Source organism: Cupriavidus sp. SZY C1 (genome assembly GCF_032190535.1).
Lineage (GTDB): Bacteria > Pseudomonadota > Gammaproteobacteria > Burkholderiales > Burkholderiaceae > Cupriavidus > Cupriavidus pauculus_C.
Window position 1 is genome coordinate 1 of the sequence record NZ_JAUANU010000014.1, and the last position, 55861, is coordinate 55861.

The window sequence follows — 55861 nt, forward strand, 5'->3', positions numbered from 1 at the left end:
AACCCCCATCAACCCCGCAACCCTTGTCACTGCTGCGTTTGCAGCGCGGTTCGTGTTGCGAGGGGGCGAATATTAGACGGGTTCCACGCGGTGCGCAAGGGCTTTGCCACGGAAATGTGAAAAAAGAATGAATGCGGCCGCCTGTGCACTTGTCGGCCACTGTATAGAATCCTCTTTCCGGCCGCCCCCGGCTACTACCCCTTCTAGGAATCTTCCGATGACCATCCACGCCCATTGGCTCGCCAGCTCCGGCACGAGCGTCTGCGATCTCGATAACGGCACCGCCAAGTGGCAAGCGGATCTCGACGCGCCCATGGGCAATCCGTCGATTCCGAATCCGCACGATCTGCTGGACTCTGCGCTGGCCGCCTGCACGACGCTCACGCTCCAGCTCTATGCCAAGCGCAAGGGCTATGCGCTGAACGAAGTCCGCGTGAGCGTCGGCCATGAAGAATCGCCGGGCGCTTACAAGATGATTCGCCAGATCGCGCTGGAAGGCGACCTGCCCGCGAACGTCCGCGAAGACCTACTGCGCGTCGCCAACAAGTGCCCGGTGCACAAGTCGCTGTCGGCGACGATCACGATCGACACTACGCTGGCCTGACGCATCCGGGATTGATTTTTCAAATGATAATGGTTATCATTTGCCCTCGGGTTTTGACACGACCTGAGTCAGCAAATGGGTTACCGGACACGCCTGTGTCCGGCCTTTTTTCCCCAGCCTGTCCAGGCAGCCCGCCGGCCCACCTCCCCCTCCGCAGTTTCCCAAGCCGACGCCCCGGCACACTTCGTTCGATAGCCCACGCTCCCACCTCCTTGAAGTGGACGAAGAAGCACGTCACCGCTTTGTCTCCCGTTAATCCCCGCTTAACATGACCCAAAAAAGAACATGGATCAGGACACAGGGAAGCATTCGGGAGCGGGGACATCTTGGCGAATTACCTGGAAGAGTATTGCGCGCGCCTCCGGCGCGGCGGCGTTCGCGCCATGGCTGACAAGCCGTTGATCGTCGAACAGAACGGTACGTATGTGATGAAGTACGTGCCCTTCGAACATCGCAACGAGAACGCCAGGCTCATCCTGGTCAGCGGCACGCCCGGCCATGCCCACGTGCAGCTCGCGGCGACGCTGACCGATGAACTGTTGCGCACCCACACACCTGGCCGCGTCATCCAGCGTGAGCACAAGCGGCGGGTAGAACTGGGCGGCCGCATGGTCCGCCCTAATCTGATCAGGATGCTCGATCACTTTCGCGTGCCCGATCTGGTCGGCCAGCCGCATGCCGCCGCCCTCTGGAACGATGGATTCGAGTCGATCCAGCCGATGGCATTGCTGCCGCACGCCACCACCCGGCGCGGTCTGGCCTTCGACGGCTCGCTGGACGAGATCCTCGAAACCGCCATGCTGCGACGGGTATTCGATCACCTGTTCCTGGCCGCGCTGCCCCAGATCCGGCCCGACGCGATCTATGTCGCGCTGGGCCGCACGGCCTGGGCCGCGCTGCTTCACGCCGTGGATGCCGGTCTGCTGTCGCGCGACCAGTTGGTCGGGATGATGCCGGTACCGGCGCGCGCGGGCAGCATGGTGCGCTACTTCCTGCGCGAGATTGCCGAGCGCGACCTGTCGCCGAACGACCCGGTGCGCCACCGCATTGCGTGGCTCGATGCCGCCCATGCCGAGATGGAGGCCGGAGTACGGCGGATCCGCGACGCCCTGGCGCCAACCGTCCAGCCGGAACGCCTGATCGCCTGATTGAGCTGCTGTGTGCCGCATGCCCCACCTCAGTAGGGATAAGCGATCCTCGCAAGTGCCGATAACACTCTTTGAGGAATCTGACCTCCTCGCATTCCCGATTCGCGACCCCCGTGGCTTACGGTGGGTCGCTATTTTTTTGTCGGACGATATGCCTCTTTAGGCACACACTTGCAGAAATTTCCTACAAGGAATGAGGAAGCGTCGCATATTCAGACTGCCTCCCCGTTTCTATACTGCCTCGTCTTCTGAATAGCCCGGCGATGCCAGCGGCACTGCGAGCAAGGCATGACCACGATCCTGATCGTCGACGATCACCCTGCGCTGCGCCTCGCCCTGCGCGCCAACGTATGCGATCTGATGGAAGTCACGCAGGTCTACGAAGCCGACAACGGTCAGGCGGCCATCGACCACGTCCGCCAGCACAAGCCGGACCTCGTCATCCTGGACCTCGACATCCCGCGCCCGAACGGGATTGAAGCGGTGCCGCAGATGCGGTCGCTGCACCCGTCCATCCGCGTGCTGATCCTTAGCGCCCAGGACCCCCTGCAGTGCGCCGCCCGCGCGTTCCAGGCCGGGGCCCATGGCTACGTCAGCAAGACGCAGGACCTGGACGCGATTACGCGCTGCGCGGAAAGCGTGCTGGCCGGCTTCACCGTGTTCCCGAGCCTGGCGCAGCGTGACCCGACGAACATGGGGCGGACACCGGGCCTGCACAACCTGTCCGACAAGGAAATGGAGATCCTGCGGATGCTGGCCCGCGGGATGAGCAACAAGGTCATCGGCAAGGCGCTGTTCATCAGCAACAAGACGGTAAGCAGCTACAAGGCGCGGATCATGGGCAAGCTGGGTGCCGAATCGGTGGTGGACCTGGCCGACTTCGCGCGTCGGCACCGCCTGGTTCCATGAGCCCTGGCCGCTCATGCGTCCACCTGAAACCCGACGAATGCCGCGCGATCGGCGTGGCCGTGGCCAGTGCCGCCTGCCGCGACGCCACGGTCCAGACGATGATCGTGACCCATCTGCTCGATGCCAACGACAAGGACCTTGCCGCGCTGCGCCGGGCCGTGGCGCGGCGGGACTGGCCGGACGTGCAGCACTGCCTGCACCGTATCAAGGGCAGCGCGGCGCTGGCGCGCTGCACGTCACTGCTGGCGGCGGGCAAGTCGCTGGAATCGGCCGCGGGCCAGGGCAATGCCGCCGTGGTCAACACACTGTTTCCGCGCTACGTCGCTATCCTGAAGGAATTCAGTGACACACTGTCGGCACTGCGTCCCGGCCGCTGCCACCGACCCGGCGATCCCGCCGCGAACGCACCGGCTTCAGGAAATTTGACGTAGTGCCGTGCCGCGCGCCGCCCCCGGCGACGTGCCGGGCTGGCACACTGTGAACCTTTTCCCGGCACCGCCCCCTTTACGTTGCCGGACATCCACAATTGGCGGGAGACATGTCGTGGGCGATTTGCAGGCGTTGCTCGATGGGCACGGACTGAGTCTGGTGTTCCTGAACGTGCTGGCGGAACAGGCGGGCTTGCCCGTGCCGGCCTATCCGATGCTGTTCGTCGCCGGCGCGCTGTCGATGCAGGAGAGCGGGCCGTCGATCGGCGCCGTACTGTTCGCGGTCATCGCCGCGTGCCTGATTGCCGACAGCGCCTGGTATTTCGCCGGCAAGCGCCTGGGCCAGCCGATGCTGCGCACCATCTGCCGCGTGTCGCTGTCTCCCGACACCTGCATCCGCCAGACCCAGTCGCTCTACCTGCGCGTCGGCCCGCGCTCGCTGGTGTTCGCCAAGCTGCTGCCCGGCGCCGGCGCGCTGTCCACGGCCATGGCCGGGATGACGGCGACGCCGTTCCTGACCTTCCTGTTCTACGACGCCCTGGGCGCGCTGGTCTGGGCCGGTGGCGCGCTGTTGGCCGGCGTGGTGTTCAGCGATTTCGTCGATACGATCCTGGCCGCCTTCAGCGCCTACGGGCACATCGCCGTGATGATCGCAGCGGGCGGCTTCGTGCTGTTCATCGCGTGGCGATTCTGGCTGCGCTGGCGCCTGCTGCGCCGAACCGGCCGCATCCCGCGCATGACGGTCATGGAACTGGAACAGCGCCGGGGCGGGGTCGAGCGGCCCGTGGTGGTGGTCGACGTCCGCGCGCAGGGCGAGACGCCGATCGAGCGCATTCCAGGCGCGCTGGTCATGGGCATGCAGGCGCCGTTCAGCGCGCTGGCCGATCACGACAAGGGCTCTGACATCGTCATCTACTGCGCCTGCCCGCACGAGATGTCGGCCGCTGTTCTGGCGGAACGGCTACGTTCGGCAGGCTTTCCGAACACCTGGGCGCTGGCCGGCGGCTTTGACGAATGGAAGCGGCTGCAAGGTGCGCTGAACGCCGATAGCGGCCCCGCCGCCGACGCCCCCAAGCAGGCGGCCGCCCACTAGCCACCGGCGCCCGGGCCCGGGACGCGGGCCCGCCCACGAGGCCCCACGGCCAGCATGGCTTCTTGGCCGGCGCCAGCAGGATCGGGCGGGGATGACTACCATAGCCCGTCCCCGAATCCAACGACGCACGGCCCCGGCCGGTGCGTGGCAAGCCATGATCCCCTATTCCCTGCTCGATCTTTCGCCGATCGCGGAAGGCAGCACCGCCGCCCAGGCCATGCACAACACGCTGGACCTCGCCCGGCATGCGGAACGCCTGGGCTACCGCCGCTTCTGGCTGGCGGAGCACCACAACATGCCCGGCATCGCCAGCGCGGCCACGGCCGTGCTGATCGGCTACGTGGCCCAGGGCACGTCGACCATCCGCGTCGGCTCGGGCGGCATCATGCTGCCCAACCATTCCCCGCTGGTGGTGGCCGAACAGTTCGGCACGCTCGCGTCGCTCTACCCGGACCGCATCGACCTGGGCCTGGGCCGGGCGCCGGGTTCCGACCAGGCCACGGCCCGCGCGCTGCGCCGCCACCTCGACCACGACACGGCCGACAGCTTTCCGCAGGATGTGGAAGAACTGCAGGCCTATTTCGACGAAGTACGACCCGGCCAGCGCGTGCGCGCCGTGCCCGGAGCCGGGCTGAAGGTGCCGCTGTGGCTGCTGGGATCGAGCCTGTTCAGCGCGCAGCTGTCGGCGGCCATGGGCCTGCCGTTCGCGTTTGCGTCGCACTTCGCGCCCGGCTTCATGCGCCAGGCCGTGGATCTGTACCGCCGCACATTCCGCCCGTCCGACCAGCTCGACCGCCCGCACGTGATGCTGGGCCTGAACGTCTTTGCCGCCGATACCGACGACGAGGCGCGCCGCCTGTTCAGCTCGCTGCAGCAGCAATTCCTGTCCCTGGTGCGCGGCACGCCGGGCCAGCTCAAGCCGCCTGTGGACGACATCAGCCGCCTCTGGGACGCCAGCGAAGCCGATCACATCCGCCGCTCGCTGGCCTGCTCGGTGGTCGGCAGCCCGGCAACGGTGCGCCAGGGCATCCAGGCCTTCGTCGACGACCTGCGCCCGGACGAGTTGATGCTGACCGGGCAGATCTACGATCACGCGGCCCGGCTGCGCTCGTTCGAGATTGCCGCGCAGGCCATGCAGGCGCTGCAGCCGACCCCGGTCATCTGACCCGCCATCGGCCTGGGCAAGAAAAAACCGCGGTCCAGGCCGCGGTTTTTTGCTTTGTGGCGCGGGCGGGGCCGCCCGGCGTCAGGCCGTCGCCAGCCGGAACGCCGACACCGCGCGCATCATCGAATCGGCCTGCTCGGCCAGCGACTGGGCCGCCGCGGCCGCCTCTTCCACCAGCGCCGCGTTCTGCTGCGTCACCGAGTCCATCTGCGTCACGGCCTGGCCCACCTGTTCGATGCCGGTGCTCTGCTCGGCCGACGCCGCGCTGATCTCGCCCATGATGTCCGTCACGCGGCGCACGGCGCTCACCACCTCGTGCATGGTCTCGCCAGCCTTGGCCACCAGCGCCGAGCCGTTGTCCACCTGCGCTACGGAATTGTCGATCAGCGTCTTGATTTCCTTGGCCGCGTTGGCGCTGCGCTGGGCCAGGCTGCGCACCTCGCCGGCCACCACCGCAAACCCCCGGCCCTGCTCGCCGGCGCGGGCCGCTTCCACGGCCGCGTTCAGCGCCAGGATGTTGGTCTGGAAGGCAATGCCCTCGATCACGCCGATGATGTCGACGATCTGGCGCGACGCCTGGTTGATCTCGCCCATCGTCACCACCACCTCGCTGACCACCTCGCCGCCCCGGTTGGCGATGTCCGACGCATTCACGGCCAGCGCGCTGGCCTGGCGGGCGTTGTCGGCGTTCTGGCGGACGATGCCGGTCAGTTCCTCCATGCTCGACGCGGTCTGCTCCAGCGCCGACGCCTGTTCCTCGGTGCGCTGCGACAGGTCGAGATTGCCGGCCGAAATCTGGTTGGTCGCCGTGGCAATCGAGCTCGCGGCGCCACGGATATCGCCCAGCGTGGCCGATAGCCGCTGCTGCATCTGTTGCATCGCGGCCAGCACGCTGTGGTCGTCGCTGGCGCTCACGCGCACCGGCACGGTCAGGTCGCCGCGGGCGATGCGCGACACCGCCTCCACCGCATAGGCCGGCTCGCCGCCCAGGCTGCGCTTGACCGTGCGCATGATCAGGCCCATTACCGCCGCGATCATCGCGCCGATCAGCAGCGTGCTCAGGAACGCGTTGATCAGGTTGGCGCGGAAGGCGTCCTCGATGTCGATCAGGAACACGCCGGTCGCCACGAACCAGTCCCAGTCGGCCACGTGGCGCGCGTAGGTCAGCTTGCGCTGCGGGTTCTCGGTGCCCGGCAGGCGGCCGCGGTACGTGGAAAAGCCCGCGTCCTCGCCGCTGGTGCGCCGCGCGCCGTCGATGATGGCGCGGTACACGTACACGCCGTCCGGGTCCTTGAACTCGCCGACCACGTTGCCTTCGGTCTGCGGCAAGCCGGGGTTCAGGATCACCTGCGGCTTGGAATCGACCACGAACAGGTAGCCGTTCTGGCCAAAGCGCATCGCGCGCAGCGCGTCCTTGGCCGCCTTCTGGGCGTCTTCCTTCGACATCGTGCCCTTGGCGGCGCGTTCGGCGTACAGCTTGACGATGCCCTCGCCGGTGGCCACCAGCGACTGCAGGCCGTCGCGGCGCTCCGCCATCATGACGGACTTGGTGTGAAAGGCGTTCCAGGCGCCCAGGGCAAGCAGCAGCACCCACATGACGGCCAGGGCCGCCCAGAGTTTGGCATTGAGGGTAAGTCGGTTCATGATGCGACAGGCTGAGGATGACGGATGGCCCAGCGGACATCCGGCAGGCTTCGAAAATAACGGCAGGTTTGCCGGCGCCTTTGAGCACCATCGTGGCGCATGGCGGATGCTGCACATCGGCAGGACGGCCCGCGCCGGGCTGCTGCCGCCTCTCATCGACCGACCATGACCCTGAACCACGCCACGCGGTTTTCCTTCGTCGACCCCGATCCTGCCGAGGCAGACCCGCTGCAGGGCGAACTCGCGCTGCTGGACCATGCCGCCCGGCAGGGGCCGGTGGCGCAGTTGTGGGAGGCGCCGGTATCGCTGGTGATTCCGCGCAGCTACCTGCGCCAGCCCGGCATCGAGGCCGCGCGAGCCGACTTTGCCGCGCGGGGCTGCCCGGTCTGGCTGCGCATGTCGGGCGGGGGGCTGGTGCCGCAGGGGCCGGGCATCCTCAACGTGAGCCTGGCCTACGCGGTGCCGAAGGGGGCGGCCACGTGGATGGAGCCGGTCTACCTGCACCTGTGCGAGGTGATTGCCGCCGGCCTGCGGCAGGTGGGCGTGGAAACGCACTGGCAGGCCGTGGAGGGGTCGTTCTGCGATGGCCGCTACAACCTTGCCTGGGGGCCGGGCGATGCCGCGCGCAAGATCGCCGGGACGGCGCAATACTGGCGCCGGGCGCCGGCCGACGCCCAGTCGCCGGACGGCCAGCGCCACCTGGTACTGGCCCACGCCATCCTGCTCGTCGATGCCGACCCCGAGGCGATCAACGCCCGCGCCAACGCGTTCGAGGCGGCCATCGGCAGCGGCCGCCACTACGATCCGGCCAAGGTGGTCAGCGTACGGGAGGCAGCGGGCCTGACCGATGCCAGCGGGCTGGCGGCGCGGGTGTCGACGGCCATCCAGGCCGCCATCGCCGCAGCGCCGCCGCCGGGCCAGTAAGCGGGCGCTCGCCTACCGGGCGGACTTGAACGCGATGTCGCCGTACCACGCCCGGGCGGTGGTGCCGGTGTTGTCGGTATCGGTCATCACGCCGTAGCCGGTGAGCTTGCCCGGCGCCTCGCGGAACACCTTCTGGAAATCGCTGACGACGTTGCGGCGCAGGGTCTGCCACTTGCCGGGCTCGTTGCCGACGACGATCATCTGCACGCGGCTGGTGTGGGGGTTCGGGATGACCGTGCCCACCGGCGCGCTGTTGGTCCAGATGTACATCAGCGTGGCGTACGGCAGCTTTTCGCCGGCCGCGCTGGCCGCCAGCGCCTCGGCGCGCTCGCCGATCGACAGGTTGCTGCTGCGGCCGTCGAAGAAGAACACCAGCCGGGCCGGTGCGTCCTCCTTGTCGCCCACCTTGTTGTCGGCGCCGGGAATCGGCGCCGCCACCTTCCAGCGCCATTCCACCACCGGCGTCTTCGACAGGTCGACGTCGCCCTCGTGGACCAGCCCCGAGGCGGCGCTGCTGGCATCGGCCTGCAGCACCGTGGTACCTTTCTGCGCCACCAGCGCGTAGCGGGTGGGCGTCTTGCCCGAGACGACCGGCCGGTTCTGCCAGCCGCCGGGCAGGGCGTCGCCAGGCTTGGCGGCCGAGAACACGACGCCGGGATCGTCGGCATGCGCCGGCAGCGCGGCGCAGGTGAGCAGCACGGACAATGCGATGGGTTTGAGCGGACGGAGCATGGAAACCGCCTTCCTGTCGAATAAGCGTTCAGAGTTCGGAAATGTCCCACCATTCTAGGTAGCCGGCCGGCGCCACGCCGTGAGCCGTTGGCTGAATGCGTGATCGGACGCGCGCTGACAACTACCCCACGTACCGACAACGACGGGCCGGCCGATGGTCATGCCGCCCGCACCGCCCCAATCAACGAATTGCCGTGAACGTCACTTCCACCGGGCAGCGCCCGCGCCGCCGTCTTCCCGCCCTCCCCTGCCTCCCCGCCCTGGCCGCCGCGCTGGCGCTGGCCGGCTGCGCGCTGGGGCCCGTCACGCCGCTGGCGCCCGACACGGCGGCGCGGCTGCCGCCCGTGCGGTTCCTGCTGACGTTCGACGATGGCCCGGACACCGGCCCGTACGGCGGCACGCCGCTAATCCTGCGCCAGTTGGCCGACAACCCGCTGGCGCCAGGCATCAAGGCCATCTTCTTCGTCCAGACCGAACACCCGCGCCGGGGCGGCGGCCCGGAAGGCCGCGCGCAGATGCGCGAGACCTGCGCGCAGGGGCAGCTGATGGCAGTGCACAGCGGCATGAAAGCCGGCCATGTCCCGCACACGCGGCTGGCGCCGGACGTCCTGGCCGCGTCGCTGCGCCGGGGGCAGGGCGACATCGCCGCCCAGTGCGGCCAGGCGCTGGCGGTGGTGCGGCCGCCCAACTGGGCGTACAGCCCCGCCACCCAGGCCGTGTACGCCCAGGTGGGGCTGGGCATGCTGATGGCCGACGCCAACGCGCGCGACGGCAAGTTCTACGGCTGGACCATCAGCCTGCGCCGACGCCCGCACATGCGCCACGAACTCGAACAGGTGGGCCGGGCGATGGCCGCGCACCGGCTGCCGGCCGTGGACGGCGTGACGCCCGTGATCGTCGCCTTCCACGATCCCAACGGCTTCACGGCGTCGCGCATGACCGAATACCTGCAGATCCTGGTGGAGACCGCGCGCGACAATGGCTTGCCTCTGGCCGACCCGCCGTTCTATACCGATACACAGGCGGCCGGCCGCGCGGCGCTGGCCCGGGCCGCCGCCGGCGTCTACGCGCGCGACCACTGGCCCTGATCGGGGCGGGCGGGCCGCCATGCCTTGTGCGGCGCGGGGAAATACGCGCAATTCGTGAAAGTGCTACGCTTATCGGCCCGTGGTGCCCTTGACAGGAGAAAACACCGTGCCCCGCAAGACCCCCATCGAGCGCTATCGCAACATTGGCATCAGCGCCCATATCGACGCCGGCAAGACCACCACCACCGAGCGCATCCTGTTCTACACCGGTGTGAACCACAAGCTGGGCGAGGTGCACGACGGCGCGGCCACCATGGACTGGATGGAGCAGGAGCAGGAACGCGGCATCACCATCACGTCGGCCGCCACCACGGCGTTCTGGAAGGGGATGGCCAACAACTACCCCGAGCACCGCATCAACATCATCGACACGCCGGGCCACGTCGACTTCACGATCGAGGTGGAACGCTCTATGCGCGTGCTCGACGGCGCCTGCATGGTCTACGACGCCGTGGGCGGCGTGCAGCCGCAGTCCGAGACGGTCTGGCGCCAGGCCAACAAGTACAAGGTGCCGCGCATCGCGTTCGTCAACAAGATGGACCGCGTGGGCGCAGACTTCCTGCGCGTGCGCGACCAGATCCAGAGCCGCCTGAAGGGAAATCCGATCCCGATCCAGATCCCGGTGGGCGCCGAGGACAACTTCCTGGGCGTGGTGGACCTGGTCAAGATGCAGGCGATCGTCTGGGACGACGCCAGCCAGGGCGTGCGTTTCGAGTACACCGACATTCCGGCCGACCTGCGGGACCTGGCCCAGGAATGGCACGACAAGATGATCGAGGCCGCGGCCGAGGCCAGCGAGGAGCTGCTTGAGAAATACCTGAGCGGCGAGACCCTGAGCGAGGACGAGATCAAGGCCGCGCTGCGCAAGCGCACCGTGGCCGGCGAGATCGTGCCGATGCTCTGCGGCAGCGCGTTCAAGAACAAGGGCGTGCAGGCGATGCTGGACGCCGTGATCGACTACCTGCCGTCGCCGGTGGACGTGCCCGCCATCCTGGGCCACACCGAGGACGACAAGGAAGCCGAGCGCCATCCGAGCGACGACGAGCCGTTCTCGGCGCTGGCGTTCAAGATCATGACCGACCCGTTCGTCGGCCAACTGATCTTCTTCCGCGTCTACTCGGGCGTGGTCAATTCGGGCGACACGGTCTACAACCCGGTCAAGGCCAAGCGCGAGCGGCTGGGCCGCATCCTGCAGATGCACGCCAACGTGCGCAACGAGATCAAGGAAGTGCGCGCCGGCGACATCGCCGCCGCCGTGGGCCTGAAAGAGGCCACCACCGGCGACACGCTGTGCGACCCCGACAAGGTCATCATCCTGGAACGGATGACGTTCCCGGAGCCGGTCATCTCGCAGGCCGTGGAGCCGAAGACCAAGGCCGACCAGGAGAAGATGGGCATCGCGCTGAACCGCCTGGCGCAGGAGGACCCGTCGTTCCGCGTGGCGACCGACGAGGAATCGGGCCAGACCATCATCTCGGGCATGGGCGAGCTGCACCTGGAGATCCTGGTGGACCGCATGAAGCGCGAGTTCGGCGTGGAGGCTTCGGTCGGCAAGCCGCAGGTGGCCTATCGCGAGACGATCAAGTCGGCGGCCAAGGACGTGGAAGGCAAGTTCGTCAAGCAGTCGGGCGGGCGCGGCCAGTACGGCCACGTGGTGCTGAACCTGGAGCCGCTGCAGCAGGGCGGCGGCTACGAATTTGTCGATGCCATCAAGGGCGGCGTGGTGCCGCGCGAGTTCATCCCGGCCGTGGACAAGGGCATCCGCGAGACGCTGGAGTCCGGCGTGCTGGCCGGCTACCCGGTGGTGGACGTCAAGGCCACGCTGGTGTTCGGGTCGTACCACGACGTGGACTCGAACGAGAACGCGTTCCGCATGGCCGGGTCGATGGCGTTCAAGGAAGGCATGCGCCGCGCCAAGCCGGTGCTGCTGGAGCCGATGATGGCCGTCGAGGTAGAGACGCCCGAGGAGTTCACCGGCAACGTGATGGGCGATCTGTCGTCGCGGCGCGGCATCGTGCACGGCATGGAGGACATCTCGGGCGGCGGCGGCAAGATCGTGCGCGCCGAGGTGCCGCTGGCGACGATGTTCGGCTATTCCACGTCGCTGCGGTCGCTCACGCAGGGCCGGGCCACCTTCACGATGGAGTTCAAGCACTACGCGGAGGCCCCGGCCAATGTCGCCGAGGCCGTGATCACGTCGCGCAAGGCAGGCTGACCGGCCCGGCGCACGCGGGCGGCGCGGCAGACCGGTTACGCCGCGCCGCGCCGATTCGCGCGCCAGTCACATGACGGTGGCACGATGTGCCGCGGTCCTCTTCGCAGTTTCACCACGGAAGGAGCGCATCATGATGGCATTTATCGGTACGGTGTTCGTTGGCCTGATCGTCGGCTTGCTGGCGCGGGCCATCAAGCCCGGCGACGACAAGATGGGCTGGATCATGACGATCCTCCTGGGCGTGCTGGGCGCGCTGCTGGCCGGCTACGTCGGCCGCGCGATGGGCTTCTACCAGCCCGGCGAGGCGGTCGGCTGGATCGCGTCGATCCTGGGCGCGATGGTCCTGCTATTTATCTACGACGCCGTTCGGCGCAAACGCTAGGTTGCCGTCCGCCGCGCCGCCCGCGCGGCCGTCCAGCGCCGGGCTGCCGTCGGGCAGTTGCAGCGTGGTCATCGTCGGGGCGGCCTGGGTGTCGCGGCAGCGCAGCAGCGTGGCATCGTTGCTGCCCGGCGCGGCCATGGCCGAAATCTGCGGCGCCAGCGACCGCAGCACCCGCACCGCCAGCGCGCTGGTGAACACATAGCGCGCGGCATACGGCTCGCGCACGTGCACGGTCACGGTGCCGAAGTAGCGCTCGCCAATCACGAAGACGAAGGTTGCGGACCGGTTCACGGCCCGCGACGAAATCACCCGGCCGCCCGGCCCGTAGGTCTGGAAGCGCTGGTCGCCCGTGCCCGTCTTGCCTCCCACCGCCAGGGGCGCGCCCTGCGGCTGGCCCTTGCGGTTCACCGGCACGAACGCCCCGTTGATCGACTTGGCCGTGCCGGCCTGCACCACGTCGAGCATCGACCGCCGCACCAGCGTGGCAATCTCGGGCGCAATCAGCGGCTTGCCCGGCTGCGGCCGCAGCCCGTAAGTGGTGGCGTACGGCGTCTGGCCGGCAAAGGCCAGCGTGCGCACCGCCGCCGGCTGGGCGTCCACGCCGTTGCCGAGGATGATGCCGGCCAGCTCGGCCAGCGCCGCCGGCCGGTCGCCGGACGCGCCCACGGCCGTCGCATACGACGGCGTCAGCGATTCGAACGGGTAGCCCAGCCGGTGCCAGCGCATGGCGATCTTCTCGAACGCCTCGCGCTCCAGCAGCGTGCGGATGCGGGCGTCCTGCCCGAGCTTGCTGCGCGTCTTGAACAGCCAGGCATAGACGGTCTGCCGGTCCGGCTCGCTCGCGTCGAGGATTTCCTTGAGCGTGGCGTCCGGATGCTTGCCCAGGTACTCCATCATCCACAGTTCCAGCGGGTGGATGCGCGACAGGTAGCCGCGGTCGTTCAGGTTGAATTTGTCGTGACCGTACTTGACGAAGAGCGCCTGCAGGTCTTCCTCCGACGGCTGGAACTTCTTCGGCAGCCGCTCGCGCAGCGTCCGGGCGAAGGTGTCGTAATCGGTATCGGGCCGCACGCTGAGCAGCGTCACCGACAGCCGCACGGCCGCCAGGCGCGGCGTGGGCAGCTTCACGCGGTCCAGCAGCACCTTGAGCCGCTCGTCGTTGGTCTTGCCGCGATACCGCTGCCAGAACGCCGTCATGAACGACGAGCCTTCCTCGTCGGCAAACTGCTCCAGGTAGGCACGCCGGCGCGGCGAGTCGCGGTCTTCGAACAGCGTGGCGGCGTCGGGGTGTTCCTGCCAGACCTGGTAGCGCACGATGTCGCGCATCATGCGGATGAAGACCAGGTTGACCGAGTGCTGGAAGGCCACCCGCACCGTCATCTGGCGCTCGCCCTCCCATTTCTCGAAGTTGGTGAACGCCTGCATGCCGCCGCCCGTGAAGAACGCCTCGCCGGCGTTGCCCGAGTACTTGCGCTCCATCGCCGCTTCCAGCACGGCCTGGCGCGAGCGTTCGGCGGGCGTCTTCGCCTTCATCAGATAGTCCACCGTCCAGCGCGTCAGCGCGTCCTGGCGCGGCACGTCGATGGCCTTCAGCTCGGCCACGCTCATGCCGCGGTAGCGTTCGGCGATCTCGTCGATGACTTCCAGGTACGTGACCAGCGTGCGCAGCTTGGCCGTCGAGCCCAGGTTCAGGCGCGCCCCGCTGTTGATGTCGAACGGCTGGTCGACGTTGTCGGCCTGCACGCGCACCACGCTGGCGTTGCCCACGCGCTCGAACAGCGTCAGGCTGGCCACGAGCTTCGACGGGTCGTCGCCGTCGCGCAGCAGGTTCTTGCCGTACAGGCCCATCTGCCGGGCGTCGTCCTTGTTGCGGATGCGCTGCAGCGTCTGCGTCACCAGCCGCTGCGCCTCGCGGTTGATGGTGCTGTCGACGGTCAGGTCCAGCCGGTCCAGGTCGTAGCGGCTTTCCACGCCCAGCATGTGCTGCACGTCGTTGCGCACCTGGTTCACGGCCTTGCGCGTGACCCACGGCTCGGGCGCGGGCCGCTGCGGCGGCGCCGCCTTGTCCAGCGACTGTTCCAGCGCCGCGTCGCGCAGCTCGGCCGTGATGACGTTCGACGCGGCCAGCAGGCGCAGGTAGCTGCCGGTGAGGGCGTCCAGGTTGGTGTCGTCGCGGCGCAGGTGGTACGACGGCCGGCGCTGCGAGATGATCAGCGACAGCGCGCGCTTGTACGCCTGGGCGGCGCGCGGCGACGGCCGGCGCGGATCCATCTCGCGCAGCAACTGGTTGACCTCCGCGAAATCCTCGCCGTACCAGACGAACATGGCGTCGCCCAGGCCCTCGATCTCGCCGTGGCCGGCGCGCGCCGACATCGGCACCGTGTTGACGTAGTCCACCACGATGTTCTCGCGCGCGCGCTGGGTGTCCGGGCCGTCGCGGTAGGCGCGCAGTGAAGCGGAGGTCATCTGCCGCAGCTTGTCGGCAATCGACTGCGTCTTGCCCTCGGGCGAATGGCGGTATTTCTCGATCTGCGTGGCCAGCGTGCTGCCGCCCGGCGCGCCGTGGCCGCGATCCACCAGCCGGATGCCCTGGTCCATCACCGCGCGCGAGAACCGGCGCCAGTCCAGCGCCGGGTTCATCATCGGGTATTCGGGATTGAGCAGGTTCTGGTTCTCGACGAACAACAGCGACGAGACCAGCACCTTGGGAATGGCGTCGAAGTTGTCGTACTGCCGCTGCGGATAGCGGTCGAGGGACATCGTCAGCGCGTTGCAGTCGCGGATCACCAGCCCGGCCTGCGTCTTCTCGCGGTACGGCGGAAAGATGCCCTGGTCCATCAGCCGCACCATGTCATACGACATGCGCGACTGCGCGGTGGTGACGTAGCCCTGCCGCAGCAGCCGCTCGCCGAATTCGCCCAGCCGCTCGTAGCCGAGCCGCAGGTCGTAGGGGCCGGAATGGGGATAGCGGATGCTGTCGCTCGGCCCGGGCAGGATTTCGTACGTCAACGACTTGCCCAGCCGGCTCATGTAGCGAGCCTGCCATTGGGAGGTACGCGCCTCGTGCGTGACGAGGCTCACGACAATGTACGCGCCGCCGCATACGGCGACCGCCATCCCAGCGAGGATCCAGCCACGACGTGACACGATTCGCATCCGGTTGCGCCGGGCCTGCCGTTTCGGCAGGCATCGCCGGCTCAAAGCCTGCGCCTGACGGCCCTCATCCAAAGGCCATCGCGTGCTTTTATATTACGCGGATCGGCTGGGGAATGTGCGACGGAAGTGGGTCCGCGCACGTATTCAAACGGCCCTGCGTGCGAGCCGCGCAACAGGCAGCTTGGGCATCACTCCCCGCTGTATTTCCAGTGGGGAAAGCCCGGCTGCCGTTGTCATTCCTACCTGTGGCCGGCGCCCGGAATCAGGCGGCACTCACCGGCCGGCCACCGAACGGGTAGTTCGGATCGTTGTAGCCATGCGTCGATGCATGGCCGTGCGGCACCAGCGCATCGACCATCGCCTCTTCCTGCGCCGAGACGGCGGCACCGACTGCACCAAAATAGTCCTCGAACTGCGCCAGCGTGCGCGGGCCGGCGATTACCGAGCTGATGATCGGATTGGCCAGCACCCAGGCAGTGGCAAACTGGCCCGGCGTCAGGCCGCGGCTTTCGGCATGGGCCTTCAGCTTCTGGGCGATGACCAGCGACTCCTCGCGGAATTCGGTCTCCATTATGCGCTTGTCGGCGCGGCCGGCGCGGGAGTCGGCCTGCGGCGCCTGGCCGGGCAGGTACTTGCCCGTCAGCACGCCGCGCGCGATGGGGCTGTAGGGCACCACGCCCAGGCCGAAATGCTGGCACGCGGGCAGGATTTCCACTTCGGGCATGCGGTTCAGCAGGTTGTAGTACGGCTGGCAGGCCACCGGGCGGGGCACGCCTAGCCTGTCGCACAGCGCCGCGATCTCGGCGATGCGCCAGCCGCGGAAATTCGACACGGCCCAGTAGCGGATCTTGCCGGCCCGGATCAGGTCGCCCATCGCGCGCACCGGCTCTTCCAGGTTGGCGCCGGCAAAGTCCCGGTGCAGGTACAGCACGTCGACATAGTCGGTCGCCAGCCGGCGCAGGCTGTCTTCCACCTCGCGCATGATCCAGCTACGGGAATAGTTCTGCTGGTTCGGGCCGCTGCCCATGGCGTTGCCGAGCTTCGTCGCCAGCACCCAGTCGTGCCGGTTTGCCTGCAGCAGCCGGCCGACCATCGATTCGGACGCGCCCTTGGTGTACACGTCCGCCGTGTCGATGAAGTTCACGCCGTGGTCGCGGGCGCTGGCCACGATGCGGGCCGCCTCGGCCTCGTCGGTCTGGTCGCCGAACATCATCGTGCCAAGGCACAGGGTGGATACGTTCAGGTTGCTGGCGCCCAGGCGGCGGTATTGCATGGCGAAATCTGGCATGGCGGTGGTTCCCCGATTGACGAAGCCGAAGCAGGAATGGAAAGGCCGGCGCGGCGGCCGGCATCGCGCATTGTGCCCCGTTGCGGCGCGGCGTGCAGGGCGTAAAAAAAACCGGCACGCGCGAAGCGTGCCGGTTTTTCGTGCCATGGCCCCCGGGGGCTCAGTCTTCGAGCTTCGGCAGCGCGGCGCTGGTCTGCGTGGAGAGCAGGCCGGTCTTGGCATAGGTCTGCAGCTTCTCGCGGGTGTCGACGATGTCCAGCGTGCGCATCGTGAGCTGGCCGATCCGGTCCAGCGGGGTGAACATCGACTCGCCCTTCTCCATCGTCAGCCGCTCGGGCTTGTACGTCAGGTTCGGCGACGTGGTGTTCAGGATCGAGTAGTCATTGCCGCGGCGCAGTTCGATGGTCACTTCGCCGGTCACGGCGCCGGCCACCCAGCGCTGGGCGGTCTCGCGCAGCATGATGGCCTGCGGGTCGAACCAGCGGCCCTGGTACAGCAGGCGGCCCAGGCGGCGGCCGTTGTCGCGGTACTGCTCGATGGTGTCCTCGTTGTGGATACCGGTAATCAGGCGCTCGTAGGCGATGAACAGCAGCGCCAGGCCTGGGGCCTCGTAGATGCCGCGGCTCTTGGCCTCGATGATGCGGTTCTCGATCTGGTCGCTCATGCCCAGGCCGTGGCGGCCGCCGATGGCGTTGGCTTCCATGAACAGGTCCACGGCGTTGGCGAACGTCTTGCCGTTCAGCGCCACGGGCTGGCCTTCCTCGAAGCGCACGGTCACTTCCTCGCGCTTCACTTCCACGTCGTCGCGCCAGAACTGCACGCCCATGATCGGCTGGACGATGCGGATGCCCGAATCCAGGTGCTCCAGGTCCTTCGCCTCGTGGGTGGCGCCCAGCATGTTCGAATCGGTCGAGTACGCCTTTTCGGCCGACATCTTGTAGTCATGGCCGTTCTGGCGCATGAACTCGGACATTTCCGCCCGGCCACCCAGTTCGTCGATGAACTGCTGGTCCAGCCACGGCTTGTAGATCTGCAGGCCCGGGTTGGTCAGCAGGCCGTAGCGGTAGAAGCGCTCGATGTCGTTGCCCTTGAACGTGCTGCCGTCGCCCCAGATGTTGACGCCGTCTTCCTTCATGGCGGCCACCAGCATCGTGCCGGTCACGGCGCGGCCGATCGGCGTGGTGTTGAAGTACGTCACGCCGGCCGTGGAGATATGGAACGCACCGCACTGCAGCGCGGCGATGCCCTCGGCCACGAGCTGGGCGCGGCAGTCCACCAGGCGGGCTTCCTCGGCGCCGTAGGCCTTGGCGCGGCGCGGGATGTCGTCGTAGTCCGGCTCGTCCGGCTGGCCCAGGTTGGCGGTGTAGGCGTAGGGAATGGCGCCCTTCTGGCGCATCCAGAGGAGCGCGGCGCTGGTGTCGAGTCCGCCCGAGAAGGCGATTCCGACGCGCTGGCCGGAAGGAATGTGCTGCAGGATGGTAGTCATCGCCAGGAAACCAGGTGAATGTGTCGGCTCTTGGGGCGCCCCCGCGTGCCCGGGGCATGCGGCGAGCCGGTCCGGCGCCCGAAACTCGTAACCGTGAATTGTGACATGGCACGGCCCCGGCGCCAAACCCGGGCCCGCCGAAAATATATGTGGACATGGCCAGGGCCGTCGACTAGTCTATTGTGGACGGCGTACACAAGACGCCGCGCAGGCACACTGCCCGCCGCCCGGTCCGGCCGCGGGCTCCCATCCCAAGGAGAGTTTCGATGGCATCGAAGATCGAGTCGTACCTGTTTTTCGACGGCCGCGCCGAAGAGGCGGCCGAGTTCTACAAGACCGCGCTGGGCGCGGAGGTGCAGGGCCTGATCCGCTTCAAGGATGCGCCGCCCGAAGCCGGCGAAGGCTGCACGCCGCGCCCCGAGAACGCCGATAAAGTGATGCATATGGCGCTCAAGATCGGCGACACGATCGTCATGGGCTCCGACGGCGAGTGCAAGGGCCAGACCGATTTCAAGGGCTTCTCGCTGGCCTACAACGCCGCCGACAGCGCCGAGGTCGACCGCACGATGCAGGCGCTGGCCGCCGGCGGCAAGATCGTGATGCCGGCCGACCGCACGTTCTTCAGCGAGCGCTTCGGCATGGTCACAGACAAGTTCGGCATCACGTGGATGGTGCTGGTCTACAAGCCCTAAGCGGCCGGGGCACCGGCCCCGCCCGGTTGGCCGCATCCCGTACAATGCGCGGCCAACCGGAGAATCGCCCATGGAATCCCGCCTGACCGATCTCGAAGTCAAGGTCGCCTTTCAGGAGGACCTGATCGAGACGCTGAACCTGACCGTCGCGCGCCAGCAGCAGCAGATCGACCTGCTGCAGGCCCAGTTCCGCGTGCTCTACCAGCAGGTGCGCGCCGCCGCGCCAACCGCGTCCGAAAGCCACCCGCAGCACGAGATCCCGCCGCATTACTGATACGCCGGCATCACATTCCGGAACGTTCGCGGCCGGGGCCGGGTCACACCGGCTATCCCCACTCCGGATTCGTCCCGTTCGCCCCCGATGCCCGTGACCCCGCCCCGCCTCCGCACCCGACGCACCCGACGCACCCGACGCACCCGACACATCCGCCATGGCCTGGCCGCCGCGCTAGCGTTCGCCGCCATCGGCGCGGCCCATGCCGGCTACAACGTCTGGACCGGCGAGTACACGTTCAGCAAGGCCGAGCTCCAGCGCGCCGTGGACCAGCGCTTTCCCACCACGCTGCGCTATGGCGAACTGGTCAGCGTGCAGCTTTCGCATCCCCGGCTGGTGCTGGATGGCGCGACCAACCGCGTGACCACGCAGATGGATGCGGCGGTGACCAACACGATCCTGCCCTCCCCGCCCGTCAACGGCACGATGTCGCTCAACAGCGGCGTGAAGTACGACGCCACGCAGCGCGCCGTGCTGCTCGACAACCCGACCGTGCAGGACGTGCAGGTCCAGGGCATGAGCCAGTACACGCAGCAGCTCAAGGCCATCGGCGCCGTGGTGGCCGAGCAGTTGCTGAAGGATTACCCGCTGCACACGTTCAAGCCCGAGGAATTGCGCTTCAACGGCCGCGAGGTGCAGCCCGGCGCCATCACCGTGACGCCGGACGGCATCAGCGTGAAGCTGGACCTGAAGTAGCGGCGTCCCCGGCGGCATCGAGCCCGAGCGACCTGGCCAGCGCCGCCAGCGTCGGTCCGATGGGCGCCGACAGCTTCAGCGCCAGCAGCGGGTCGGCGCGCGTGGTGCCCAGGTTGAGCGCCGCGATCGGCACGCCGCGCTCGGCGGCCCACAGGCAGAACCGGTAGCCCGAAAACACCGTCAGCGACGACCCGATGACCAGCATCGCGTCGGCCGCGCCCAGCGCCGCCCGGCCGGCATCCACGCGCTCGCGCGGCACCGATTCGCCAAAGAACACCACGTCGGGCTTGAGCACGCCGCCGCAGCGCTCGCAGTCGGGCACGGCAAAGTCGTCGAACAGCGGCGATTCGAGGTGCGCGTCGCCATCGGCCGCCGGCAGCGCCGACACATCGCGGAAGGCCGGATTCAGGCGCCAGAGCCGCCGCTGGATCTCGGCGCGCGGATAGCGCGTGGCGCACGACAGGCAGATCACGTGGCCGATGCTGCCATGCAGCTCGATCACGTCGCGGCTGCCGGCGCGCTGGTGCAGGCCGTCGACATTCTGCGTCACCAGCCCCGCCACCCGCCCCGCATCCCCCAGCCTCGCCACCACCCGGTGGCTGACGTTCGGCTGCGCGGCATCGGCCACGGGCCAGCCCACCATGCTGCGCGCCCAGTAGCGCTGGCGCGCGGCCGGCCCGCTCAGGAACGCGGTGATCGTCATCGGCGCGGACCGCTGCCAGCGGCCCTGCTCGTCACGGTAGCCAGGGATGCCCGAATCGGTACTGATACCGGCGCCGGTCAGCACGAACAGCCGCGGATGCTGGCCGACAAAGCCGGCCAGCGCGTCGGCCGCGCCATCGCTCACGGGTCCACCTTCACGCGCCCGGCCTGGCGGGCTTCCCACGCCTTCAGCTCCTGGCGATAGCGGTCCATCTCGTCGTTGTAGAAATCGAACACGCACGGATCGCAGCCGCTCTGGCAGCACTCGTTGTCGCCGGGGCGGTCGGGCGGCAGTGGCTTGGGGTCATCGGGCAACGGGAACGATTCGGCGGCGGACACGGCAATGCGAGGCAGCAAGACAGGACCGCGCCAGTATATGCCGCCCGCTGTTTCGGGATCGACCACCGCGATCAGGGTCTTTGGTCCAATGCCGGCGGCGGCAATCCCTGATATGCAGGAAACCGTACCGGTATTGAATTGTTTCGGGGTGCCGTCCCGCCCTGGGGGCTTGCTGATAGTGTGGGCGCCACGCCGGTCCGGCGGACTGCCTCTTGCCATGGTCACTGCCACGCGCGTCATTTCCGCATTGCATCGATCCGCCACGGCGCTGGCGGGCGTGCTGGCCTGCGCGGTCGCAATGGCCGCGCCGCCCGATGCCGAGCCGGGCCGCCGGCTGCTGCCCCCGCCAGACCCGGCACCCACCGCGCCGCCCGTGCTGCAGCCGGCCGATCCGCGCACCCCCATCGCCCCGCGCACGCTGCCGCCCCACCCCGAGGGCCGGCCCCGCATCTGCCTGGTCCTGTCCGGCGGCGGGGCGCGCGGCGCGGCCCATATCGGCGTGCTCAAGGTGCTGGAAGAACTGCGCGTGCCGGTGGACTGCATCGCCGGGACCAGCATGGGCTCGCTGGTGGGCGGCGCCTATGCCACCGGCATGAGCACGCCGGCCATGGAACAGCTCGTGGCCGGCCTGACCACCGACGCGCTGTTCAAGGAACGCCCGCCCCGGCAGGACCTGGCGATCCGCCGCAAGATCGAGGACCACACCAACCTCGTCACGCCCGAGATCGGCGTGCGCAGCGACGGCCTGCTGCTGCCCAAGGGCGTGGTCTCGGGCGTGCAGCTGGAAACGGTGCTGCGGCAACTGGCCAACGCGCCGGGCTACCGCGACTTCGACCTGCTGCCGATTCCGTACCGCGCCGTGGCCACCGACCTCGTGGCCGGCACGCCGGTGGTCTTCAGCGAGGGCGAGCTGGCCAACGTGATGCGCGCCAGCATGTCGGTGCCGGGCGCCGTCGCGCCCACCGAGTACCAGGGCAAGCTGCTGGTGGACGGGGGCCTGACCGACAACCTGCCCGTCGACGTGGCGCGCGCGATGGGCGCCGACGTCGTGATCGCGGTCAACCTGGGCACGCCGCTGATGAAGCGCGAGGAGCTGACGTCGCTGATCGGCGTGACCGGCCAGATGCTCAACATCCTGACCGAGCAGAACGTGCGGACGTCGCTGGCGTCGCTGAAGCCCACCGACATCCTGATCGAGCCCGCGCTCGGCGATTTCTCGGCCGGCGACTTCAACCACCTGCCCAAGACCATCCCGATCGGCGAGGCCGCCGCGCGCCGCGTGGCCGACCGGCTGTCCGCGCTGGCGCTGCCGCCGGACCAGTACGAAACCCTGCGCACGGCCCAGCGCGCGCTGCCGCCGCCAGACCCGCGGCCCGTCGACGAGATCCGCTTCGCGCCGCTGGACCGCGTGAACCCGGCCTTCGCCGCCGCCACGATGGAAACCCGGCCCGGCGAGCCGATCACCCAGGCCACGCTGGACCGCGACATGCGGCGCCTGTTCGGCACGGGCGACTTCGAGCACGTCAACTACCGCTTCCTGGAAGAGCCCGGCAAGCGCGTGCTGGGCGTGGATGCCATCGAAAAGACCTACGGGCCCGACTACCTGCGCTTCGGGCTCGGCCTCAGTTCGGACTTTCGCGGCAACGCCTACTTCAACCTGCTGGCCAGCTACCGCCGCACCTGGCTGAACGCGCTGGGCGCCGAATGGCGCAACGACGTGCAGGCGGGGCAGACGTCGAGCCTGGTCAGCGAGTTCTACCAGCCGCTGGACACGCGCCAGCTATTCTTCGTGGCGCCGCGCATCGAGCTGGAACGCCGGCCGGTCAACGTGTTCAGCGGCAACAACAAGATCGCCGAGTACGACCTGCGGCGCACCGATTTCGCCTTCGACGTGGGCAGCCAGTTCACCAAGTACGGCGAGGCGCGGCTGGGCGTGGTGATCGGCCACCAGAACGTGTCGCTGTCCACGGGCCCCGCCACGCTGTCGCCCACGACCGGCGGCGACGTGGATCGCCGCGCCATCGCGGGCCGGCTGCTGTTCGACCAGCTCGACAGCATCAACTTCCCGCGCTTCGGCTACGGCGGCACGCTGAACGTGTTCTCGTCGCAGGCCGCGATGGGTGCCACCGATACCTACACCAAGGGCGAGATCACGGCCACCGGCGCCTATTCGTTCGGCCGCCATACGCTCAGCATGGGCGTGCGCGCCGGCAGCAACCTGGGCGGCCCGGGCCTGCCGCGCTACGACCTGTTCCAGTGGGGCGGCTTCCTGCAGCAGTCGGGCTTCAGCACCGGGCAACTGATCGGCGGCAACCTGCAGTTCGCGCGGCTGGTGTACTACAACAAGCTCGTCAAGCAGACGCTGCTGGAAGGCGTCTACGCCGGGGCGTCGCTGGAAGCCGGGCGCGTCGGCGCGCCGCTGGTGGCGGGCAGCCCCACCGGGCTGCTGAAATCGGCGTCGGCGTTCCTGGGCGTGGACAGCCCCATCGGCCCGCTCTACCTGGCCTACGGCCGCGCGTCGGGCGGCCGCTATGCGTTCTACCTGTTCCTCGGCAAACCCTAGGCATCAGCCATGTGAAGGGTACGAGACCCCACGTCGGGTGGAGGGGCGCCGTTGTGCCGATCCCTATACTTGAGGGTGCCGGCCGGCTTTCCATTTCTGGCCGGCACCCCCTTTGCCCAGTCGCCGTACACCGGCGACATTTTTTTGTCCGAAGTGCGGCAATCCCCGGGCCGGGACGGTAAGATGCGCGATTATCGAACACCGCATCGCCCCCTCGCCCCCTGCCATGGACGCCCCCCATCCCATCCACCTCAAGCCCGCCCAGGCCGACACCGTCCGCGCCGCGCATCCGCCGGCCGACATCCTGAACAGCTTTGCCGGGGACCCGAACTTCATGCTGTCGCTAGCGCGCGGCCTGACGGTGCTGGAGGCGTTCTCCGAGCGCAAGCGTCCGTTGACGATCTCGCAGGTGGCGCAGCGCACGCAGCTATCGCGCGCGTCCGTGCGGCGCTGCCTCTATACGCTGGAACAGCTCGGCTACGTGAGCCAGCAGGACGGCCACTTCGCGCTGCGGCCGCGCGTGCTGCACCTGGGGCACGCCTACTTCTCGTCGACGGCGCTGGTGTCGTCGGCCCAGCCGATCCTGGACACGCTGAGCGCCCGCGTGCACGAGACCTCGGCGCTGGCCATTCTCGACGGCATCGACATCCTGTACCTCGTGCGCTCCGAAGTGCAGCGCGTGCTGACCCACGCGCTGGGCATGGGCAGCCGACTGCCGGCCTATTGCACGTCCACCGGCCGGCTGCTGCTGGCGCACCAGCCCGATGCGGTGCTGGAGGCGTTCTTCGAGCACGCCGAGCTGCGGCCGCGCACGCTGCTGACCAAGGTGTCGCGGCCCGAGCTGGAAGCGGCGTTCCAGCGCGCACGGGAGCTGGACTACGTGCTGATCGACGAGGAACTGGAGCCCGGCCTGCGCGCCATCGCCGTGCCGGTACGGTCGCAGACGGGCATGGTGGTGGCCGCCATCAGCGTGAGCGTGAAGGCCAACAAGGTGTCGGAAGGCGAGATGGTGGCGCGGCTGCTGACCCCGATGCGCGAGGCCGCCGCCGCAATCGGCAAGCTGGTAGGAAGTTGAAGCAGGCAGGGGGCCCGGCCCCCTTGCCTTAGCCGCGGTGGGCCAGTTCCAGCTGGAACACCAGCCGCTGCAGGAAGTTTTCCATGCGGCCATCCGGATTCAGGAAGGCGCAGCCGTAGTGGTGGACGGTGTTGTCGTCGAAGCCCACCAGCCAGTGCCCCACCACCTGCATGTCCAGCTCCAGCCGGCCCAGCTCGGCAAAATCGAGCCGGCATTTCTTGATGACCGTGCCCACGGGCAGCTGGTCCGCCCCCACCGCACGCGACCGCAGGCCGACGCCCGACAGCGACAAGTCGGCGATATCGAGCTGCAGCGTGCTCTTGCTGGCCGCCTCCGGCAACTGCACCTCGCAGCGGTAGCCCTTGGTCAGCAGCGTGCGCGCCCGGAAATGGCGGCGGCGCTGGAAGTGATAGAGCTTTTCCGGAAAGTCAGCGATGAACGCCGGGCCGCCCTCGAAGCGCGTGGCGCCCGGCGTGCCCACCACGAAGTTGACCGGCACCCCGCGCAGCAGCCCGGAAAACGCGTTCTGGTCGGAGCCCATCAGCGCCTGGCGCTCGCCGTCGGCGCGGCACCAGTCGAAGATGAAGGTCTTGTTGGCCGGATCGACGTGGAGAATCGACGTCACGATCTCCGAGCCGCCGCGCGACCGCACGTTCAGCAGGCATTTCTGCCATGCCATGTCGCGCAGCACGGTGCCGATCTGGGAGCTGTGGGTCAGCCGGTAGCGCTCGTCCGATTGCGCCGAGCCCCGCTCGTCGTCGGGCTCGCCCTCCATCGGAGAGAAGGATTGGCCAGCCTGCGGCCCGCGGGGATCTTGGAGACTCATGGAATACGCTACGTCGAATAGTGGTTGCGCCGCAGCCCGCGTGGCGGGCGACGCATGGGTTCTGTCAGCGCGCGGCGCGCCAGCGCCGCATGGTAAGCGCGCCCCTACTGCGGCGCAAGCATATGCCATGGCCTTCGGCAAAATACGACGCAACTTTAGGAACCGACTTCGGTGGGGTAGCTTCCGCTACGCTTTCGGCGCAGTGCGGCGGCCAGGCTGGGCGCGGGTTTGCGGGCGATTTCGCTGCGGCGCACCAGTATCGGGCGCCGGGAGTTGTTTCATCGGACCGGCCAGCCGGCGGGGGCCGGCGTACCCGTTTCTGCGGAAGCAGGGCGGGCCGAAAGCGGCCGGGCCCGGCACCTCTAATACAAACCAGGCAGCCGGACGGCCGCGGCCCGGGCGGCCACCAGCGGCAGCACGCCTTCCAGATCCAGCAGCGCCCGCTTGCGATCGACGCCGCCCGCGTAGCCGGTCAGGGCCCCCGAGGCGCCCAGGATGCGGTGGCACGGCACGATGACCGACAGCGGATTGCGCCCCACCGCGCCGCCCACCGCCCGCGAATGGCTCGGTGGCAGCCCAATGCCGGCCGCCAGTTGCCCGTACGTCGACGTTTCGCCAAATCCCACTTCGCGCAACGCCTGCCAGATCCGCTGCTGGAACGGGCTGCCGGCAAAGCGCAGCGGCACCGTGAACGCCTGCAGGCTGCCGTCGAAGTAGGCCCGCAGTTCGTCGGCGGCCAGCGCCAGCGTGCGCGCATCGGCGCGGCTGTCCACGGCGGCCACGCGCGCCTGCGCCGGATAGTATTTCTGCCCGGCAAAGAACACGCCGGTCAACTGGCCGTCCTGGGCCCGCAGCAGGATGTCGCCCAGCGGGCTGTCGATGATCTGATAGCTGTTCATGCTGTCTCTTCCTCGTTTTCGGAATGACTTTCGGAGTGGCTTTCCGGCTCGCCCGGCGCCGCCTTGGCGGCCTCGTAGCGATGCCAGAGGTGGATCGCCGCATAGGCCCGCCAGGGCGCCCACTGCGACGTCGCCGCGTGCATCGCGCGCACCGTGCTCACGCCCAGCACCTTGCGCAGCGCGTAGTCGGTGGCGGGGAACGCATCGGGCCAGCCCAGCGCGCGCATGGCCACGTACTGGGCCGTCCAGTCGCCGATGCCGTCGATGGCGCGTAGCTGCGCCACGGTATCGTCGGGCGCCGCGTGCGGGTCCAGCCGGATCTCGCCGGCGGCCACCTGCCGCGCCAGCGCACGAATGCTGCGCACCTTGCCCAGCGGCACGCCGGCCGCCTGGTAATCGGCATCGGGCAGCGCCGCCAGCGCGTGGGCGTCCGGGAAGACGTGGCTCAGTGGCGCGTGCCCGGCCTGCTGCGCCAGCCCGGCCAGTGCGGCATCGGGCAGCGGCGTACCGGCGATGCGGACCAGCCGGGCCAGGATGCGCCGGGCCTGCACCACCGAGATCACCTGGCCGACGATGGCCCGCACCGCGATCTCCAGCCCGTCGAACGTGCCCGGCAGCCGCATGCCGGGCGTCTGCGCGGCCAGCTCGCCCAGGTGGGCGTCGACGATATCGGGCCGGCAACCGAGGTCGCACAGCCGCCGCACCTTGCCCAGTGCCTGCGGAATGACATGCGCCAGCGTGGCGGCCAACGTCACGCGCACCACCGACCGCCGCGGCACGTGTTCCAGCCGCACCCATCCCAGATGGCGATGGCCGCCGGCCTCGACCGCGATGGTTCGGACATGCGCGCCGCCGTGCACCACGTCCACGCCATCGACCGCCCGCACGGCCAGGAATCCCAGCATTTCGGCCCACGCCAGCGGCGGCCGGTAGCCCAGCTCGAACACCAGCCGGTCGGCCATGCCATCCGCCGCGCGGCGCCGCATCGCCAGCGGCGTCAGCCCGTATCGTTCTTTGAGGACGTCATGAAAGCGCCGCACGCTGCCAAAGCCGGCCGCCAGCGCCACCTGCGTCACGGGCAGGCCCGTGTCCGTCAGCAGGCGCTTGGCCAGCAGCAGCTTCTGGGTTTGCGCGTATTCGTGGACGGACACGCCGAACGCGGTATCGAACAGCCGCCGCAGGTGGCGCTCGGTCACGCCGATGCGCGCAGCCAACTGCGCCACACCGGCGCCGGTCATGAATCCTTCGTCGATCAGCGTGGCCGCCGCCTGCGCGAGCCGGCCCGAGATATCGGCCAGCCCATGGCCGGGCGCCAGTTCGGGCCGGCAGCGCAGGCAGGGCCGGAAGCCGTGCTTCTCGGCGGCGGCCGCCGATTCGTAGAACGTGCAGTTCTCGCGCTTGGGCGTGCGCACCGCGCAGACCGGCCGGCAATACACGCCGGTGGACGACACGCCCACGAAGAAGCGTCCGTCGAAACGGCGGTCGTGCGAGACCACGGCCTTGTAGCAGGTGTCGGGATCGAGTTCCATGGCCTGCATCCTACGCCTTTGCCGCCGATCGAATACGCTGGAATCGGACATGCGCCTGCGCGCCAATTGTATGAATGTTGACGCACTTCGGCCCCGATTCTGAAAGTGCGCTGGCCAGCGTTGCATGGCGCCCGCGTGCGGCTAGAATCTGCTCACCCGCGCCGCCCGATAGCCCATCGTGCCGCGCGTGCCGCCTCAACCCGGAGTCCGCATGAAGCGTCGTCGTTCCGCCGCCGGCATGGCCAGCCTGGCCGCCGCCCTTGCCACCGCTTTCGGCCTGGTGGCGCCCGCCGCGCAGGCGGCGCGCACCGGCCCGACCGCCGCGCCGCCGTCCGCGCCGGTGGCGCGTGCGGTGCGCGTCACCACGGTCGAGGGCATCACCGAGTACCGGCTGCCCAACGGCCTGCGCGTGCTGCTTGCACCCGACGACGCGCAGCCGACCACCACGGTCAACATGACCTACCTGGTCGGCAGCCGCCATGAAAACTATGGCGAAACCGGCATGGCGCACCTGCTCGAACACCTGCTGTTCAAGGGCACGCCATCGCTGCCGGGCAAGACGATTCCGACGGAACTGGCGCGCCGGGGCATGCAGTACAACGGCACCACGAACCAGGATCGCACCAACTTCTTCCAGACCTTCGCGGCCAGCGAGGACAACCTGGACTGGGCCCTGCGCATGGAAGCCGACCGCATGGTCAACAGCTTCGTCGCGCGCAAGGACCTGGACAGCGAGATGACCGTGGTGCGCAACGAGATGGAGATTGGCGAGAACAATCCCATGCGCATGCTGCAGCAGCAGATGTACGCGGCGGCCTACCGCTGGCACAACTACGGCAAGGCGATCATCGGCGCGCGCAGCGACGTGGAGCGCGTGGGCATCGACAACCTGCAGGCGTTCTACCGCCGCTACTACCAGCCGGACAACGCCGTGCTGGTGGTGACCGGCCAGTTCGATCCGGCCCGCACGCTGGCGCGCATCGAGCAGGCGTTCGGGCCGATCCCGCGTCCGACGCGTGTGCTGCCGGCCGAGTACACCGTGGAACCGCCGCAGGAGGGTGCCCGCGAGCTGCTGCTGACGCGCCCGGGCGACAGCAGCATCGTCGCCGCGATGTATCACGTGGCGCCGGGCGCCCACCCGGACACGACGGCCCTGGACCTGCTGGCCGTCATCCTGGCCGACACGCCGGGCGGGCGGCTCGAACACGCGCTGGTCGACACGCGCAAGGCGGCGTGGCAGGGGTCGTTCTTCACGTCGATGAAGGACCCCGGCGTGATCCAGTTTGCGGCGGGCACCAGCAAGGACCGCCCGCTCGGCCCGGTGCGCGACGCGCTGCTGGCCACCGTGGAAGGCGTGGCGGCGCAGCCGATCACCGAGCCGGAACTGGAACGCGCCCGCGTGCGGCTGCGCAACGCCTACGAGAAGACGCTCAACGATCCGGCCGCCTATGGCGTGGCGCTGTCCGGGGCCATCGCCAAGGGCGACTGGCGGCTGTTCTTCATCAACCGCGACCGGGTGGAAACCACCACGCTGGCCGACGTGCAGCGCGTGGCCGAGAACTACCTGCGCCCGGCCAACCGCACCGTGGGCGAGTTCGTGCCGGGCGACAAGCCCCAGCTCGCCAGCATTCCCGCCAGCCCGGACGTGGCCGCGCTGACGCAGCACTACACGGGCAAGCCGCCCGCCCAGGCCGTGGCGCCGTTCGACCCGAGCCCCGCCAACATCGACGCCCACACCGTGCGCCAGACGCTGCCCAACGGCATGCAACTGGCGCTGCTGCCCAAGCCCACACGCGGCGGCGCGGTCAACGGCACGCTGATCCTGCGCTTCGGCAACGTCCAGGCGCTGCAGGGCAAGAGTTCGGTCGGATCGCTGACGGCGGCCATGCTGGACCGGGGCGCCGGCGCGTTCGGGCGGCAGCAGATCGCCGACCGGTTCGAGGCGCTGAAGGCCAACGTGTCGATTTCCGGCAGCGACGAACGGCTGACGGTTCGCTTCGAAACCCGCCGCGAGCACCTGCCCGACCTGCTGGCCCTGCTGCGTACCGTGCTGCGGATGCCGACCTTCCCGGCGAACGAGCTGGAAACGCTGCGCGCCACCAGCATTGCGGGCATCGAGAGCCAGCGCAAGCAGCCGGGCGCGCTCGCCCCGAACGCGCTGGGGCGTCACGGCAATCCATATCCGCCCGGCGATCCGCGCTACACGCCCACCTTCGACGAAAGCGTGGCCGCGCTCAAGAGCGTGTCGGTGGACAGCCTGCGCGACTTCCATGCCCGCTTCTACGGCACCGAGCACGCGCAACTGGCCATCGTCGGCGATTTCGATGCCGCGGACGCGGTCCGGCAGTCCGCCTACCTGTTCGGCGACTGGCGTGCGGCCGTGCCGTTCGAGCGCGTGGACCGACCGTTCGTGGCCATTCCGGCCACCGAATTCACGCTCGATACGCCGGGCAAGGCCAACGCCGTCTACGTGGCGGCGCAGCCCATCGATCTGGTCAGCGATTCGCCCGACTACCCGCTGATGCTGATCGCGAGCCGCGTGTTTGGCGGCACGGGCATGCGCAGCCGGCTGGCCGACCGGCTGCGGCAGGTTGACGGCATCAGCTACGGCTCGTCCAGCTCGCTGACCATCGGCGCGCTGGACCGCGCCGGCCGCTTCGGGCTGTGGGCCGCCTACGCGCCGCAGAACCTGCCCCGGCTGCGCAAGGCCGTCAACGAGGAACTGGCGCGGTTTGTCCGCGATGGCATCACGGCCAGCGAACTGTCGGAGGCGGCCAGCGGCCTGTTGCAGGCCGGCATGGTGAGCCGCACCCGCGACGGCGCGCTGGCAGGCGCCCTGGCCAACCAAGCGTACCTGGGCCGGACCATGGCCCATACGGCCGCCATCGAGGAAGCCATTCGCACGGCGACGCCCGACGCCGTCAATGCCGCCATCCGGCGCTATCTGGGCCCGGCCACGCTGACGCAGGCGTTCGCGGGCGATTTCGGCGGCTCGGGGGGCGTACCGGCCGCGACGGGGGCCGATGGCGGCGGCCAGGCGGCGGTGGCTCCGGCCGACGCAGGCAAGCCTTGAGGCAATGGGTCGATCACTGTATATTCATACAGTGTTTTGTTGAGACTTGAGGTGTGGATGTCAATCGTGCGAGCTGGCAGCAAGGCGGAGGCGCTCAGGCTTCTGACCTCGGAGCAGGCGCTGGCGCTTGAGCTGGACTACGAGACCGGATGGCAGGACGCCATCGAGCTCGGCCGGCTCGGCGAGAAGCGGGGCATCAAAGTGCAATATCGCGGACAGGAGAGTGTTGCCGTGCGGTCCCGCGAAGCATTGCTGGAGGGGCTGGGCAAACCCAAGACGACGTTCCGGCAGCGGAACCTGTATTGCCAGTTCGACCTGGGCTCGCTGGCCGACCGCGAGCTGCTGGACCTGGAGGCCAAGGCGACGCGGCTGGGCGACTACATCCTCGCCGGTCATCTGCTGCGCGAGGTCGACACCATCTGGGCATAAAGGTCGGCCAGGATGGCCAGGGTGGGCGCCATGGCACGCGAGGGAGCGGATTGGCTACCGGCCCCACCCCGCCGCCATCCGGCTCAGCGCCAGACGCGCGTGGCGCCGGCCCAGCGCGCCGCGGCCATGGCGTGCATGACGGCGCAGTCGGCTTCGGTCCGGACGGCTGGCTGTTCGGCGTCGGGGATGTTGCTGGAGCACAGCACGGCGGTAACCAGCGTCTTGATATGGCCGCGCCCGCTCTGCGCCAGTTCGGTCAGGCGGTCGTAGCCGTCGAGGACGATCAGGCCGTCGCCGGCCTTGCGGTCGAGGTCGAGCGAGTACAGGTGATCGCATTCGCAGCGCATGACGCCGCCGGCCACGGCCACCACGATGGCGTTGGGCAATGCCAGTCCGCAGTCGCGGACCGCGCGGTGCAGCCGATCCAGATGGGCCTGCGCGCGGTAGTCGCGCGCCGAATGCGTGGGTTCGGGGCCGTTCGAGAGCGCCATCAGCTCCCGGGCCGATACCACGAGCGTGTAGGCCTGCAGGCCCGTGCGGTACGTGGCCACCACGGCGCGGAGCCGATGGACCGCGTCATTGGCGGCCAGCTCGGCGACGGGCTTGCCCGCCACCGCCGACCTGCCCGACCCCTGCGGGGCCGCTACCTGGATCTTGCTCATCCTGTCTCCTATCCCCTCGTCAGGCCGGTCAGTCCGGCTCGCCCTGCGCGTCGCGCGCTCAGTCGCGCAGCAGTTGCTTGGCGATGATCAACTGCTGGATCTGGGTGGTGCCCTCGTACAGGCGCAGCAGGCGCACGTCGCGGTAGAACCGCTCGGCCTTGTATTCGGCAATGTAGCCGGCGCCGCCATGGATCTGCACCGCGCGGTCGGCCACGCGGCCCACCATCTCGGTACAGAACATCTTGGTGCACGATGCCAGCATGCTGACCTCGGGGTCGCTCTTGCCGGCCGGCTTGGCGTCGTAGCGCTGCGCGCAGTCGCGCACCATCGACAGGCCCGCGTACAGTTCCGCCTGGCTGTCGGCCAGCATGCCCTGGATCAACTGGAAATCACCGATGGGCTTGCCGAACTGCTTGCGCTCCTTGGCGTAGGCCACGGCGTCGGTAATCAGGCGGTGCGCCATGCCGCAAGCCAGCGCCGAGATATGCAGGCGGCCCCGGTCCAGCACCTTCATGGCGGTCTTGAAGCCCACGCCCGGCACGCCGCCGATGATGTTCGCGGCCGGTACGCGGACGTTTTCGAGCACCACGTCGCACGTCTTGGTGCCGCGCTGGCCCATCTTCTTGTCCGGCTTGCCCAGCGAGATGCCCGGGGTGTCGGCCGGGACGATGAACGACGAGATGCCCGACGCGCCCGGGCCGCCCGTGCGGGCCATCAGCGTGAATGCGCCGGCACGCGGCGCGTTGGTGATGAATCGCTTGGTGCCGTTGATGACGTAGTGGTCGCCGTCAAGCTCGGCGCGGGTCTGCAGCGACGCGGCGTCGGACCCCGCGTTCGGCTCGGTCAGCGCGAACGAAATCACCAGTTCGCCACTGGCGATCTTCGGCAGGTAGGTCTGCTTCTGCTCCTCGGTGCCGTCCATCAGGATGCCCTGCGAGCCGATGCCGACATTGGTGCCGAACACCGAGCGGAATGCAAAGGCGGTGTGGCCGAGGTCGTACACCACATCGCATTCCTGCGACATCGACAGCCCGATGCCACCGTAGTTTTCCGGGATCGAGATACCGAACAGGCCCATCTCCTTCATGTCGGCCACGATATCGGCCGGCACGTCGTCGATTTCTTCCAGCGTGTCCTCGGCCGGCTTCAGGCGTTCATCGATGAACCGCTGCACCGAAGCGCGCAGCAGGGAAAAGGATTCGGCGTCGAGGGCCATGGCTATCTCCGGTGAGTCGGTGCAACGTCAATGGCCGCCAATGGTACGCCGACCATCGGTTTTGACAATCCACGGCGACTTGGACAGAACCGTCAATAATTTTTGACAGTGCTGGATATGGCGCCCCGGTGTTGCAAATTAGTCACATTTCTTGCGGGCCAGGGTCTCGCGCGTGTAGCCGTGGCGCACCCGAAGCTGGTGCTCGGCCTCGTCGGCCTGGTCCAGGCAGGCGAACACCAGGTCGTCCTTGAACTTCTGGGTCACGCCGTGCAGCCGCGGCGCCTCGTAGGAAATCTGGCGCGCGCGGCAGCGCAGGAACAGCAGCGTCTGCTCGGACGCCGTGCGCAGCTGGGCCTGGCCGATCCGCTGGCACTGGACAAGGCTGGCGTCGCCTTCGGCGCGGGCCGGGCCCGAGGCCCAGAGCAAGGTGGCAAGCAGGACGAAGTAGCGCACGATGGTGTCGACAAGGAGATTGAAAGGCGCGGCGTTCAGAATCGGCGAGCATCATTGCGCAGCCGCACGGCCGGCGCAAGCTGGCCGGATGACCGAAGTCAGGCCCGTGCATTTTTGACGCTTATCGGGCGAATTTCGTAATAACTCTTTCCATCCCGTCAGACAATGCGGCGCAAAGCCGCCGCTGGCAAGGCATTTGCAACATCGGCCGCACAGGATGCGGCGCGGCCCCCTTGGGAGCGTCACGGTTACCGGTTACGCTAGCCAGCCTCAAGGGCGCCCGTGCGCGAGGCCCCGCCCGGATGGCGCGCCGGCCCGCCCGCCGCGCCCCGCCCGACCCGACCCGCGGCGCCCCCGCCGCCCAGATACAACACAAGGTCCTATGACAGACATCGCCTCCCCGGCCATCACCGGCACGCCACCGTCCCCCGAAGAAACCAGAAAGCGCGTCTTTGCCATCGTGGCCGCGTCGTCCGGCAACCTCGTCGAGTGGTTCGACTTCTATATCTATGCGTTCTGCGCCATCTACTTCGCGCCGGCGTTCTTCCCGAAAGGCGACCCCACCGCGCAGTTGCTGAACACCGCCGGCGTGTTCGCGGCGGGCTTCCTGATGCGGCCGATCGGCGGCTGGCTGTTCGGGCGCATCGCCGACCGCAACGGCCGCAAGAACTCGCTGCTGATCTCCGTGATCATGATGTGCTGCGGCTCGCTGCTGATCGCCTGCCTGCCCACCTACGCCACCATCGGCAACTGGGCGCCCGCGCTGCTGCTGCTGGCCCGCCTGCTGCAGGGCCTGTCCGTGGGCGGCGAGTACGGCACCACGGCCACCTACATGAGCGAAGTGGCGCTCAAGGGCCGGCGCGGCTTTTTCTCGTCGTTCCAGTACGTGACGCTGATCGGCGGCCAGTTGCTGGCAGTGCTGGTCGTGGTCATCCTGGAACAGTTGCTGACCGAGGCCGAGCTGAAGGCGTACGGCTGGCGCATCCCGTTCGTGGTCGGCGCCATCACGGCGGTCGTGGCGCTGCTGCTGCGCCGCACGCTCCATGAAACCACCACGGCACAACAGCGCAACAACAAGGAAGCCGGCAGCGTGGCGGCGATCTTCCGCCACCACAAGGCCGCGTTCTTCACGGTGCTGGGCTACACGGCCGGCGGCTCGCTGATCTTCTACACGTTCACCACGTACATGCAGAAGTTCCTGGTCAACACGGCCCACCTGCCGATCAAGACCACCAGCTACGTGATGACCGTCTGCCTGTTCCTCTACATGTGCATGCAGCCGTTCTTCGGGGCGCTGTCCGACCGCATCGGCCGCCGCACCAACATGCTGCTGTTCGGCGCCCTGGGCGCCATCGCCACGGTGCCCATCCTGACCGCGCTCAAGACCGTGTCCAGCCCCGAGCTGGCCGGCCTGCTGATCTGCGTGGCACTGGCCATCGTCAGCTTCTACACGTCGATCAGCGGCATCGTGAAGGCCGAGATGTTCCCGCCCGAAGTGCGCGCCCTGGGCGTGGGCCTGGCCTACGCGGTGGCCAACGCCCTGTTCGGCGGCTCGGCCGAGTACGTGGCCCTGGGCCTGAAGTCCATCGGCCACGAGAACGCGTTCTACTGGTACGTCACCGCCATGATGGTCATCGCCTTCCTGGTCAGCCTGCGGCTGCCGCGCCAGGCGAAGTACCTGCATCACGAGCATTGAGACGGGCGGGCGGGACCGGGCGACCGGCCGCGCCCGCACCATCCGCCACGGCCTGTCTGCGGACAGGCCGTGTTGCTTTTGGGAGGTTGACCGGCCCCGGCAAACCCGCTAATTTGGGCCCATGTCACTCTGCCGCGAGGCACCATGGGACGCTCCCACCCCCCCACGTCATTGCCTGCCGAACTGGACGCCCTGCCCACGACCCAGGTCAGCGAATTCGTCCGCGACTTTGCCCTGGCCCACGACGTGCGATTCCAGCGCACCGCCCTGGACGACTGGACCGAGGCCGTGACCCGGGCGTCCGGCGACGATGTCTCGCTCGATGCCACCGAGAAGCTGCTGGTCGCGCTGAAGAAGCGGCATCTCATCAACGGCCGGCAGATGGCCCGCCTGATGACCAACCACATGCGGGAACGCAAGCGTGTTTGATCCGTTCGGTGATTTCGCTAGCGCGGGCTATCTCCGGAACTTCGAACAGCTCAAGGACCTGGATGAAGTCAAGATCCAGGAACACGCCTTCTTCGAGGCCAACCTGGAAGAAGCGCTGGATTATCTTGCCACCATCCCCGACGCGATCCAGTACGAACACTTCCTCGCTGTCCACGCAATTCTTTTTCGCGATTTCTACCCGTGGGCGGGACAGGACCGCCAGATGCTGGGGGTCGGGCGACTCGTCGCCAAGGGCGACGTCCAGTTCGAAGTCTCGGAACTCAGCCGCCAGGCAGTCTGCTGGGGTCTGCGCATGGGCGCAGACGCCGCGGTCATGCGACGCAAGCCCGGTGTCGTGATGGGCGCTTTCGCGTGGGGCCACCCGTTCCTGGATGGCAACGGCCGCACGATGCTGCTGGTCCACACCGCCTTGTGCGGACGCGCAGGGTTTTCCGTTGACTGGCGCCAGTCGCGCAAGAACGGTTATCTGGAAGCGCTGACGGCGGAGCTGCGCACACCGGACCAAGGCATTCTCGATGCGTATCTCCAGCCGCTGATCTGCCCGCTGATTCCGCAACAGAACTGGGTGTCCCGGCTGGTCGACCTGCCGGGCCTGGATGGCCGCAGCCGCCCGGACGACAACATCGCGTACCAGCAGGGCGACCTCGCCGCACTGGCCCGCTATCAGGAGGCCGCTCGCGCGCGCGACGACAGCCTTGGCGGCCACGAATAGCCGCTTCTGACCCCGCCACCATGGCAAACTGAGGGGCCTTCGGGCCCCTTTTTTCGTTTCCGCGCCAGCCCTGCCATGGATCTCAACGCCCTGCGCCTGTTCGTCGATATCGTCGACGCCGGCAATCTCAGCGCCGCCGCGCGCAAGCTCAAGATGACGCGCGCCAATGTCAGCTACCACCTCAAGGCGCTGGAGGAGGAGCTTGGCGTGCAGTTGCTGCGGCGGACCACGCGTCACGTGGAGCCGACGCCGGTGGGTGCCGGGCTGTACGAGCACGGGCGCAACATCCTGGGCGAAGTGGCCGCCGCGAATGCGCTGATCAGCAGCATGGGCAAGAGCCTGCAGGGGCATGTGCGGCTGTCGGTACCGACCGGGCTGGGCCATGCCATGCTGTCGCCGCTGCTGGTGCAGTTCAAGCAGCGCTACCCCGACATCACGCTCGACGTCGTGTTCGACAACCGCATCCACAACCTTGTCTCAGAGGACGTGGAGGTGGCGCTGCGCATCATCTCGACGCCGCCCGATTCGGTGGTGGCGACCGAGATCGGCACCGTCGACTGGGTGGTCTGCGCGGCGCCGGCCTACCTGGCCACGCGCGGCCGGCCGGTGGCGCTGGCCGAGCTGGCCGGGCATGCCATCGTGTGCGCGTCGCCGATTGGCCAGAAGCTCAAGGCGGCGGGTATCCGGCACGACACCGGCGAGCGGGAACAGGTGGTGCTGGAGCCGACGCTGAGTTCCGAGAACTTCGCCTTCCTGAAGGATGCGGTGGTCAGCGGCCTGGGCATCGGCATCTTTCCGCTCTACGCGGTGCACAAGGACCTGCAGGCCGGCGCGCTGGAGCCGCTGCTGGCGGACTACCGCATCAGCGTGTTCGGCAGCCGGCTGTACATGCTGACGATGCCGAACCGCTACCAGACCATGGCCACGCGCTACCTGCTGACGTTCCTCAAGACCGAGCTGCAGGCAATCTGGCCCCGCATGGGCGGCGACAGTGCCTATAGTGAGAGCACCGAGGACTAGTCCGCGCCCCGCGGCGCGGGGAGGAAGACGATCATGGCAATGGCAGGCACACTGGCTGGCCGGCTCAGCCGCATGAACAGCCGGTTCGACATCATCCGCCATCCATACAGCCTCAGCAGCATGGCCACGGCGCACGCCGCGCACGTGCCGGGCCATCGGCTGGCCAAGACGCTGCTGCTGGAGGACGAAGGCGGCTACGTGGCCGCGGTGATCCCGTCGAACCATCACCTGCAGCTTTCGGCGCTGTGCGAGATGACTGGCCGCAAGCTCGTGCTGGCGCACGAGGACGAGATCCGCGAGGTGTTCAAGGACTGCGACCTGGGCGCGATTCCGCCCTGCGCCATGTCGTACGGCATGCAGACCTACGTCGACGACAGCCTGTTCGACGAGCCCGAAGTCTGGTTCGAGGCGGGCGACCACCTGGAGCTGGTGCACATGGACCGCGACCAGTTCATGAAGCTGATGGAAGACGCCCAGCGCGGCCGCTTCTCGCGGCTCATGATGTCGTAGCGGCAGCAGCCGTCACGTCCCTGGCAGCGTCGCCGTCCCGGCGGCGCTGTCGTCCTTCAGGTCCACCCCCGACCGCCCCAGCGCCACCGCTCCCCTGAGCAGGAAAACCAGTCGATCCGCCGCGTGCGCGTACGGCAGCCCTTCCGGCCGCACGTTCGAGATGCAGTTGCGCTGTGCGTCGGTGCGGCCGATGCGGGGGTCGTACGTCAGGTAGATGCCCAGGCTGTCGGGCGAACTCAGGCCCGGGCGCTCGCCGATCAGCATCACCACCTGGCGCGCGCGCAGCCGTTCGCCGATGTCGTCGCCCAGCGCCACGCGCGCCTGTTCGGCGATGACCACCGGCCCCACGCGCCACTGCGACAGCCGCGCCAGCACCGCCTCCAGCAGCGGCACCGCATGGCGCTGGGCGGCAAGCGCGGACAGGCCATCGGCGATCACGAACACCACGTCCCACGGCTGGCCGTCAGGCGCCAGCCGGCCCTGGCTGTCGGCATCGAGCCGGCGGCCCAGGTCGGGCCGGCGCAGGTACGTCTCGCGGTCGGGGGCGGCACTGTGGACCCGCACGACCGGGTGGCCGGCCTGCCGCAGCATGGTGTCGATGGCCGGCGCGTCCAGCGGCAGGTGCACTGCGTCGCGGGCCTGCGCGTGGGCCAGGCCGAATGCCAGGATTGTGTCGGTGGTCTGCGCGTGGCCCGTGCGGCCGATGGCCACGCGGGCGCGCGTGAATTGCCGCAGGCGGCGCCAGGGGTCGGACGACTCCGGCGGGACGGCTGGGACGTTCGGGACGTCCGGCACGGTCGGCGGTGTTTTCGGCATCGGCGGTCTCCGGGGGCGTGTCAGCGTGTCAGAGCGATGCGGCCATCGCCAGCAGCGGCTGGCGCGCGGCGGGGTCCAGCAGTTTGCCGGCGCCGTCGAGGATGCCCATCGCCTGCAGCCAGCGCTCGAACTCGGGCGCGGGCCGCAGCCCCAGCACCTGGCGCAGGTACAGCGCGTCGTGGAACGACGTGCTCTGGTAGTTCAGCATGATGTCGTCGGCGCCGGGCACACCCATGATGAAGTTGATGCCGGCCACGCCGAACAGCGTCAGCAGCGTGTCCATGTCGTCCTGGTCGGCCTCGGCGTGGTTCGTGTAGCAGACGTCGCAGCCCATCGGCACGCCCAGCAGCTTGCCGCAGAAATGGTCCTCCAGCCCGGCGCGGATGATCTGCTTGCCGTCGTACAGGTACTCGGGGCCGATGAAGCCGACCACCGTGTTCACCAGCAGCGGCTCGAAGTGGCGCGCCACGGCATAGGCGCGGGCCTCCATCGTCTGCTGGTCCACGCCGTGGTGCGCGTTGGCCGACAGCGCGCTGCCCTGGCCGGTCTCGAAGTACATGACGTTCTGGCCCACCGTGCCGCGCCCTAGCGCCAGCGCCGCCTGCCGCGCCTCGTCCAGCACCGCCAGCGAGATGCCGAACGCGGCGTTGGCGGCCTGGCTGCCGGCCACGGACTGGAACACCAGGTCCACTGGCGCCCCCTGCTCCATCGCGCGCAGCGTGTTGGTCACGTGGGTCAGCACGCAGGATTGGGTCGGCACGTCGTAGCGGGCGCGGATGTCGTCGATCAGCTTCAGCAGCGTGACGATGGCGCCCAGGTTGTCGCCGGCCGGGTTGACGCCGATGGTGGCATCGCCGCAGCCGTAGAGCAGGCCGTCGACGATGGACGCCGCGATGCCGCGCGGGTCGTCGGTCGGGTGGTTCGGCTGCAGCCGCACGGCCAGCCGGCCCGGCAGCCCGATGGTGCCGCGAAACGCCGTGACCACGCGGCACTTGCGCGCCACGGCCACGAGGTCCTGGTTGCGCATCAGCTTGCTTGCGGCGGCCGCCATCTCGGGCGTGATGCCGGGCGCCACGCGCGCCAGCGTGGCCGAATCGGTCTCTTCGCGCAGCAGCCAGTTGCGGAAGTCGCCCACGGTCAGGCTGGCGATCTCCGCAAACGCGGCGGCGTCATGGCTGTCTACGATCAGCCGCGTGACCTCGTCGTCCTCGTACGGCACCAGCGCCTCGGTCAGGCACCGGGCCAGCGGCATCTCGGCCAGCGCCATGCGCGCCGCCATGCGTTCCTCCTCGCTGGCGGCGGCCACGCCGGCCAGTGCATCGCCCGAGCGCGCGGGGCTGGCCCGCGCCAGCAGCGTGCGCAGGTCGACAAACACGTGCCGGCGGCTGCCGACGGTATGGGTGAAGGCCATGCGGTCTCCTGGGGGTGGCTGCCCTGCTGCCTACTATAGGCGACGCCAACGACGCAAGTTCCGCGCCGGGCGCGCGGCCGACTTGCCATTGTTACGCGGCACATCGACAATCCGCCTACCCGTTCCACCTTCACCGTGCTTTGCCACCCATGCCGCAGTGTGATACCCCGGAAGACCGCGCCGACGACGGCGTTGCCATCGCCCCCGCCGCCCCCGCGCCCTGGCGCTGGCCGACCGTCACCATCGTGTCCTACGTGCTGACCGCCGGGGCGCTGCTGCTGGTCATGCACGCCAACCTCGTGGCCGCCCTGCTGTCGGGGCTGCTGCTGTACTCGCTGGTCGACGTGCTGGCGCCCCGCCTGACCCATTCCCGGCGCGACGCGCTGGCCGTGGCCATCCTGTCGGCCATCATCCTGCTGGCGCTCACGGGCGGCATCTGGGCGCTGGTCCACTTCCTGAACGTCGACAGCGCCACGGTGGAGCGGTTGCTGGACCACGCGGCCGACATCATCGACCAGTCCCGCGCGCAGCTACCCACCTGGCTCAGCGACTACCTGCCCAGCGGCACCGAGGAACTGGTCACCACGCTGCTGGCCGCCATGCGCGAGCACGCGCAGATGGCGCAGCGGCTGGGCACCGACATCCTGCGCACGCTGCTCCATATCCTGCTGGGCCTGATTATCGGCGCGATGGTGGCGCTGTACCGGGCCATCTCGCGGCCCAACCGCCGCCCGCTGGCCGCCGCGCTGATCGACCGCGCCCGCACGCTGCAGCAGTCGTTCGCGCAGTTCATCTTCGCCCAAATCCAGATCTCGTCGATCAACACCGCGCTGACCGCCGTCTACCTGCTGCTGGTGCTGCCGCTGTTCGACCAGCACCTGCCGCTGTCAAAGACGCTGGTGGCCATCACGTTCATCGCCGGGCTGCTGCCGGTGCTGGGCAACCTGATCTCGAACACGGCCATCGTGATCGCGTCGCTGTCGGTGTCGCTGCCCATCGCCATCGGGTCGCTGCTCTACCTGGTGATCATCCACAAGCTCGAATACTTCCTGAACGCGCGCATCATCGGCGCGCGTATACAGGCCGCCGCGTGGGAGTTGCTGACCGTGATGCTGGTGATGGAGACGCTGTACGGCATCCCCGGCGTCATTGCCGGTCCCATCTTCTACGCCTACGTCAAGCGGGAGCTGACCACGTCCGGGATGGTGTAGCGGCACCCCACGGCGCGGCCCCAAGTGCCTGATTCCATTGGAAAGTCGTACGCAGCAACTGGTACGACCAATTCAGGCGCCGTCGCCTTCCACCTTGCTGCGCACGAAGTCGATATGGGTCTGCATGGCCGTGCGGGCCTCCTCGGGCCGCCGGGCCAGGATGGCCTCGCAGAGCGTGCGGTGCTGGCGCAGCAGCAGGTCCGGCGACTCGCCGTCGGACTCCCGCAGCCCCGTGCCGTTGACCGTGATGTGCTCGCGCAGCATGCCGATCACGCTGGTGTGCAGGTGCAGGAACATCGTGTTGTGCGATGCCTGCGCGATGGCGTCGTGCAGCCGGGCATCGGCATCGGCCTCGCCGGCCTTGTCGTCGGCGCGCCGCGCGCGTTCCAGATCCTTCAACAGCGCCCGTATACGCTTCAGGTCGGCCGCGTCGGCACGTAGCGCCGCGAAGTAGGCGGTGGCGCCTTCCAGCACGCGACGGAACTCCAGGATGTCGTCGCGCAGCGCCGGGTGGTCGGCCACGAGCTGGCCCCAGGGCGAGGCGATGCCGGTGCGCAACTGGTCGGTCACGTAGACGCCCGCGCCCCGCCGGCTTTGCAGCAGGCCGCGCGCGGCCAGCCGCTGGATGGCCTCGCGGATCGTGTTGCGCGCCACCGCGTACTGCTCGGCCAGCACGCGCTCGGCGGGCAGCCGGGCGCCAACGGGCCACGTGCCGTCCAGCAGCGCGGTCTCCATCCTGCGCATGACGTCTTCCACGCGGTTGCGTGCGCTGCCCCCCATCGATTCCCTTTCCTTCCACGGTGCCGCCGGATTGGTCCAACCAATTTGCGCTCCGGCGCGAGAGCGGGAATTATGCGCCCAAAAATGCCGCGGCGCGTGTCGCCCGTGGCCGCGCCACCGGAGGCAGACATGCAACCCAGGCAGTACCCCACCATCATTCCCAAGCAGGTGTATCTGTTCGGCACCTGCCTGGTCGACCTGTTCGTCCCGCAAGCCGGCCTGGATGCCGTGCGCCTGCTGGAGCGCGAAGGGCTGACCGTCCACTTTCCGCGCGGCCAGAGCTGCTGCGGCCAGCCGGCCTACAGCAGCGGCAATCCCGAGCAGGCCCGCAAGGTGGCCCGCGCCCAGCTGGACCTGTTCCGCGAGCCATGGCCGATCATCGTGCCGTCGGGCTCGTGCGGCGGGATGATGCGGCACCACTGGCCGAAGCTGTTTGCCGACGCTGGCGCCACCGGCAGCGAGGCCGCCATGCTGGCCAGCGACATCGCCGGCCGCGTCTACGAACTGGCCGAGTTCCTGCTCAACGTGCTGCACGTCCGCTTCGATACCGCGCCAGCGGGCCACTCCGAGCGCGTGGTGCTGCACACGTCGTGCGCCGCGCGCCGCGAGATGGGCACGCGCAGCCATGGCGTGGCACTGGTCGATGCCTTGCCGGGCATCACGCGCGTGGAGCACGAGCGCGAATCCGAATGCTGCGGCTTTGGCGGCACGTTCTCGCTGAAGCACGCCGACATCTCGGGCGCGATGGTGCGCGACAAGGTCGCCTCGGCCTGCGCCACCGGCTGCGACCGCCTGGTATCGGCCGACTGCGGCTGCCTGCTCAACATCGGCCACGCGGCGGCCCACGCCGGCGCGCCGCTGCCCGTGGAACACCTGGCGTCGTTCCTGTGGCGCCGCACCGGAGGTGCCGCATGACCGCCATGAGCGCCCGCGAGCGGATGCTGGGCCGCCTGCGCGCCGCCGCGCCCGATGCCGGGACCACGCTGGCGCACGACACCGCCGCGCTGGACCGCCGCATCGACCAGCATTTCGACAGCCGCCGTGGCGAGCGCCCGGCCGTGGCCGCGATGGTCGCGTCGATGCAGGCCGCGCTGACCGCCTCGCACGCGGAGGTCGTCTGTACCGATGCGGCCGGCTGGCCGGCCTGGGTCGCCAGCCGGCTGGCCGCCGCAGGCGTGCGCCGGCTGCTGCTGGACACGGCCCGCCCCGAAGGCACTGCGCTGGCCCGGGCGCTGCCCGCCGGCATCGCCACCGTTGCGTTCGACCGCCCGCTCGAAGCCTGGAAGGCCGAGCTGTTCGACACCATCGACGCCGGCTTCACGGTCGCCCGCTCGGGGCTGGCCGCCACCGGCACGCTGGTGCTGGCGCCCGACGCGAGCTCGCCGCGCACGATGTCGCTGGTGCCGCCGATCCACATCGCGCTGGTGTACGCGTCGGCGCTGCACCCCGACCTGCACAGCGCGGTGCGCGCCGAACGCTGGGCCGACGGCATGCCGACCAACCTGGTCATGGTGTCCGGCCCGTCCAAGACCTCGGACATCCAGCAGACGCTGGCCTACGGCGCGCACGGCCCGCGCCAGCTCTGGGTCGTGATCGTCACCGACGGAGACGCCGCGCCATGAGCGAGCAAACCCTGCATTTCGTCCCCAGCCAGGACTTTCGCGCCCGCGCCCGCGAGGCGCTGGACGACCCCAAGCTGCGCAAGAGCTTTCGCGGCGCGATGGATTTCCTGCAGCAGAAACGCGCCGTGCAGTTTCCCGATGGCGACGAGCTGGAGCGCCTGCGCGACCTGGGCGAGGCCGTGCGCCAGCACGCGCTGGCCCACCTGCCGGACCTGCTGACGGAACTGGAAGCCAACCTGACGCGCGCCGGCGTGCAGGTGCACTGGGCAGAGACCGCCGACGAGGCCAACGCGATCATCCACGGCATCGCGCAGCGGCACGCCGCGCGGCGCGTGATCAAGGGCAAGTCGATGGCCAGCGAGGAAATGGAGCTGAACCATTACCTGGCCGCGCGCGGCATCGACTGCATCGAATCCGACATGGGCGAGTACATCGTGCAGCTGGCCGACGAAAAGCCGTCGCACATCGTCATGCCGGCCATCCACAAGACCAAGGCCGACATCGCCACGCTGTTCACGCAGCACATTCCCGACACGCCCTACACCGAGGACGTCGACGCGCTGATCCAGACCGGCCGCCGCGCGCTGCGCCAGGCGTTTGTGGATGCCGACATCGGCCTGTCCGGCGTGAACTTCGCGGCGGCCGACACCGGCACGCTGTGGCTGGTGGAAAACGAGGGCAACGGCCGGCTGTCGACAACCGTGCCGGACGTGCACGTGGCCATCATGGGCATGGAAAAAGTGGTGGCCCGGCTGTCGCATATCGTGCCGCTGTCGAGCCTGCTCACGCGCTCGGCCACCGGGCAGGCCATCACCACGTACTTCAACCTGATCTCGGGCCCGCGCCGCGCGGGCGAGCAGGACGGCCCGCGCGAGGTGCACCTGGTGCTGCTGGACAACGGCCGCAGCCAGGCCTACGCCGACGCCCAGTTGCGCGCGACGCTGCAATGCATTCGCTGCGGCGCCTGCATGAACCACTGCCCGGTCTACACGCGCATCGGCGGCCATGCCTATGGCACGACTTATCCGGGCCCGATCGGCAAGATCATCTCGCCCCACCTGCTGGGCCTGGACGCCACGGCCGACCTGCCCACGGCGTCGAGCCTGTGCGGCGCCTGCGGCGAGGTCTGCCCGGTGCGCATCCCGATCCCGCAGCTGCTGGTGCGCCTGCGCACCGAGGCCAACCGCAACCCGGACGAGGCGGTGCCCCATCCGCTCAAGGGCCAGGGCGCGCGCTACAGCCGCCGCGAACACCTGGTCTGGCGCTTCTGGAGCGGCGCGTTCGCGCATCCGGCGGCCTACCGGCTGTTCCGATGGGCCGCCACGCGGCTGCGCATGTTCACGCCGTCGGCGCAAATGGGCTGGACGCAGCACCGCCAGCCGCTGACACCGGCGCCGCGCAGCCTGTCCGACCTGCTGGCGGCACGCGATCAGCCGGAGTAGGGGCGGGGGAGAGGTGGCGTCCGGTGGTCGGTCGTGCTCCCCTCTCCCGCGAAGTGGGAGAGGGGTCGGGGGTGAGGGCCGGCGGCTCAAGATGCCATCGTCGCGCTTTGGACTGCCTTGCCCTCACCCCCAGCCCCTCTCCCGCATGCGGGAGAGGGGAGCAACAAGTGGCGAGCCCTGCCGTCCTGGCCTTCGCCCCCCCTCAATCGTTCGCCGCCTCCCGTGGCAGGAACGCGTGGCCCTCCGTCAGCGGCGCGTACCGGTACGTGGCCGGGGTGCGGCTCAGCTTGACCGGGGCGCCCAGGCCCTTGTAGCCGCCGGGCATCTCCACGACCATCTCGCGGTGCGCGGTGTGCGGGTGCGTCAGGGCGTCGGGCACCGACAGCACCGGCGCGCACGGCACGCCGGCGGCGGACAGTTCGTCGGCCAGCACCTTGCCGTCCCAAGTGGCCAGCCTCGATTCCAGCGTGCCTTTCAACTGCGCGCGGTTGACCGAGCGCGCGCCGGCCGTGGCAAAGCGTTCGTCGTCGGCCAGTTCGGCCACGCCGATGTGCGCGCAGAAGATGCGGAACTGGCGGTCGTTGCCGACGGCCAGGAAGATGGGGTCGGTGGCCGTGGCCACCGTGTCGTACGGGTAGATGTTCGGATGGGCGTTGCCGGTGCGGCCCGGCGTCTTGCCGCTCATGAACCAGTTGGCCGCGTGCGGATGCAGCAGCGACAGGCCCGAATCGTAGAGCGCCGCCTCGACGAACTGGCCGCGCCCGCTGCGTTCGCGCTCCTGCAGCGCCAGCAGCACGCCCAGCGCCGCGTTCAGGCCCGTGACCATGTCGACCACGGGCAGCCCTACGCGCAGCGCGTCGCCGTCGGGCTCGCCGTTGATGCTCATGATGCCGGCCATGGCCTGGATTGCCGCGTCGTAGCCGGGCAGGCCGCCCAGCGGGCCGTCGGCGCCAAAGCCCGACACGCGGCAGTGCACCAGCCGCGGGAACTGCTGCGACAGCGCGTCGAAGCCCAGCCCCCATTTCTCCATCGTGCCGGTCTTGAAGTTCTCGACCAGCACGTCGGCGTCGGCCAGCAGCGCCAGCAGCACCTGCCGGTCGGCGTCGGCCGTCAGGTCCAGCTTCATCACGCGCTTGTTGCGGTTCAGGCCGAAGTAGTAGGACGCCACGCCGTCGCGGAACGGCGGGCCCCAGGTGCGGGTGTCGTCGCCCTGGGGCGGTTCGATCTTGAGCACGTCGGCGCCGTGGTCGCCGAGGATCTGGCCGCAGAACGGGCCGCCGAGGATGCGCGACAGGTCCACCACGCGGATGCCTGCCAGCGCGCCGGTCTTGGTTGGCGTCATTGTCTCTTCCTGTGTGTTCTTCTGTTGGGGCTCAGTCCAGCTGCGCGCCGGACTTCTGCACCACGGCACGCCACTTGCCGACCTCGGCCTTCACGAACGTCCCGAGCTGTTCCGGCGACGTGGACGGCGCCAGTTCCAGCCCTTGCGCCAGCAGCGTCTTGCGGACGTCGGGCTGCTGCAGCGCGTCTGCGAACGCGCGGTTCAGCTTGCCAATGACGGGGGCCGGCGTGCCGGCCGGTGCCACCACGCCGAAGAATACCGAAACATCGAAGCCCGGGACACCCTGCTCGGCCACGGTCGGCACGTCGGGCAGCGCCTGCGAGCGGCCCTTTGTGGTCACGCCCAGCGCCCGCACTTTGCCGCTCTTGATGAACGGCAGCGCGGTCAGCACGTCGGTGAACGTCATGCTGACCTGCCCGCCCAGCAGGTCGTTCAGCGCCGGGCCGGTGCCCTTGTACGGCACGTGCTGGAAGTCGGTGCCGGCCAGGTTGTTGAACAGCACGCCGGCCAGGTGCGACGACGCCCCGTTGCCGGACGACGCATAGGTCAGCTTGCCCGGATGCGCGCGCCCGTAGGCAATCAGCTCCTGCACGTTCTTCGCCGGCACGGCCGGGTTGACCACCAGCACGTTGGGCAGGTGGCCGATCTGGATCACCGGCGCGAAGCTCTTGACCGGATCGTAGTTGATCTTGCGATACAGGCTCACGTTGATCGCCAGCGGCGCCGACGTGCCGAACATCAGCGTGTAGCCGTCCGGCTCGGCGCGCGCCACCACCTCGGCGCCGATATTGCCGCCCGCGCCGGCGCGGTTTTCCACCACCACGGGCTGGCCCAGGCTGTTCTTGAGCGCGGCGGCCAGCGTGCGGGCCATGGCATCGGTGGGGCCGCCCGGCGGGTACGTCACCACCAGCATGATGGGCTTGCTCGGGAAATCCTTCTGCGCCAGCGCGGGCGTGGCCAGCAGCGTGCAGGCGGCGAACGAGGCGATGGCGGACAGGGCCGCGCGGCGGTGCCAGTGGGGCATGATGCGTTGTCTCCGGGTAAGGCGGGTCTGGGATCGGCGCGGTCCTGGCCGCGCCTGTATCGATACGGCTGGAACGTCAGAACAGGTTGATGGCGTCGACCGCGCCGGCCGCGCGCACGGGGGCGTCGGCGGGCGGGGCCACGGTATCGGCCAGCCAGTCGGGCTCGGTGCCGCCGGCCAGCGGGTCCTGCGGCAGCACGCGATGCACGAGCACCAGCTGCGCCAGGCGCATGCGCCGGACCGATCCGATGCGGCCGGCTTCCCACGCCATCGCCACGGCGCTGGTCACGTGATACAGCCCGGAGGCCGCCTGGCGGGCCAGCACGTCGCCATCGGCGCCGGCGTCAGCCGCCTGCGCGGCCTGGGCCTTGGCGCGGTCGATGGCCGACGCGAACACGGTGCGCGCGCGGTCGTGCAGCGGGGTATCGGCAAGCAGCCCTTGCAGGTAGGCGCGCAGCACCGGCAGCGAGCCTTCGCGGCGGATGGCGCGCAGCACGTCGAGCGCGACGATGTTGCTCGTGCCTTCCCAGATCGACCCCAGGTGCGCGTCGCGCACCAGGCGCGGGTCGGTCCATTCCTCGATGTAGCCGCAGCCGCCGCGCATCTCCATGGCGTCGCCGGTGACCTTGCGGGCGTCGCGGCAGGCGCGGAACTTGATGAGCGGCGTCAGGATGCGCATCAGCGGATAGGCGTCGGGCTCGCCGGCATCGGCGCGGCGCAGCGCCTCGGCGGTCTGGAACACCATCGTGCGCGCCTGCTCGGTGGGCAGCGCAAGCTTGAGCAGCTGGCGGCGCATCAGCGGCATGTCCGCCAGCCGCTTGCCGAATGCGCGGCGCTCGGCGGCGATGAACTGGCCCTCGGTCAGCGCGCGGCGCATCAGCCCGGCGGCGCGCACGCCGTTGGACAGCCGCGAGTTGTTGATCATGTCGGCCATCTGCACGAAGCCGCGCCCCGGTTCGCCCACCAGGTAGGCGTGGGCGCCCTCCAGCCGGATCTCGCCGCTGGCCATCGAGCGGGTGCCGAGCTTGTCCTTGAGGCGGATGATGCGGTAGTGGTTGGCGCTGCCGTCGGCCAGCGTGCGTGGCAGCAGGAACAACGACACGCCCTTGATGCCGTCGACCGCCGTGCCGTCGGCCTCTTCCACGCGGGCCAGCACCATCGCCAGCGCGGCGTCGGGGTTGGAGCAGAACCACTTGTCGCCCACCAGGCGCCAGCCGCCCTCGGCGCCGGCATCGCGGATGGCGCGCGTGGCCGTGGCGGCCACGTCGGAGCCCGCGCCCTGCTCGGTCATGAACATGGCGCCCTGGTACAGGTCGTCGAACACCTGCGTGGTCAGGTTGGGCAGGAAGCGCTGCACCAGCGCCGGATCGCCGAACTTGCGCAGCGTCCGCGTCAGTGAATCGGTCATCGACAGCGGGCAGCACAGGCCGAACTCGGCCTGCACGAACAGGTAGGTCAGCGCGTACTTGGCGGCGGGCGGCATTGGCTTGTCCCAGCCCAGCACGCCACCCCGGTGCGACACCGCCGCGAGGCCGAATTCCGCAAAGGCCACGCGCTCCAGTTCCACGTAGGCCGGATGCTTGTGGATGCGCTGGGCGTCGAGCCCGGTGCGCGTGCGGTGCGACAGCGTGGGCGGCGCATGGTCGGCCACGTTGGCGAGTTCGTCGAGCACGCCGCCGGCCAGCGCGCCCATGCGCTCCAGGTGCGGCAGCAGGTGGTTGAACAGGTCGGCCGGCAGGTAGAGCGGCAGCAGCGCGCGCAGGTCCGGATCGGCCGCGAACAGGCTGGCGCCGTGGCGGTCCGGCACCGGATGGGCGTCGGGCTGGGCGGGCGCGGGTGGGTTGGGGGCGGTGCGGGCGGCGCGGGCGGGCATGCAGGTCTCCGGAGTCTCCCTGCCCTGCGGAACGGGGCGGGATGGTTTGGGATGCATTATTTGATCGCCAACGATTTGCGTCCAATTCTAAAATTGGCTCGATCCATACAAATTCTGTATCGCCATGGAATTCCGTCACCTCCGTTACTTTCTGGTGCTGGCCGAGGAGCTGCACTTCGGGCGCGCCGCCCGGCGCCTGTCGATCTCGCAGCCGCCGCTGTCGCTCAACATCCAGCAGCTGGAGGCGTCGGTGGGCGCCCGGCTGTTCGAGCGCGACAGCCGGGGCGTGCGGCTGACGGCGGCCGGCCGGGCGTTCCGGGAATCGGCCATCGCGCTGCTGGCCCAAGCGGAGTCGGCCCGGCTGCTGGCGCGCGAGATCGAGGCCGGCGCGGTGGGCCGGCTGCGCGTGGGCTTTGTCGGGTCGATGCTGTACCGGGGGCTGCCCCAGCGGCTCCAGGAATTCCAGGCGCGCTATCCGGGCATCCATGTGGCGTTGACCGAACTCAACTCGCAGGAGCAGATCGACGCGCTGCTGCATGGCGAGCTGGATGCCGGCTTTGTCCACACCAGCCGGGTGCCCGACGAACTGGCGGCCACGCTGGCCCATTCGGAGCCCTTTGTCTGCTGCATGCCGGCCGATCACCCGCTGGCCACCCGCCCGGCGGTGGCGCTGGCCGACCTGCGCGGCGAGCCGTTCGTGCTGTTCTCGCGCAAGGCGTCGCCCGACTACTACAGCCGGATCTTCGACATGTGCGCCGCGCAGGGCTTCTACCCGCGCATCCGCCACGAGGTGCGGCACTGGCTGTCGGTGGTATCGCTGGTGTCGCAGGGCATGGGCGTGGCGGTGGTGCCGGCGGCCATGGCGCGCTCGGGCATGGCCGGCGCGGCGTTCCGGCCGCTGGCCGATGCCACGGTGCCGTCCGAGGTGTACTGCGTCTGGAAGCAGGCGCCCGACCATCCGGCGCGCGACCATTTCGTCGAAACGGTCCGGCAGGCCGCACCGGGGGCCTGAAAAGAAAAAAGCCACTGGTCCAGAGAACCAGTGGCCTGAAGTACGCGTGGAACGGGGTGTTCAGCGTGCGTGCAGCTTATGCCCGGGGGCCGGGCGGTACCAATACCGCAAATGCGTTATTTGATTGGAAAAGTCGCCCGGACGGCCCAATTCCTGCGCCGGACGATGGTAATCCCCAAGGTCCGGCCCCGGTGTCATGTACGCCCTGGATCAACCGCCTGCTGGACCGGCCGCGCCGACGGGATGTCGGTGGGCGTAACCACGGCGTAGAGATAGCGCCCGTTGCGCCAGTACTGGGCCATCAGGTTGCCCTCGGTCCGGGCGCCGTTGCGCAGGTGCAGCGCGCCAGACGGCCGTACGTAATAGACGATGGCCTGCGCCTGCGGGTTGCGGTACAGGATCATCGCCGCCGGGCCCTGTTCGGTGGACATCAGCCGGCCGCCGACGGGCCGGAAGCCATGGGCCGAGAAATCGGGCAGCGGGGCCGGCTGCACGAAATGGCGGTCCAGCCAGACCTGGAGGTCGCGGGCGTCGCTGGCCCGGACGTCGACCATCTGCGCGGCATCGCCGGCGGCAAAGAGGCGGTAGGCCGACATCGCATCGGCCATCGGCAGGTAGGTCTGGCGCAGCGCCATGTCGCGCCCCTGCCAGCCGCCCACGCCGCCCAGGGCCAGCGCCATGACCAGCGAGGCGGCGATGGCCACGCGGTGCCGGGCGCGGTCGCGCAGGCCGCGGCGGATGCGGAACGGGTCGAGCCGGGCCGGGGTATCGGCCGGCGGCGGCTCCAGGCTCGCGCGCAGGCGCTGCATGTCGTGCCGGATCGCGTCGACCTCCCGGGCCAGTTCGGGATGGCTGGCGACCAGGGCGTCGATCTGCGCACGCCGCGCGGCGTCCAGCTCGCCATCGACATAGGCGTGGAGTTCCGGTTCGGTGGGCATCAGCGTATTCATTTGAGCACCTGCAGGGGAGGACGGACGACCTTGCCGTCGGTCAGCGCGCGCAGCGCCTTGCGGGCGCGCGAGAGGCGGGACATCACGGTGCCGATGGGCACGTCGAGCGCCTGGGCGGCTTCCTGATAGCTCAGCCCTTCCACGGTGACCAGCAGCAGCAGCGCGCGCTGTTCAGGGGTGAGCTGGTTGAAGCCGTCCAGCGCGGAGCGGGTCATCACCACGTCCTCGGCGGACGGCGCGCTGTCCTCGTCGCTGCCCACGCCGAACAGCGTCAGCAGGCCGGCATAGCGCTGGGCGCGGCGCTGGCCGTCCAGGAACAGCCGGTAGAGGATCGAGAACAGCCACGCGCGCAGGTCGGTGCCTGCCTGGCGGGACGCCCGGCGCGACAGCGCGCGCTCCAGGCAGGCCTGGACCAGATCGTCGGCGCTCGACGCGTTGCGCGTCAGCGAGACGGCAAAGCGGCGCAGCCGGGGAATCACTTCGCGCAGCGTGTCGTCGGTGAAATCTAAATCCATGGGATGAGGAATGGGGGTCGGTCTTCCGTATACGAATGGGGCCGGCGGCTATTCCCGCAAACATTACAAACGGCTAACAAGACCCCGGCTACAGCACGCAAGTGGCGCGAATGCTATACAATCGAGAACGATTTTTATTTACGTATCCGACAGGATTTTCCCTGTTGCGCGGCGGCGATCCCGCCTCTGGACTGGAAGCATATGCGGTTGCCTGAACTGCCCCGGCGCACGGTCGCCATCGTCAAGTCGGTGGATGATGCCACCCCGAACGACCCCGTCGCGCGACGCCTGCGCGATCTTGGCTTCGTGCCCGGCGAAACCGTGCAGATTGTCACGTTCGGCCCGTTCGGCAAGGACCCGCTGGTGGCCCAGGTAGGCTTCACGCGATTTGCCCTGCGCCGCTCGGAAGCCGAGCGCATCGCCGTGGAAGTGGCTTCGGCCACCGTCTCCAGCATCGCCCCGGCCGAGCAGGCCGGCCAGTCCGCCGCGTCCGACGCCGCCCAGCGCATCGCCTGACGGCCTGCCCGCCGACCTTTCTCCCCCCATCATGTCAGTTGCCCAGAACGCCTCCGCCTTGCGCATCGCGCTGGTCGGCAACCCCAATTGCGGCAAGACCGCCCTGTTCAACCGCCTGACCGGCAGCCGCCAGAAGGTGGCCAACTACGCCGGCGTGACCGTCGAGCGCAAGGAAGGCCAGTTCACGTCGCCGGCCGGCCGGACGGTCCGCATCCTCGACCTGCCCGGCGCTTACAGCCTGCATTCGGCCAGCCTGGACGAGGCCATCACGCGCGAGGTCTGCATGGGCCAGCGCCCCGGCGAGGCGCGGCCAGACCTGCTGGTGTCGGTGGTGGACGCCACCAACCTGCGTCTGCACCTGCGCTTCGTGCTGGAGTTGCGCCGGCTGGGCCTGCCGATGGTGGTTGTGCTCAACATGAGCGACGCCGCCGCGCGGCGCGGCATCCTGATCGACCGCGAGGCGCTGTCGCGCGCGCTGGGCGTACCCGTGGTGCAGACCGTGGCCGTCAAGCGCGATGGCGCCGCGGCGCTGGTGAAGCTGTTCGACGAGACGCTGCCGCCCGCCCCGCCCGCGCAGCCGCTGGACAGCGTGAGCGAGCTGGACACCCACGCCGAGGTCAAGCGCCTGCTGGACGCCGCCGTGAAGATGCCCGCCCGCACCGCCCGCTTCGACGACGCGGTGGACCGCGTGGTGCTGCATCCGGTGTTCGGCCTGGTGATCCTGGCCGTGCTGCTGTTCTTCATGTTCCAGGCCGTGTTCTCGTGGGCCGAGCCGATGATGGACGCCATCGAGAGCGGCATCCACGTGTTCGGCGCATGGCTGGGAGCCCTGATGCCCGACGGCATGCTCAAGAGCCTGCTGGTCGACGGCCTGATCGCCGGGCTGGGCAGCGTGGTGGTGTTCCTGCCGCAGATCCTGATCCTGTTCCTGTTCATCCTGACGCTTGAGGAATCGGGCTACCTGCCGCGCGCCGCGTTCCTGCTGGACCGGCTGATGATGGGCGCGGGGCTGTCGGGCCGGTCGTTCATCCCGCTGCTGTCGAGCTTTGCCTGCGCGATCCCGGGGATCATGGCCACCCGCACGATCCAGGACCCGCGCGACCGGCTGACCACGATCCTGGTGGCGCCGCTGATGACGTGTTCGGCGCGGCTGCCGGTCTATGCGCTGCTGATCGGCGCGTTCATCCCGGAACGGACCGTGGCCGGGCTGTTCAACCTGCAGGGGCTGGTGCTGTTCGTGCTCTACGTGGCCGGCATCGTCAGCGCGCTGGTGGTGGCCTACGTGCTGAAGTGGTTCCGCCGCGACCGCACCGACCATCCGCTGCTGATGGAGTTGCCGTCGTACCGGGTGCCGAATCCGCGCGACATCGCCATCGGGCTGTGGGAACGCGCGCGCATCTTCCTGGCCCGCGTGGGCAAGGTGATCCTGACGCTGACGGTGCTGCTGTGGTTCCTGGCCACGTTCCCGTCGCCGCCCGAAGGCGCCACGCTGCCGCCCATCGACTACAGCTTCGCGGGCATGATCGGCCGCGCGCTGGAGCACGTGTTCGCGCCAATCGGCTTCAACTGGCAGATCTGTATCGCGCTGGTGCCGGGCCTGGCCGCGCGCGAGGTGGCGGTGGGTGCGCTGGCCACGGTCTATGCGCTGTCGGGCAGCGACGAGGCGGTGGCCGTGCAGCTTGCGCCGATGATCGCCGCGCAGTGGTCGCTGGCCACGGCGCTGTCGCTGCTGGCGTGGTACGTGTTTGCGCCGCAGTGCATTTCCACGCTGGCGGTGATCCGTCGCGAGACCAATTCCTGGAAGGTGATGGCCGCATCGGCCGCCTACCTGACCGGGCTGGCCTACCTGGCGTCGTTCATCACCTATCGCGTGGCGCTGCTGCTGACCTGAACGGAGGAAACTGGCGTGCCGCACGCCAGTCAAACGGCCATGACGCTCTATCACGCCTTTGAAACCCTGATCGTTCCGCTGATCGTGCTGGCCTGCGCGATCCACGTGGCGGGCCGATACATGCCCCGCACGCGCGAGCGCATCAAGGCCAGTCTGGCGGCCACGCTAGGCGGCGCCTCGGCACCCGGCTGGCGCGGCTGGCTGGCCCGCTGGCTCTCGCCCACCCAGGCGGCGGGCTGCGCCTCGGGATGCGAAACCAACAGCGGATGCGGCACCTGCGGCTCGAATACCTCCAGCGGGGCAGGTTCCCCGGACAGCAAGGCCAGTGACGAACAGATCATTCGCTTCGTCCGCAAAACCTGACATCCACGAAATCCGACAGCAAGCGACAAACATGAACGGCGACCCCAGGGTCGCCGTTTTTGCTTTGGCGCTGATAAGCGTCCACCGCAAATAGCAATAGTCCGATTTGTCGCCTGCTTTTGATCGTCATTTGCTCATGTCGAGATTGGCCGTTCTCAGTCGAATCGAAGCGGCGTAACGTCCTCGCGCCGGGGTGGGTCTCGTCATCGTGCAGCCATGTATAGCCCCTCCCGATCAAGCATTTACGCCTGCAAAGAGGGTCACAACATGAAAAGAAGGTGGTTGGGAGCACTGCTGTTAGCCATGACATGCATGGCGGGGTGCGACGCAGTGTCATCGCAACCCACGTATGGTGGATTGAGCATCGCGGGCTTTAACTACACGCCGTACAACCTGAGCCGGTTTGTGATTACGGATGAGTTTGGGAACAGCGCGAGTGGTGGGGGAGATCTGATGCCCGGATCCGGTGAGGGCTCCCTGAGTTGCTGCTACAACCTGAAAGGGACCGAATTCACGGTGAAGTGGGACGTCTACGACGCCGACGAGGCCATTCGCTCCCTCGATGCTGGCGAGCGAATTCAGAAGATTAGCAAAACGACGCACGTCCATTTGCCCCCCACCAAGATCAAGGGAGAAACCGGCATGCGGGTGCTGGGCTTGCACTTCTATCCTGATGATCACGTGGAATTCGAGTTCCGAACGGATCTGCGCGGCTCTCGAATTCACTATGTGGAGATATGGAGCTGGCTACGCAAGACTCACCGGAAACTCATCAATCCAGATAGCGAAGACGAGACCAGCGTTGTGTTTCGTCGAACTGCTCGCCTTGCCGCAGGCGGCTGGCTCAAGTACCGCCTCACCGATACGAAAGACCTCCAGCAATACGTCTATTTCACGCTGCTGAATCCGCGATTTGATCAGCATCCCGCCATCCAGCAAATCATTGCAGAGTTCAAGGACAAGCCAGGTGCGTTTGGCACGGCCATGGAGAGCCTGAGCGCGCCACTCGTTGAAG

General features: G+C 68.8%; 52 protein-coding genes (1 of these 52 cut by a window edge). 31 read left to right on the forward strand and 21 right to left on the reverse strand.

The window, feature by feature from the left end:
* Positions 1-217: 217 nt before the first annotated feature.
* The 6 genes from QTN24_RS19855 to QTN24_RS19880 all read left to right on the forward strand — a co-directional run bounded on the left by QTN24_RS19855 (position 218) and on the right by QTN24_RS19880 (position 5347).
* The gene (locus QTN24_RS19855) at positions 218-604 is read left to right on the forward strand and encodes an OsmC family protein (RefSeq protein WP_313839225.1); all 387 of its coding nucleotides are present in this window, start codon (positions 218-220) and stop codon (positions 602-604) included.
* A gap of 326 nt (positions 605-930) precedes the next feature.
* Positions 931-1752, forward strand: a complete 822-nt coding sequence (locus tag QTN24_RS19860; RefSeq protein ID WP_313839227.1) for a hypothetical protein — start codon at positions 931-933, stop codon at positions 1750-1752.
* A gap of 288 nt (positions 1753-2040) precedes the next feature.
* On the forward strand, positions 2041-2661 hold the full coding sequence (locus tag QTN24_RS19865; protein WP_313839229.1) for a response regulator transcription factor: 621 nt from the start codon (positions 2041-2043) through the stop codon (positions 2659-2661).
* A complete protein-coding gene (locus QTN24_RS19870; RefSeq protein WP_124685893.1) occupies positions 2658-3092 on the forward strand; it encodes an Hpt domain-containing protein in 435 nt (144 codons plus the stop codon). The genes QTN24_RS19865 and QTN24_RS19870 overlap by 4 nt, the downstream gene beginning before the upstream one ends.
* Positions 3093-3204: 112 nt before the next feature.
* The gene (locus tag QTN24_RS19875; RefSeq protein WP_313839231.1) at positions 3205-4182 is read left to right on the forward strand and encodes a rhodanese-like domain-containing protein; all 978 of its coding nucleotides are present in this window, start codon (positions 3205-3207) and stop codon (positions 4180-4182) included.
* 154 nt (positions 4183-4336) lie between these two features.
* A complete protein-coding gene (locus QTN24_RS19880; RefSeq protein WP_313839233.1) occupies positions 4337-5347 on the forward strand; it encodes an LLM class flavin-dependent oxidoreductase in 1011 nt (336 codons plus the stop codon).
* Between the two features lie 81 nt (positions 5348-5428).
* Here QTN24_RS19880 and QTN24_RS19885 read toward each other — a convergent pair whose 3' ends face one another.
* Entirely contained in the window at positions 5429-6991 is a 1563-nt protein-coding gene (locus QTN24_RS19885) for a methyl-accepting chemotaxis protein (RefSeq protein WP_124685890.1), read from the reverse strand.
* Positions 6992-7156: 165 nt separating this feature from the next.
* On the opposite strand from QTN24_RS19885, the gene QTN24_RS19890 reads away from it, so the two are divergent.
* Positions 7157-7915: a lipoate--protein ligase family protein gene (locus QTN24_RS19890; RefSeq protein WP_313839235.1), complete on the forward strand. Its 759-nt coding sequence runs from the start codon at positions 7157-7159 to the stop codon at positions 7913-7915.
* A 12-nt stretch (positions 7916-7927) separates the two neighbouring features.
* Here QTN24_RS19890 and QTN24_RS19895 read toward each other — a convergent pair whose 3' ends face one another.
* Positions 7928-8647 (reverse strand): DUF3047 domain-containing protein, encoded by a 720-nt coding sequence (locus QTN24_RS19895; RefSeq protein ID WP_313839237.1) that lies wholly within the window; start codon positions 8645-8647, stop codon positions 7928-7930.
* Positions 8648-8841: 194 nt separating this feature from the next.
* On the opposite strand from QTN24_RS19895, the gene QTN24_RS19900 reads away from it, so the two are divergent.
* The 3 genes from QTN24_RS19900 (at position 8842) to QTN24_RS19910 (ending at position 12332) form a co-directional block, all read left to right on the forward strand.
* Positions 8842-9735, forward strand: a complete 894-nt coding sequence (locus tag QTN24_RS19900) for a polysaccharide deacetylase family protein (RefSeq protein ID WP_313839239.1) — start codon at positions 8842-8844, stop codon at positions 9733-9735.
* Positions 9736-9841: 106 nt separating this feature from the next.
* The gene (fusA, locus tag QTN24_RS19905) at positions 9842-11950 is read left to right on the forward strand and encodes an elongation factor G (protein WP_313839241.1); all 2109 of its coding nucleotides are present in this window, start codon (positions 9842-9844) and stop codon (positions 11948-11950) included.
* 130 nt (positions 11951-12080) lie between these two features.
* On the forward strand, positions 12081-12332 hold the full coding sequence (locus QTN24_RS19910; protein ID WP_124685885.1) for a GlsB/YeaQ/YmgE family stress response membrane protein: 252 nt from the start codon (positions 12081-12083) through the stop codon (positions 12330-12332).
* On the opposite strand, the gene QTN24_RS19915 is transcribed toward QTN24_RS19910, so the two are convergent.
* From QTN24_RS19915 to argG, 3 genes are all read right to left on the reverse strand, one after another.
* A complete protein-coding gene (locus tag QTN24_RS19915; protein ID WP_313839244.1) occupies positions 12297-15449 on the reverse strand; it encodes a transglycosylase domain-containing protein in 3153 nt (1050 codons plus the stop codon). The genes QTN24_RS19910 and QTN24_RS19915 overlap by 36 nt on opposite strands.
* Before the next feature lie 301 nt (positions 15450-15750).
* A complete protein-coding gene (locus QTN24_RS19920; RefSeq protein ID WP_313839246.1) occupies positions 15751-16776 on the reverse strand; it encodes an aldo/keto reductase in 1026 nt (341 codons plus the stop codon).
* Between the two features lie 160 nt (positions 16777-16936).
* Positions 16937-18262: an argininosuccinate synthase gene (gene argG / locus QTN24_RS19925; protein WP_124685882.1), complete on the reverse strand. Its 1326-nt coding sequence runs from the start codon at positions 18260-18262 to the stop codon at positions 16937-16939.
* 266 nt (positions 18263-18528) lie between these two features.
* On the opposite strand from argG, the gene QTN24_RS19930 reads away from it, so the two are divergent.
* From QTN24_RS19930 to QTN24_RS19940, 3 genes are all read left to right on the forward strand, one after another.
* Positions 18529-18954, forward strand: coding sequence for a VOC family protein (locus QTN24_RS19930; RefSeq protein ID WP_313839248.1), 426 nt, complete (start codon positions 18529-18531; stop codon positions 18952-18954).
* A 70-nt stretch (positions 18955-19024) separates the two neighbouring features.
* A complete protein-coding gene (locus QTN24_RS19935; RefSeq protein WP_313839250.1) occupies positions 19025-19228 on the forward strand; it encodes a SlyX family protein in 204 nt (67 codons plus the stop codon).
* Between the two features lie 150 nt (positions 19229-19378).
* Positions 19379-19924, forward strand: a complete 546-nt coding sequence (locus QTN24_RS19940) for a DUF1439 domain-containing protein (protein WP_313839407.1) — start codon at positions 19379-19381, stop codon at positions 19922-19924.
* Here the strand turns inward: QTN24_RS19940 and QTN24_RS19945 are convergent.
* Both QTN24_RS19945 and QTN24_RS19950 read right to left on the reverse strand, forming a co-directional pair.
* On the reverse strand, positions 19899-20771 hold the full coding sequence (locus tag QTN24_RS19945) for an NAD-dependent protein deacetylase (RefSeq protein ID WP_313839251.1): 873 nt from the start codon (positions 20769-20771) through the stop codon (positions 19899-19901). The two genes, QTN24_RS19940 and QTN24_RS19945, sit on opposite strands and share 26 nt — an antisense overlap.
* A complete protein-coding gene (locus QTN24_RS19950) occupies positions 20768-20983 on the reverse strand; it encodes an oxidoreductase-like domain-containing protein (RefSeq protein WP_313839252.1) in 216 nt (71 codons plus the stop codon). The genes QTN24_RS19945 and QTN24_RS19950 overlap by 4 nt, the downstream gene beginning before the upstream one ends.
* 199 nt (positions 20984-21182) lie before the next feature.
* On the opposite strand from QTN24_RS19950, the gene QTN24_RS19955 reads away from it, so the two are divergent.
* Positions 21183-23528, forward strand: coding sequence for a patatin-like phospholipase family protein (locus tag QTN24_RS19955; protein ID WP_313839253.1), 2346 nt, complete (start codon positions 21183-21185; stop codon positions 23526-23528).
* A 226-nt stretch (positions 23529-23754) separates the two neighbouring features.
* Entirely contained in the window at positions 23755-24603 is an 849-nt protein-coding gene (locus QTN24_RS19960; protein ID WP_124685877.1) for an IclR family transcriptional regulator C-terminal domain-containing protein, read from the forward strand.
* 28 nt (positions 24604-24631) lie between these two features.
* On the opposite strand, the gene QTN24_RS19965 is transcribed toward QTN24_RS19960, so the two are convergent.
* The 3 genes from QTN24_RS19965 to QTN24_RS19975 form a co-directional block, all read right to left on the reverse strand.
* Complete coding sequence (locus QTN24_RS19965; RefSeq protein WP_124685876.1) at positions 24632-25429, reverse strand: flagellar brake protein; 798 nt, start codon at positions 25427-25429, stop codon at positions 24632-24634.
* A 362-nt stretch (positions 25430-25791) separates the two neighbouring features.
* Entirely contained in the window at positions 25792-26328 is a 537-nt protein-coding gene (locus QTN24_RS19970; RefSeq protein ID WP_313839255.1) for a methylated-DNA--[protein]-cysteine S-methyltransferase, read from the reverse strand.
* Complete coding sequence (locus QTN24_RS19975; RefSeq protein WP_313839257.1) at positions 26325-27857, reverse strand: AlkA N-terminal domain-containing protein; 1533 nt, start codon at positions 27855-27857, stop codon at positions 26325-26327. The genes QTN24_RS19970 and QTN24_RS19975 overlap by 4 nt, the downstream gene beginning before the upstream one ends.
* Before the next feature lie 211 nt (positions 27858-28068).
* Between QTN24_RS19975 and QTN24_RS19980 the strand changes: the two genes are divergently transcribed.
* Complete coding sequence (locus tag QTN24_RS19980; RefSeq protein WP_313839259.1) at positions 28069-30930, forward strand: pitrilysin family protein; 2862 nt, start codon at positions 28069-28071, stop codon at positions 30928-30930.
* Positions 30931-30987: 57 nt separating this feature from the next.
* Entirely contained in the window at positions 30988-31359 is a 372-nt protein-coding gene (locus QTN24_RS19985; protein ID WP_124685872.1) for a PHA-granule associated protein 4, read from the forward strand.
* Between the two features lie 83 nt (positions 31360-31442).
* On the opposite strand, the gene QTN24_RS19990 is transcribed toward QTN24_RS19985, so the two are convergent.
* The 3 genes from QTN24_RS19990 to QTN24_RS20000 form a co-directional block, all read right to left on the reverse strand.
* Positions 31443-32021 (reverse strand): hypothetical protein, encoded by a 579-nt coding sequence (locus tag QTN24_RS19990; protein ID WP_313839260.1) that lies wholly within the window; start codon positions 32019-32021, stop codon positions 31443-31445.
* A 58-nt stretch (positions 32022-32079) separates the two neighbouring features.
* Entirely contained in the window at positions 32080-33237 is a 1158-nt protein-coding gene (locus QTN24_RS19995; protein ID WP_313839261.1) for an acyl-CoA dehydrogenase family protein, read from the reverse strand.
* 138 nt (positions 33238-33375) lie between these two features.
* A complete protein-coding gene (locus QTN24_RS20000; protein ID WP_313839263.1) occupies positions 33376-33690 on the reverse strand; it encodes a hypothetical protein in 315 nt (104 codons plus the stop codon).
* 382 nt (positions 33691-34072) lie between these two features.
* On the opposite strand from QTN24_RS20000, the gene QTN24_RS20005 reads away from it, so the two are divergent.
* The 5 genes from QTN24_RS20005 (at position 34073) to QTN24_RS20025 (ending at position 38078) form a co-directional block, all read left to right on the forward strand.
* Positions 34073-35386, forward strand: a complete 1314-nt coding sequence (locus QTN24_RS20005) for an MFS family transporter (protein WP_124685868.1) — start codon at positions 34073-34075, stop codon at positions 35384-35386.
* A 144-nt stretch (positions 35387-35530) separates the two neighbouring features.
* A complete protein-coding gene (locus tag QTN24_RS20010) occupies positions 35531-35815 on the forward strand; it encodes a hypothetical protein (RefSeq protein ID WP_124685867.1) in 285 nt (94 codons plus the stop codon).
* Entirely contained in the window at positions 35808-36548 is a 741-nt protein-coding gene (locus QTN24_RS20015; protein ID WP_313839267.1) for a Fic/DOC family protein, read from the forward strand. Before QTN24_RS20010 ends, QTN24_RS20015 begins: the two co-directional genes overlap by 8 nt.
* 75 nt (positions 36549-36623) lie before the next feature.
* A complete protein-coding gene (locus QTN24_RS20020; RefSeq protein ID WP_313839269.1) occupies positions 36624-37568 on the forward strand; it encodes a LysR family transcriptional regulator in 945 nt (314 codons plus the stop codon).
* Positions 37569-37601: 33 nt separating this feature from the next.
* Complete coding sequence (locus tag QTN24_RS20025) at positions 37602-38078, forward strand: aminoacyl-tRNA deacylase (RefSeq protein ID WP_124685864.1); 477 nt, start codon at positions 37602-37604, stop codon at positions 38076-38078.
* A 12-nt stretch (positions 38079-38090) separates the two neighbouring features.
* On the opposite strand, the gene eutC is transcribed toward QTN24_RS20025, so the two are convergent.
* On the reverse strand, positions 38091-38894 hold the full coding sequence (gene eutC, locus QTN24_RS20030; protein WP_313839272.1) for an ethanolamine ammonia-lyase subunit EutC: 804 nt from the start codon (positions 38892-38894) through the stop codon (positions 38091-38093).
* 28 nt (positions 38895-38922) lie between these two features.
* On the reverse strand, positions 38923-40305 hold the full coding sequence (locus QTN24_RS20035) for an ethanolamine ammonia-lyase subunit EutB (protein WP_313839274.1): 1383 nt from the start codon (positions 40303-40305) through the stop codon (positions 38923-38925).
* 149 nt (positions 40306-40454) lie between these two features.
* Here QTN24_RS20035 and QTN24_RS20040 point away from each other — a divergent pair, with 149 nt between their 5' ends.
* Positions 40455-41516 carry a hypothetical protein gene (locus QTN24_RS20040; protein WP_313839276.1) on the forward strand — a complete coding sequence of 354 codons (1062 nt, stop codon included), beginning with the start codon at positions 40455-40457 and terminating at the stop codon, positions 41514-41516.
* 72 nt (positions 41517-41588) lie between these two features.
* On the opposite strand, the gene QTN24_RS20045 is transcribed toward QTN24_RS20040, so the two are convergent.
* On the reverse strand, positions 41589-42296 hold the full coding sequence (locus QTN24_RS20045) for a FadR/GntR family transcriptional regulator (protein WP_124685861.1): 708 nt from the start codon (positions 42294-42296) through the stop codon (positions 41589-41591).
* A 129-nt stretch (positions 42297-42425) separates the two neighbouring features.
* Here QTN24_RS20045 and QTN24_RS20050 point away from each other — a divergent pair, with 129 nt between their 5' ends.
* From QTN24_RS20050 to QTN24_RS20060, 3 genes are read left to right on the forward strand one after another with little or no spacing between them, the layout of a single operon-like run.
* Entirely contained in the window at positions 42426-43211 is a 786-nt protein-coding gene (locus QTN24_RS20050; RefSeq protein WP_313839279.1) for a (Fe-S)-binding protein, read from the forward strand.
* On the forward strand, positions 43208-43918 hold the full coding sequence (locus QTN24_RS20055) for a lactate utilization protein C (RefSeq protein WP_313839281.1): 711 nt from the start codon (positions 43208-43210) through the stop codon (positions 43916-43918). The genes QTN24_RS20050 and QTN24_RS20055 overlap by 4 nt, the downstream gene beginning before the upstream one ends.
* Positions 43915-45360, forward strand: a complete 1446-nt coding sequence (locus tag QTN24_RS20060; RefSeq protein WP_313839283.1) for a LutB/LldF family L-lactate oxidation iron-sulfur protein — start codon at positions 43915-43917, stop codon at positions 45358-45360. Before QTN24_RS20055 ends, QTN24_RS20060 begins: the two co-directional genes overlap by 4 nt.
* Before the next feature lie 202 nt (positions 45361-45562).
* Here the strand turns inward: QTN24_RS20060 and QTN24_RS20065 are convergent, their stop codons facing one another.
* From QTN24_RS20065 to QTN24_RS20075, 3 genes are all read right to left on the reverse strand, one after another.
* Positions 45563-46702, reverse strand: coding sequence for a CoA transferase (locus tag QTN24_RS20065; RefSeq protein WP_313839285.1), 1140 nt, complete (start codon positions 46700-46702; stop codon positions 45563-45565).
* Between the two features lie 31 nt (positions 46703-46733).
* Positions 46734-47726 carry a Bug family tripartite tricarboxylate transporter substrate binding protein gene (locus QTN24_RS20070; protein WP_124685856.1) on the reverse strand — a complete coding sequence of 331 codons (993 nt, stop codon included), beginning with the start codon at positions 47724-47726 and terminating at the stop codon, positions 46734-46736.
* A gap of 76 nt (positions 47727-47802) precedes the next feature.
* On the reverse strand, positions 47803-49599 hold the full coding sequence (locus QTN24_RS20075) for an acyl-CoA dehydrogenase family protein (protein WP_313839288.1): 1797 nt from the start codon (positions 49597-49599) through the stop codon (positions 47803-47805).
* 124 nt (positions 49600-49723) lie between these two features.
* Between QTN24_RS20075 and QTN24_RS20080 the strand changes: the two genes are divergently transcribed.
* Positions 49724-50611: a LysR substrate-binding domain-containing protein gene (locus tag QTN24_RS20080; RefSeq protein WP_124685854.1), complete on the forward strand. Its 888-nt coding sequence runs from the start codon at positions 49724-49726 to the stop codon at positions 50609-50611.
* A gap of 194 nt (positions 50612-50805) precedes the next feature.
* Here QTN24_RS20080 and QTN24_RS20085 read toward each other — a convergent pair whose 3' ends face one another.
* Positions 50806-51561, reverse strand: a complete 756-nt coding sequence (locus QTN24_RS20085) for an anti-sigma factor (RefSeq protein WP_313839290.1) — start codon at positions 51559-51561, stop codon at positions 50806-50808.
* Positions 51558-52076, reverse strand: coding sequence for a sigma-70 family RNA polymerase sigma factor (locus QTN24_RS20090; protein ID WP_313839292.1), 519 nt, complete (start codon positions 52074-52076; stop codon positions 51558-51560). Before QTN24_RS20090 ends, QTN24_RS20085 begins: the two co-directional genes overlap by 4 nt.
* Before the next feature lie 201 nt (positions 52077-52277).
* On the opposite strand from QTN24_RS20090, the gene QTN24_RS20095 reads away from it, so the two are divergent.
* The 4 genes from QTN24_RS20095 to QTN24_RS20110 all read left to right on the forward strand — a co-directional run.
* On the forward strand, positions 52278-52592 hold the full coding sequence (locus tag QTN24_RS20095; protein WP_124685851.1) for a ferrous iron transport protein A: 315 nt from the start codon (positions 52278-52280) through the stop codon (positions 52590-52592).
* A 31-nt stretch (positions 52593-52623) separates the two neighbouring features.
* Positions 52624-54483, forward strand: coding sequence for a ferrous iron transport protein B (gene feoB / locus QTN24_RS20100; protein ID WP_313839295.1), 1860 nt, complete (start codon positions 52624-52626; stop codon positions 54481-54483).
* 39 nt (positions 54484-54522) lie between these two features.
* The gene (locus QTN24_RS20105; protein ID WP_313839296.1) at positions 54523-54846 is read left to right on the forward strand and encodes a DUF6587 family protein; all 324 of its coding nucleotides are present in this window, start codon (positions 54523-54525) and stop codon (positions 54844-54846) included.
* Between the two features lie 357 nt (positions 54847-55203).
* Positions 55204-55861 carry the 5' portion of a DUF3304 domain-containing protein gene (locus tag QTN24_RS20110; protein WP_313839298.1) on the forward strand. 71 nt of this gene lie beyond the right edge of the window, so only the first 658 of its 729 coding nucleotides appear in the window; it begins with the start codon at positions 55204-55206; its stop codon lies beyond the right edge, outside the window.

Excerpts from the sequence above, each read along its gene's own strand:
- QTN24_RS19855 (WP_313839225.1), top strand. The coding sequence starts at position 218 with ATGACCATCCACGCCCATTGGCTCGCCAGCTCCGGCACGAGCGTCTGC.
- QTN24_RS19865 (WP_313839229.1), top strand. The coding sequence starts at position 2,041 with ATGACCACGATCCTGATCGTCGACGATCACCCTGCGCTGCGCCTCGCC.
- QTN24_RS19870 (WP_124685893.1), top strand. The coding sequence starts at position 2,658 with ATGAGCCCTGGCCGCTCATGCGTCCACCTGAAACCCGACGAATGCCGC.
- QTN24_RS19880 (WP_313839233.1), top strand. The coding sequence starts at position 4,337 with ATGATCCCCTATTCCCTGCTCGATCTTTCGCCGATCGCGGAAGGCAGC.
- QTN24_RS19885 (WP_124685890.1), bottom strand. The coding sequence starts at position 6,991 with ATGAACCGACTTACCCTCAATGCCAAACTCTGGGCGGCCCTGGCCGTC.
- QTN24_RS19890 (WP_313839235.1), top strand. The coding sequence starts at position 7,157 with ATGACCCTGAACCACGCCACGCGGTTTTCCTTCGTCGACCCCGATCCT.
- QTN24_RS19895 (WP_313839237.1), bottom strand. The coding sequence starts at position 8,647 with ATGCTCCGTCCGCTCAAACCCATCGCATTGTCCGTGCTGCTCACCTGC.
- QTN24_RS19910 (WP_124685885.1), top strand. The coding sequence starts at position 12,081 with ATGATGGCATTTATCGGTACGGTGTTCGTTGGCCTGATCGTCGGCTTG.
- QTN24_RS19915 (WP_313839244.1), bottom strand. The coding sequence starts at position 15,449 with ATGGCGGTCGCCGTATGCGGCGGCGCGTACATTGTCGTGAGCCTCGTC.
- QTN24_RS19920 (WP_313839246.1), bottom strand. The coding sequence starts at position 16,776 with ATGCCAGATTTCGCCATGCAATACCGCCGCCTGGGCGCCAGCAACCTG.
- argG (WP_124685882.1), bottom strand. The coding sequence starts at position 18,262 with ATGACTACCATCCTGCAGCACATTCCTTCCGGCCAGCGCGTCGGAATC.
- QTN24_RS19930 (WP_313839248.1), top strand. The coding sequence starts at position 18,529 with ATGGCATCGAAGATCGAGTCGTACCTGTTTTTCGACGGCCGCGCCGAA.
- QTN24_RS19935 (WP_313839250.1), top strand. The coding sequence starts at position 19,025 with ATGGAATCCCGCCTGACCGATCTCGAAGTCAAGGTCGCCTTTCAGGAG.
- QTN24_RS19955 (WP_313839253.1), top strand. The coding sequence starts at position 21,183 with ATGGTCACTGCCACGCGCGTCATTTCCGCATTGCATCGATCCGCCACG.
- QTN24_RS19960 (WP_124685877.1), top strand. The coding sequence starts at position 23,755 with ATGGACGCCCCCCATCCCATCCACCTCAAGCCCGCCCAGGCCGACACC.
- QTN24_RS19965 (WP_124685876.1), bottom strand. The coding sequence starts at position 25,429 with ATGAGTCTCCAAGATCCCCGCGGGCCGCAGGCTGGCCAATCCTTCTCT.
- QTN24_RS19970 (WP_313839255.1), bottom strand. The coding sequence starts at position 26,328 with ATGAACAGCTATCAGATCATCGACAGCCCGCTGGGCGACATCCTGCTG.
- QTN24_RS19975 (WP_313839257.1), bottom strand. The coding sequence starts at position 27,857 with ATGGAACTCGATCCCGACACCTGCTACAAGGCCGTGGTCTCGCACGAC.
- QTN24_RS19980 (WP_313839259.1), top strand. The coding sequence starts at position 28,069 with ATGAAGCGTCGTCGTTCCGCCGCCGGCATGGCCAGCCTGGCCGCCGCC.
- QTN24_RS19985 (WP_124685872.1), top strand. The coding sequence starts at position 30,988 with ATGTCAATCGTGCGAGCTGGCAGCAAGGCGGAGGCGCTCAGGCTTCTG.
- QTN24_RS19990 (WP_313839260.1), bottom strand. The coding sequence starts at position 32,021 with ATGAGCAAGATCCAGGTAGCGGCCCCGCAGGGGTCGGGCAGGTCGGCG.
- QTN24_RS19995 (WP_313839261.1), bottom strand. The coding sequence starts at position 33,237 with ATGGCCCTCGACGCCGAATCCTTTTCCCTGCTGCGCGCTTCGGTGCAG.
- QTN24_RS20005 (WP_124685868.1), top strand. The coding sequence starts at position 34,073 with ATGACAGACATCGCCTCCCCGGCCATCACCGGCACGCCACCGTCCCCC.
- QTN24_RS20010 (WP_124685867.1), top strand. The coding sequence starts at position 35,531 with ATGGGACGCTCCCACCCCCCCACGTCATTGCCTGCCGAACTGGACGCC.
- QTN24_RS20020 (WP_313839269.1), top strand. The coding sequence starts at position 36,624 with ATGGATCTCAACGCCCTGCGCCTGTTCGTCGATATCGTCGACGCCGGC.
- QTN24_RS20025 (WP_124685864.1), top strand. The coding sequence starts at position 37,602 with ATGGCAATGGCAGGCACACTGGCTGGCCGGCTCAGCCGCATGAACAGC.
- eutC (WP_313839272.1), bottom strand. The coding sequence starts at position 38,894 with ATGCCGAAAACACCGCCGACCGTGCCGGACGTCCCGAACGTCCCAGCC.
- QTN24_RS20035 (WP_313839274.1), bottom strand. The coding sequence starts at position 40,305 with ATGGCCTTCACCCATACCGTCGGCAGCCGCCGGCACGTGTTTGTCGAC.
- QTN24_RS20040 (WP_313839276.1), top strand. The coding sequence starts at position 40,455 with ATGCCGCAGTGTGATACCCCGGAAGACCGCGCCGACGACGGCGTTGCC.
- QTN24_RS20045 (WP_124685861.1), bottom strand. The coding sequence starts at position 42,296 with ATGGGGGGCAGCGCACGCAACCGCGTGGAAGACGTCATGCGCAGGATG.
- QTN24_RS20050 (WP_313839279.1), top strand. The coding sequence starts at position 42,426 with ATGCAACCCAGGCAGTACCCCACCATCATTCCCAAGCAGGTGTATCTG.
- QTN24_RS20055 (WP_313839281.1), top strand. The coding sequence starts at position 43,208 with ATGACCGCCATGAGCGCCCGCGAGCGGATGCTGGGCCGCCTGCGCGCC.
- QTN24_RS20060 (WP_313839283.1), top strand. The coding sequence starts at position 43,915 with ATGAGCGAGCAAACCCTGCATTTCGTCCCCAGCCAGGACTTTCGCGCC.
- QTN24_RS20065 (WP_313839285.1), bottom strand. The coding sequence starts at position 46,702 with ATGACGCCAACCAAGACCGGCGCGCTGGCAGGCATCCGCGTGGTGGAC.
- QTN24_RS20070 (WP_124685856.1), bottom strand. The coding sequence starts at position 47,726 with ATGCCCCACTGGCACCGCCGCGCGGCCCTGTCCGCCATCGCCTCGTTC.
- QTN24_RS20075 (WP_313839288.1), bottom strand. The coding sequence starts at position 49,599 with ATGCCCGCCCGCGCCGCCCGCACCGCCCCCAACCCACCCGCGCCCGCC.
- QTN24_RS20080 (WP_124685854.1), top strand. The coding sequence starts at position 49,724 with ATGGAATTCCGTCACCTCCGTTACTTTCTGGTGCTGGCCGAGGAGCTG.
- QTN24_RS20085 (WP_313839290.1), bottom strand. The coding sequence starts at position 51,561 with ATGAATACGCTGATGCCCACCGAACCGGAACTCCACGCCTATGTCGAT.
- QTN24_RS20090 (WP_313839292.1), bottom strand. The coding sequence starts at position 52,076 with ATGGATTTAGATTTCACCGACGACACGCTGCGCGAAGTGATTCCCCGG.
- QTN24_RS20095 (WP_124685851.1), top strand. The coding sequence starts at position 52,278 with ATGCGGTTGCCTGAACTGCCCCGGCGCACGGTCGCCATCGTCAAGTCG.
- feoB (WP_313839295.1), top strand. The coding sequence starts at position 52,624 with ATGTCAGTTGCCCAGAACGCCTCCGCCTTGCGCATCGCGCTGGTCGGC.
- QTN24_RS20105 (WP_313839296.1), top strand. The coding sequence starts at position 54,523 with ATGACGCTCTATCACGCCTTTGAAACCCTGATCGTTCCGCTGATCGTG.